41 protein-coding genes are annotated in these 43,851 nt (G+C 72.6%); 28 read left to right on the forward strand and 13 right to left on the reverse strand.

What is annotated here, in order from left to right; translation table 11 throughout:
- Positions 1-1,616: 1,616 nt before the first annotated feature.
- On the forward strand, positions 1,617-2,333 hold the full coding sequence (locus tag ACZ5D2_RS37065; protein ID WP_030242136.1) for a hypothetical protein: 717 nt from the start codon (positions 1,617-1,619) through the stop codon (positions 2,331-2,333).
- On the forward strand, positions 2,330-2,803 hold the full coding sequence (locus tag ACZ5D2_RS37070; protein WP_030242142.1) for a helix-turn-helix domain-containing protein: 474 nt from the start codon (positions 2,330-2,332) through the stop codon (positions 2,801-2,803). The genes ACZ5D2_RS37065 and ACZ5D2_RS37070 overlap by 4 nt, the downstream gene beginning before the upstream one ends.
- 161 nt (positions 2,804-2,964) lie before the next feature.
- Here the strand turns inward: ACZ5D2_RS37070 and tpg are convergent, their stop codons facing one another.
- The 6 genes from tpg to ACZ5D2_RS37100 all read right to left on the reverse strand — a co-directional run bounded on the left by tpg (position 2,965) and on the right by ACZ5D2_RS37100 (position 10,570).
- Positions 2,965-3,519, reverse strand: coding sequence for a telomere-protecting terminal protein Tpg (gene tpg, locus ACZ5D2_RS37075; protein WP_331733671.1), 555 nt, complete (start codon positions 3,517-3,519; stop codon positions 2,965-2,967).
- Positions 3,520-3,522: 3 nt separating this feature from the next.
- Positions 3,523-5,793: a telomere-associated protein Tap gene (gene tap / locus ACZ5D2_RS37080; RefSeq protein ID WP_468935691.1), complete on the reverse strand. Its 2,271-nt coding sequence runs from the start codon at positions 5,791-5,793 to the stop codon at positions 3,523-3,525.
- Positions 5,794-5,977: 184 nt separating this feature from the next.
- Positions 5,978-6,892 carry a ParB/RepB/Spo0J family partition protein gene (locus ACZ5D2_RS37085; RefSeq protein ID WP_331733664.1) on the reverse strand — a complete coding sequence of 305 codons (915 nt, stop codon included), beginning with the start codon at positions 6,890-6,892 and terminating at the stop codon, positions 5,978-5,980.
- On the reverse strand, positions 6,889-8,148 hold the full coding sequence (locus ACZ5D2_RS37090; protein ID WP_468935695.1) for a ParA family protein: 1,260 nt from the start codon (positions 8,146-8,148) through the stop codon (positions 6,889-6,891). The genes ACZ5D2_RS37085 and ACZ5D2_RS37090 overlap by 4 nt, the downstream gene beginning before the upstream one ends.
- A 231-nt stretch (positions 8,149-8,379) precedes the next feature.
- Positions 8,380-9,072: a ScbR family autoregulator-binding transcription factor gene (locus tag ACZ5D2_RS37095; RefSeq protein ID WP_331733660.1), complete on the reverse strand. Its 693-nt coding sequence runs from the start codon at positions 9,070-9,072 to the stop codon at positions 8,380-8,382.
- A 259-nt stretch (positions 9,073-9,331) separates the two neighbouring features.
- Positions 9,332-10,570: an FAD-dependent monooxygenase gene (locus ACZ5D2_RS37100; RefSeq protein WP_468935699.1), complete on the reverse strand. Its 1,239-nt coding sequence runs from the start codon at positions 10,568-10,570 to the stop codon at positions 9,332-9,334.
- A 92-nt stretch (positions 10,571-10,662) separates the two neighbouring features.
- Between ACZ5D2_RS37100 and ACZ5D2_RS37105 the strand changes: the two genes are divergently transcribed.
- From ACZ5D2_RS37105 to ACZ5D2_RS37145, 9 genes are all read left to right on the forward strand, one after another.
- Positions 10,663-11,427 carry a TetR/AcrR family transcriptional regulator gene (locus ACZ5D2_RS37105; protein ID WP_468935703.1) on the forward strand — a complete coding sequence of 255 codons (765 nt, stop codon included), beginning with the start codon at positions 10,663-10,665 and terminating at the stop codon, positions 11,425-11,427.
- 729 nt (positions 11,428-12,156) lie between these two features.
- Positions 12,157-12,339, forward strand: a complete 183-nt coding sequence (locus ACZ5D2_RS37110) for a hypothetical protein (protein WP_371681557.1) — start codon at positions 12,157-12,159, stop codon at positions 12,337-12,339.
- Positions 12,340-12,417: 78 nt separating this feature from the next.
- A complete protein-coding gene (locus ACZ5D2_RS37115; RefSeq protein ID WP_331733653.1) occupies positions 12,418-13,668 on the forward strand; it encodes a cation:proton antiporter domain-containing protein in 1,251 nt (416 codons plus the stop codon).
- A gap of 371 nt (positions 13,669-14,039) precedes the next feature.
- A complete protein-coding gene (locus tag ACZ5D2_RS37120) occupies positions 14,040-14,642 on the forward strand; it encodes a ScbR family autoregulator-binding transcription factor (protein ID WP_468935708.1) in 603 nt (200 codons plus the stop codon).
- Between the two features lie 238 nt (positions 14,643-14,880).
- Complete coding sequence (locus tag ACZ5D2_RS37125) at positions 14,881-15,756, forward strand: AfsR/SARP family transcriptional regulator (protein WP_331733647.1); 876 nt, start codon at positions 14,881-14,883, stop codon at positions 15,754-15,756.
- Between the two features lie 48 nt (positions 15,757-15,804).
- Positions 15,805-16,530 carry a ScbR family autoregulator-binding transcription factor gene (locus ACZ5D2_RS37130; RefSeq protein ID WP_331733644.1) on the forward strand — a complete coding sequence of 242 codons (726 nt, stop codon included), beginning with the start codon at positions 15,805-15,807 and terminating at the stop codon, positions 16,528-16,530.
- A gap of 212 nt (positions 16,531-16,742) precedes the next feature.
- Positions 16,743-17,564, forward strand: coding sequence for an AfsR/SARP family transcriptional regulator (locus ACZ5D2_RS37135; RefSeq protein WP_468935713.1), 822 nt, complete (start codon positions 16,743-16,745; stop codon positions 17,562-17,564).
- Positions 17,565-17,607: 43 nt separating this feature from the next.
- Positions 17,608-18,792 carry an epoxide hydrolase family protein gene (locus tag ACZ5D2_RS37140; protein ID WP_331733637.1) on the forward strand — a complete coding sequence of 395 codons (1,185 nt, stop codon included), beginning with the start codon at positions 17,608-17,610 and terminating at the stop codon, positions 18,790-18,792.
- 42 nt (positions 18,793-18,834) lie between these two features.
- A complete protein-coding gene (locus ACZ5D2_RS37145; protein WP_331733719.1) occupies positions 18,835-19,341 on the forward strand; it encodes a DinB family protein in 507 nt (168 codons plus the stop codon).
- 21 nt (positions 19,342-19,362) lie between these two features.
- Here ACZ5D2_RS37145 and ACZ5D2_RS37150 read toward each other — a convergent pair whose 3' ends face one another.
- The 3 genes from ACZ5D2_RS37150 to ACZ5D2_RS37160 all read right to left on the reverse strand — a co-directional run bounded on the left by ACZ5D2_RS37150 (position 19,363) and on the right by ACZ5D2_RS37160 (position 21,322).
- Positions 19,363-19,908, reverse strand: a complete 546-nt coding sequence (locus ACZ5D2_RS37150) for a flavoprotein (RefSeq protein ID WP_331733634.1) — start codon at positions 19,906-19,908, stop codon at positions 19,363-19,365.
- 31 nt (positions 19,909-19,939) lie between these two features.
- A complete protein-coding gene (locus ACZ5D2_RS37155; protein WP_331733631.1) occupies positions 19,940-20,443 on the reverse strand; it encodes an FBP domain-containing protein in 504 nt (167 codons plus the stop codon).
- An 81-nt stretch (positions 20,444-20,524) separates the two neighbouring features.
- Positions 20,525-21,322: an alpha/beta fold hydrolase gene (locus tag ACZ5D2_RS37160; protein WP_468935718.1), complete on the reverse strand. Its 798-nt coding sequence runs from the start codon at positions 21,320-21,322 to the stop codon at positions 20,525-20,527.
- A 118-nt stretch (positions 21,323-21,440) separates the two neighbouring features.
- Between ACZ5D2_RS37160 and ACZ5D2_RS37165 the strand changes: the two genes are divergently transcribed.
- Together ACZ5D2_RS37165 and ACZ5D2_RS37170 are read left to right on the forward strand one after the other, a co-directional pair.
- Complete coding sequence (locus ACZ5D2_RS37165) at positions 21,441-22,328, forward strand: NmrA family NAD(P)-binding protein (protein ID WP_468935721.1); 888 nt, start codon at positions 21,441-21,443, stop codon at positions 22,326-22,328.
- A gap of 29 nt (positions 22,329-22,357) precedes the next feature.
- Positions 22,358-23,350, forward strand: coding sequence for an AraC family transcriptional regulator (locus ACZ5D2_RS37170; RefSeq protein ID WP_468935724.1), 993 nt, complete (start codon positions 22,358-22,360; stop codon positions 23,348-23,350).
- Positions 23,351-23,364: 14 nt separating this feature from the next.
- Here the strand turns inward: ACZ5D2_RS37170 and ACZ5D2_RS37175 are convergent, their stop codons facing one another.
- Positions 23,365-23,838 carry a GNAT family N-acetyltransferase gene (locus ACZ5D2_RS37175; protein ID WP_331733623.1) on the reverse strand — a complete coding sequence of 158 codons (474 nt, stop codon included), beginning with the start codon at positions 23,836-23,838 and terminating at the stop codon, positions 23,365-23,367.
- Between the two features lie 83 nt (positions 23,839-23,921).
- Between ACZ5D2_RS37175 and ACZ5D2_RS37180 the strand changes: the two genes are divergently transcribed.
- Positions 23,922-25,472, forward strand: coding sequence for an FAD-dependent monooxygenase (locus tag ACZ5D2_RS37180; protein WP_331733621.1), 1,551 nt, complete (start codon positions 23,922-23,924; stop codon positions 25,470-25,472).
- On the opposite strand, the gene ACZ5D2_RS37185 is transcribed toward ACZ5D2_RS37180, so the two are convergent.
- Complete coding sequence (locus ACZ5D2_RS37185; protein ID WP_331733618.1) at positions 25,412-26,086, reverse strand: ScbR family autoregulator-binding transcription factor; 675 nt, start codon at positions 26,084-26,086, stop codon at positions 25,412-25,414. The two genes, ACZ5D2_RS37180 and ACZ5D2_RS37185, sit on opposite strands and share 61 nt — an antisense overlap.
- 142 nt (positions 26,087-26,228) lie before the next feature.
- Here ACZ5D2_RS37185 and ACZ5D2_RS37190 point away from each other — a divergent pair, with 142 nt between their 5' ends.
- Positions 26,229-27,077, forward strand: a complete 849-nt coding sequence (locus ACZ5D2_RS37190; RefSeq protein WP_331733616.1) for an SDR family oxidoreductase — start codon at positions 26,229-26,231, stop codon at positions 27,075-27,077.
- Between the two features lie 10 nt (positions 27,078-27,087).
- Here the strand turns inward: ACZ5D2_RS37190 and ACZ5D2_RS37195 are convergent, their stop codons facing one another.
- Entirely contained in the window at positions 27,088-28,086 is a 999-nt protein-coding gene (locus tag ACZ5D2_RS37195; protein WP_331733613.1) for a ScbA/BarX family gamma-butyrolactone biosynthesis protein, read from the reverse strand.
- Between the two features lie 1,182 nt (positions 28,087-29,268).
- Between ACZ5D2_RS37195 and ACZ5D2_RS37200 the strand changes: the two genes are divergently transcribed.
- The 4 genes from ACZ5D2_RS37200 to ACZ5D2_RS37215 all read left to right on the forward strand — a co-directional run bounded on the left by ACZ5D2_RS37200 (position 29,269) and on the right by ACZ5D2_RS37215 (position 32,729).
- Complete coding sequence (locus ACZ5D2_RS37200; protein WP_468935743.1) at positions 29,269-30,090, forward strand: AfsR/SARP family transcriptional regulator; 822 nt, start codon at positions 29,269-29,271, stop codon at positions 30,088-30,090.
- Positions 30,091-30,392: 302 nt separating this feature from the next.
- The gene (locus ACZ5D2_RS37205; protein WP_266845283.1) at positions 30,393-31,214 is read left to right on the forward strand and encodes an AfsR/SARP family transcriptional regulator; all 822 of its coding nucleotides are present in this window, start codon (positions 30,393-30,395) and stop codon (positions 31,212-31,214) included.
- Between the two features lie 173 nt (positions 31,215-31,387).
- Positions 31,388-31,657: a phosphopantetheine-binding protein gene (locus ACZ5D2_RS37210; RefSeq protein WP_331733609.1), complete on the forward strand. Its 270-nt coding sequence runs from the start codon at positions 31,388-31,390 to the stop codon at positions 31,655-31,657.
- A gap of 106 nt (positions 31,658-31,763) precedes the next feature.
- Positions 31,764-32,729, forward strand: coding sequence for an aromatase/cyclase (locus ACZ5D2_RS37215; RefSeq protein WP_371681555.1), 966 nt, complete (start codon positions 31,764-31,766; stop codon positions 32,727-32,729).
- Positions 32,730-32,913: 184 nt separating this feature from the next.
- On the opposite strand, the gene ACZ5D2_RS37220 is transcribed toward ACZ5D2_RS37215, so the two are convergent.
- The gene (locus ACZ5D2_RS37220; RefSeq protein ID WP_331733604.1) at positions 32,914-33,531 is read right to left on the reverse strand and encodes a ScbR family autoregulator-binding transcription factor; all 618 of its coding nucleotides are present in this window, start codon (positions 33,529-33,531) and stop codon (positions 32,914-32,916) included.
- Between the two features lie 227 nt (positions 33,532-33,758).
- Here ACZ5D2_RS37220 and ACZ5D2_RS37225 point away from each other — a divergent pair, with 227 nt between their 5' ends.
- From ACZ5D2_RS37225 to ACZ5D2_RS37265, 9 genes are all read left to right on the forward strand, one after another.
- A complete protein-coding gene (locus ACZ5D2_RS37225) occupies positions 33,759-34,529 on the forward strand; it encodes a response regulator transcription factor (protein WP_266845275.1) in 771 nt (256 codons plus the stop codon).
- A 67-nt stretch (positions 34,530-34,596) separates the two neighbouring features.
- Positions 34,597-35,442, forward strand: coding sequence for a hypothetical protein (locus ACZ5D2_RS37230; RefSeq protein WP_331733600.1), 846 nt, complete (start codon positions 34,597-34,599; stop codon positions 35,440-35,442).
- Between the two features lie 197 nt (positions 35,443-35,639).
- Entirely contained in the window at positions 35,640-37,106 is a 1,467-nt protein-coding gene (locus ACZ5D2_RS37235) for an FAD-dependent monooxygenase (RefSeq protein WP_331733598.1), read from the forward strand.
- A 229-nt stretch (positions 37,107-37,335) separates the two neighbouring features.
- Positions 37,336-37,983: a TetR/AcrR family transcriptional regulator C-terminal domain-containing protein gene (locus tag ACZ5D2_RS37240; protein ID WP_331733596.1), complete on the forward strand. Its 648-nt coding sequence runs from the start codon at positions 37,336-37,338 to the stop codon at positions 37,981-37,983.
- Between the two features lie 37 nt (positions 37,984-38,020).
- Positions 38,021-38,353: a TcmI family type II polyketide cyclase gene (locus ACZ5D2_RS37245; protein WP_266845268.1), complete on the forward strand. Its 333-nt coding sequence runs from the start codon at positions 38,021-38,023 to the stop codon at positions 38,351-38,353.
- A gap of 37 nt (positions 38,354-38,390) precedes the next feature.
- Positions 38,391-39,659 carry a beta-ketoacyl-[acyl-carrier-protein] synthase family protein gene (locus ACZ5D2_RS37250; protein WP_331733593.1) on the forward strand — a complete coding sequence of 423 codons (1,269 nt, stop codon included), beginning with the start codon at positions 38,391-38,393 and terminating at the stop codon, positions 39,657-39,659.
- Positions 39,656-40,870 carry a ketosynthase chain-length factor gene (locus ACZ5D2_RS37255; RefSeq protein ID WP_468935738.1) on the forward strand — a complete coding sequence of 405 codons (1,215 nt, stop codon included), beginning with the start codon at positions 39,656-39,658 and terminating at the stop codon, positions 40,868-40,870. Before ACZ5D2_RS37250 ends, ACZ5D2_RS37255 begins: the two co-directional genes overlap by 4 nt.
- Before the next feature lie 114 nt (positions 40,871-40,984).
- The gene (locus tag ACZ5D2_RS37260; protein ID WP_266845263.1) at positions 40,985-41,254 is read left to right on the forward strand and encodes an acyl carrier protein; all 270 of its coding nucleotides are present in this window, start codon (positions 40,985-40,987) and stop codon (positions 41,252-41,254) included.
- A gap of 47 nt (positions 41,255-41,301) precedes the next feature.
- On the forward strand, positions 41,302-43,671 hold the full coding sequence (locus tag ACZ5D2_RS37265; protein ID WP_331733587.1) for an SDR family oxidoreductase: 2,370 nt from the start codon (positions 41,302-41,304) through the stop codon (positions 43,669-43,671).
- The last annotated feature ends 180 nt before the right edge of the window (positions 43,672-43,851 follow it).

A 43,851-nucleotide genomic window follows, 5' to 3' on the forward strand; every position in this document is an offset into this window, starting at 1 on the left:
TCCGTCCCCCCCCGCTCTGTGTCTTTGGGAAGAGACCCGCCTCGTTGCGCTCGGCGGGGCCCGCTTCGCGGGCCGTGGCCGGGCCTTCGGCCCGGGTCCCAAGCGCTGCGCGCTTGGGACGAGACCCCGCCTCGCTGCGCTCGGCGGGTGGGCTACGCCCACCACTGCCCTGCCTTCGGCAGGGGTTTCCTCCGCTTCGCTTCGGAAACGCCTCGCTACGTCCAGCAGGGTCCGCTCCGCGGACCCTGCTCTCGCCTTAGGCGAGAGCACAAGCGCTGAGCGCTTGAAAAGTGGGTTAGAGCATGATGGCCTGCCTCCGGCAGGAGTTCCCTCCGCCTCGCTCCGGAAACAGGCCTCGCTGCCCTCGGCGGAGCGGCCTGGGCCCACCATGGCCCTGCCTCAGGACGGAGTCCCCTCCGCTTCGCTCCAGGGACTTACCTCGCTGCGCTCGATGTTGCCTACTACCCGGACGCTGGCCGGCCTTCTGTGGGGGCCCAAACGCTGCATGCCTGGGTAGACCCTTGCCTGGTTGTCTCATGGGCCAAGCCCCACCCAACCAGGGCCTGGGGGTCTCTCCACTTCGTTGCGATGGCGTCAGCTCAGTTGGCCGTCGAGGCGGCCTGCCTTTACCCCTGCCCCTGTGGACTGACTATGTTCGGGGCCGAGGGGGACAGGCCGTTGCCTTCCCCGTTCAGCCCCGGTGGTTCGCCTGCCCAGAGCTCGCCTGAGCAGGAAGCTTCTCTGGCTCCAGGTGCGCCCTGAGGGTTTGGTTCTGAGGTCTTCCGGTCTGTTCTGGAGCGGAGTTGTTCTGAAGGTTGGTCTTGTGGCTTCCGTCGGCCAGCGGGGGCGTGGGTGTGCACCTGGCGTGTGGTGTTCGCGGTGCGGGGTGGGGTGTGGCTAAACCGTCGCTTTAGTTGGTCGGTCGAGTTTTGAGCGGGGGTTTGGCGGTGTGTGGTTGACCTGGGGCAATGCCGTGTTGGGTTGCTCATATCGGGGGTTGTTGGACGTTGAGGTGAGTTGCGGTGGAGAGGAGGTGGAGTGAGAGGCGACAGTGTTAACGGCGTTAAGGGTGGATGGGTGTGTTGCTTCAAAGTGTTCTGGGGATAGAGATAGGAATCAGTCAGATTCTGCGCGGTTATGGACACGGTGTCCGGTACAGGGACTTGGGGTGGTTCAGGTGTCGGGGTGTCAGGAAATGAGGGCTCAGAGCCGGTTGGTCACGGCGTTGGGCGTGTGAAGCGCGGCAGCTGACGGCCTATAGAGAGTACGGATATGCGTCGTCGCAGGTCAGGCGTGGTGCGCGGGGAAAGTTATGTCCCCTCAGAAGGGACATAACTCGGTCGATGTGTCGCTGGTAGGGGGACAGAGCGACCGCAAAACGTCAGCGAGACTGACGCTTTTTGGGCTAAAACGTCGGGGAGGCTGACGTTTTAGCGGAGATACGCCCCCGAACTGCGTGAGAGGGCGGAGTGGTTGGGTCGTGGGCGCGTAGAGGGGGCCTGAAGGGGTCATGGCCGAGATGTGTCCCTCCTGGGGGGACACAAGACACGCCGAACGTCAACGAGCGTGACATTAGTGTCACCCTTGTTGACATACTCTCTCTGCAGATCAACGAAGTGGAGAGCATCCTCGTGTCATCAGAGCCACAGCGCCGTCGGCCGAGTCCGTCGCGCGCGCCGCGTCCTGATCTCCCCGTTGATGACGCGATCTCGGCGTGGAGTCAGCCGCTGGCTCCGGTCAAGGATCTGGACAGCCTCGCGAGGCGGTATCCCAGCCGCAAGCTCACGCTGGACGGTGAGCGCAAGCCGCTGGAGTTCTACGGGACGCAGAGTCAGCCAAATGCGTTCTCCATGGACAGCCTTGAGTTCTTCCTGGTGATTGCCCAGTACTTCAGGGAAGCATTGCCCCTGAGGCTGATCCTGCTGCTGATCGCGTGCCAGCGTGCGGGGGGCCGGATTCCACTTACTCAGGAGGAGATGGCTACGATCCTGGACGTCAGCCGGACAAAGACGTCGGAGGCGCTGCACACTGTCATGTCTCATGGGATCGTCTTCAAGGTGCGGCGGGGCGTGTACCAGTTCAACCCGCCTTACAGTTACCGGGTGGCTGAGTTCATCCCGGGTACCGAGACGGCGGGTGAGTTCGTGAAGGTGGAGCAGCACAGCACCATCTCGCAGATTCGCAGCGATACGAGCCTGCCGGACCTGGTGCGGTTCCCGTCGCTGGACCACATGCGGCAGGCAATCGAGGAACTGCGGGCCGAACGGTCCAAGGAGCGCGCTGCGCGCCGGCTGAGCCGGGCACAGCGCAAGGAAGAAGGGACAGCTCAGTGAGCACCTTGCGATTCGCTGCGGTCAACGCAGACGGGCTTCTCTCCGACCTCGACCTTCCGCCGGCCGCGTACCGCGTGCTGCTGAAGCTGCGTTCGCTGAGTGAGCCCGGGGGGCGGATCCTCATCGATCAGGCCACCATCGGGGGGCTGCTGGAGCTCAGTCGGCCGAGCGTGAACGCGGCGCTGCGGAGCCTGGAGCTCGCGAAGCTGGTGCGGAAGGTCAGGAACGGGGTCTATCAGATCAACCCGATGCTGGCGGGCTACAACTCCTTCGAGGACGCTGTCGCCGCGGTGAACGAGATGGCGCCCGAGGAGCGGCTGGACGCCCGGGGGTACGTGGCCAGTTACCACCAGGCGGTGGCGGAGTACCAGGACCAGCTGGCGGAGCAGCGGAAGAAGCGGGCGGCGCAGGCCGCCGCGAAGAAGGCTGCGGAGTCGAAGCGGCGGAGGACTTTGCACGCCGTGGGGTGATCCCCGAAAGGGAGGCCCGTAGAGGGCTTCTGAGGGGGTTTTGAGAGCGCTGGAGGGTCCCGGGGTATCCCGGGACCCTCTTTGGTTTCTGGGGGCTGGAGGGGCGATTCTGGGGCTTCGGTGATTCCAGCCGTTTTGGGGGGTTTTCGGGGCGGTTGGTTTCAGAAGGCGATGTCGACGTAGTCGATGTCGGTGAACTCGACGAGGAGGCCGCCGGCGCGGGCGCCGTTGTCCTTGAAGTAGATCTCCTGGAGCGCCTCGGCGGTGATGTGCCGGAGCTGGTTCTCGGTGGCACCGGTCTCCTGGGCGGCGAACAGGCGGCCCGCGTACTCCGGGGGGAGGTGCTGGGTGATGCGGCGCATGCGCCCGTCGTCGGTGGTGCCGGGGGCCGCGGTGAAGCCGAAGCGGGCGCGGGTCTCGATGACGAGTCCGGTGGTCCTGGAGGCCTGCTCGCGGGCACGCTTGCGGACCAGGGGCTGCCAGCGGCGGCGTACTTCCGCTTCGAGGCGGGCGGCGAGTTCGGGCTTGGGCTGCTTGATCTGGTTCTTCACGTAGCGCTCGACGGTGCGCTGGGAGATGCCGAGGGTGGTGGCGACCGCCTTGGTGGATTTGAGCTGCTTGACGAGGAAGCGCATCTGGGCGCCCGCGGACTTGGGGACGGGGCGGGTGAAGTGGAGTTCGTCGGCCTTGGACAGGCTGTCGGAGATGTCGGACATGGATTACTCGCCGTCTGCTGCTGCGTCGTGGCCCTTGATGTGGCGGGCGGGGTTGAGGCCTTCGTCAAGCATCTGGACCGCCCAGAGGAGGGGCTGGGTGCCTTCGTGCTTGACCATGCCCGGGCTGACACCGAGGCGGAAGCCGCCGGGGAGGGGCTTGCCGTCCGGGGTGCGGGGGAGGAGGTCCAGGGGGCTGGGGCCGGGGGAGAGGTAGACCGCGCAGTCGGAGAGGACCGCGATGGGGTGGAGGCCGGCCACCGTGGAGAGCTTGAGCATCTTGCGGTGCATGTTGACCCGGGCCGTGGAGATCACGGCGGCGCGGATGTCGGGGCGCCAGGTGGGGCGTTCGAGCGCGGGCCAGGGTTCGCCCGGGCGGTAGCCGGCGCCCTGGGGACGCTCGCGGAGCTTGCCGATGCCGCCCTTCACGGTGGCCTTGATCGCCGAGAGGACGGAGGCGGCGAGGGGGTCGTGCTGCTTGTGGGTCGCCATGGCCCGGAGGAACTCGGACTCGGTGAGGGAGGAGGTGACGCCGAGGTCGGCCATGGTGGCCATGTAGGCGTCGCGGAGGCGGGTGTACCAGGCGTCGAGGTACGGGCCGTGGTCCGGGCGGAGCCAGGCCTCGGTGGGGCGGACCTCGTGGCCGAGCTCCTGGGCGTAGGCGAGGGTCGGGGTCGCGTACCAGGCCGGTCCGGTGGGGGGCTTGCCGTGCGGGGTGAAGGGGCTGGGGAGTCGGGGGTCGTGGGGGAGGGAGGAGAGGTCGGCCAGCCAGCAGCCGGGGGTCTTCGGGTCGAAGCGCGGGTGCGTGGTGTGGGCAGCGGGGCCCAGGCCGACGGTGAGGCGGTTCGCGGCGGCGGCGAAGGCCATGTTCACGTCGAGGCCGACCGCGTGGGTGGCGGCGCATTCGGCGTCGGTGAGGAGCTCCGGGTCGCGGATCCAGTCGTAGGCCTCTTCGTCGAGGACCTGGTCCGGGGTGCGCTGGTGGGAGCGGGGGTACAGGGCGGCGACCACGGGGTGCTCGTCGGGGGCCTCCGGGGGGGCCGGGTCGACGGGGCGGGTGAGGGAGCCGGCGACGGGGGCGGACTCCCAGGTGTTGGTGTCGGGGTTGCGTGCGGCGCGGGTGGGGGGACGCAGCGCCGTCATGAGTTCCAGGCCCGTCACGGCGGTGGAGCCGCGGGGGGTCAGGAGGCGGGTGGCGTAGGCGGTGAGCAGTTCGGCGAGTTCCGGGGCGGGGAGGTCGGCGGTGTCCTCGCCCCAGGCGCGGGTGTCGAGGGCGCCCCAGGGGAGGACGGCGAGCTGGACGCACTGGCGGCCGGAGGTGGGGGAGGCCGGGCGGTAGATGCGGGGCCAGGGGCCGAAGCCGCGGCGGGTGAGCTGCCACTTGGCCTTGGTGAGCTGCTTGATGACGGGGTGGTTGTCCGGGAGGCGGAGGGCGCGGCGGTCTTCGAGGGTGAGGGGGAGACCGAGGCGTTCCGCGGCGGGGGCGGTGAGGACGAGGAGGGGGTCGCCGTCCTTGCCGTTGCGGTGGAGGCGGGGGGCGCGGAGGTCGGCGTCGGGGCCGAGGGCCCAGGTGATGAGGGCGGGGAGGTCGGAGGTGGGGTGGGGGAGGAGGACGCCGCCGGCTGCGTGGGCGTGGCCGGTGCCGTCCAGGACAGCGAGGGGGCCGTTGCCTTCGAGGGCGAGGGGGAGCCGCTTGGACGGCTTGCGGGGGGTGGTGGGCGCCTGTCGTTCTGCGCGGGGGTGGGGGGCTGCCCGTGGGGGTTCGGGTGTGGGGTGGGCAACGGCGTTGACGGCGTTAACGGCGTTAACGGTGGGGGGCTGCTGTGCGGAGCGGGGGAGGGGGGCTCCGGGGGCCGGAGGGGTGTCGGCGTTAACGGCGTTAACGCTGTCAATGGGGTCCGGCGTGGTGGGGGGATGGGGGTTGACGGCGTTAACGGCGTTAATGGTCTGCTGCTCGGAGGTCTGCTCGGTGGGGGACGCCGGGGTGGCGTTAACGGCGTTAACGCCGTTGACCGGGTGGAGGGAGGCCAGGCCCTCCAGGAGGCGGGCGTAGGCGGCTCGCTTGGGAGGGCGGGGGGCGGTCCGGCCCGTTTCCCAGGAGGTGACGGTTTCGCGGCGGACGGAGAGCGCCTTGGCGATCTGGTCCTGGCTGAGACCTGCGGCCTCGCGCAGGCGCTTGCGTTCGTCGGGTTCGGGGAGCCCGTCCTGGGCCGCTGCTTCTTCGAGCAGGGCGTCGACCGCCGCGAAGAGGGTGGCCTGCTCGTTCGTCTCGCTCATTGGTGCCTCCAGCAGCTGCTATACGACTGCAGCCTATGTGAAGCGCACCGCCGAACGCACGCGAACCGCACGTGGGGCGTTAACGGCGTTAACGCCGTTAACGGTCCGGACGCGGGGGTGCTGACGGTTGCGGTGCCGTCAGCGCCCCCGGCGTTCGTCGGTCCGTGGCTTCCTGGGTGCCCGGTCAGATGCGGGTCATCAGGAGTTCGGTGACGGCCTTCAGGTCGTCCGGGGTGAGGTGGGCGGTCAGGGCGTCCGCGATGGTCTCCGGGGAGTGGGTGGAGATCGTGATGCGGGGGGCCGGTGTGGGGGAGGGGGACGGGGAGGGGGGTGGGGTCGGTGTCTGGGGCGGGTTGGCGGCGGGAGCCGGGCGGGTGCGCTGCCGCGGGGGGTTGACCGTGTTGAGGCTCTCGTCGGCGGCGGCGGCCTGTTCTTCCTGGGGGAGGCGGCCGATGCGGCGGGCCGGTTCGACCTTCAGCTCGCCCGTCTCCACCTTCTCCTGGAGGGTGGGCGTCAGGTTGAGCAGGGTCAGCCGCTGGGAGACCCAGGCCGCCGTCTTCCCGATCCGCTTGGCGACCTGTGCCTGGGAGCCGTGGACGTCGACCAGCTCCTGGAGGGCGCGTGCCTGGTCCATGGGGGCCACGTCGACCCGGTGGACGTTGGCGATGAGCGCCGATTCGAGGATGTCCGCGGCCGACGCCGACAGGGAGTCGTTGACGTGGATCTGGATGGTCTTCAGGCCCGCCAGGTGGGCTGCGGCGAGGCGCCGGTTGCCGTCGATGACCACGTACGGGGCGCGGCCCAGGCCGTCGGTGGCCCCGGGGTGTGCCTCCATGAAGGCCATCCGGGTCGCGACTGCCAGGGGCTGGAGCTGCCCGCGTACGGTCAGGGACTCGGCCAGCTCCGCCAGGTCCGTGAGGTCCTCGCGGAGGTTGAAGGGGTTGTGGGCGAGGGCGTCGATGGGCACCTCGGACGGGGGAACGACCCCGGAGGTGGGGGCGCCCGTGGCCTCGGCGATGGCGGCTCGGCGGGAGCTCACGCCGACGGGCTGGGCCCGGGCGAAGGAAGCCGATACCCCGAGCTTGTCTGCCTTGCTCATGAGATCTCCCTCGCGAGGGCGCGCAGGGCCACGGCCTGGTCGCCCTTCGGTGCGTAGACGAAGAGCGGCTGCTTCACCCGTACCGCTTCGCGCTGTTCCTTGAGGTCGGGGACGATCGCCACGACCCGCGGATCCTTTATGTCCATCCACGCTTGGAGGGACGAGGTCGCGATGTAGCCGCGGCGGCCGTCGTAGAGGTTCACGACGAGGCCGAGGTAGTCGATGTCGAGGCTGAGGTCGTCGCGCAGGTCGTTGATCTGGGACGTGAGGAGGTCGTACGCGTCGGCCGAGGAGTCCTCGGCCTGTACGACGATCAGCGCGCCGGAGGCGCCCGGCTGCTCGGTGTCGCGGCGGCGGCCGTAGTAGATGGCCGCGTCCATGCTGAGGCCGAGGCTGGGCGGGCAGTCGATGAGGATGACGTCGTAATCGGACTCGACGGGGGCGAGGGCGCGTTCGAGGGCGGCCTCGCGGGCGCGGACCGTGGAGAGGCGGACGTCGAGGAGGAAGGCGTCGGTGCAGGCGGGGAGGAGGTGGAGGCGGTCGCCGAAGCGGTCGTCCGGGACGGGGACGATCAGGTCGGAGAGCGGTCCCTTGGCCTCGCTCGCCATGTGGCAGGTGAGGCTGTCGCCGCCGATGGGCAGGGGCTGTTGGCCGAGCTGCTTGGTGAGGTGGCCCTGCGGGTCGAAGTCGACCAGCAGGACGCGCATGCCGAGTCCCGGAAGGTCTTCGAGGTCCAGCGGGGTGACCGGCGCGTGGGGGTTTTCGTTCTCCTCGGCCGGGGTGAGGCGGGCCAGTTGGCGCGCGATGCGGACCGGGTGGAGGGAGGAGGGGTCCTCCGCGAGGGCCTCCGCGGTGCCGGCGGTGATGGCGGTCTTGCCGACGCCGCCCTTCTGGTTGCACACGACGATGCGGCGGACGACGGAGGGCCGCTTGACCGTGGGAGCCGGGTTCAACTCCAGCCAGAGGCGCACCGCCTGGGCGAGGCCCTGGATGAGGGAGACACCGCGGTCCTTGGAGTCGGCGCGGAAGGACTCCCACTGGCCGGCGGGCAGCCAGGTGGAGAACGATTCGGCGCCCGCGGTGTCGACGGGGGAGGGGGCGGAGGCGAGGCCGCTCCAGTGGGCGATGCCCTGGTGGACGGCGTCCTGGATGTCGACCCGCAGTTGGGCGGTGCGGATCTTCAACTCCTGGCGGAGCCACGGGGGGAGCTTGGAGACGACCTTCTCTCGGTCGTTCTGGGACGAGGGCGAAGTCATGAGAGGGACTTTACTAACGTTCTGGGGTGCATGTGGGCGCCACGCTTGGGTTTTGCTAACGAAATGGGTGGAGAGAGCGGCGGGGAGGGGCTTGGGAGGGTCCGGACGCGCGAGAGGGCGGCCCCGCACCCGCCGTAGCGAGCACCCCCGTGGATCGCCACGGCGTGTGCGGGGCCGCCCTGGAGGCGGTTGTCGGTCGTCAGCCGGTCGTCGGTCGGCAGTCGGCAGTTGTCAGTCGGTCGCGGCCGGGGTGGCCGGGGCGACAGGAGTTGCCGCAGCGGTGGGCAGGCCGAGTTCGGCGCGGCAGGCGTGGGAGCCCGACGGGTCGAAGAGGTGCATCCGCCGGGCGGGCACGATGCCCGGGAGGAGGTAGTTCCACAGGTCCACGACCCGGGCGTGCAGATCCTCGCGGCCGGTGCGGACGTGCGAGGTGACCTGGATTCCGGTGAACGAACCGATGAGGAAGGTCGACAGGTCCTGTATGTCGTGCGAGGGCATGAGGTCACCGCGGTCCCGGGCCGGCGTCAGGCAGTGGACGCAGGTGTCGATCCAGGCGTTGTACGGGGACGGGTCGGGGTGCGTGAACGAGCCGAACTCGATGACCAGGCGGATCCCGGCGCGGATGCGGACGTTGGAGCGCAGCCCGGCCGCCATCTGGTGGGTCAGGTCGATGACCGTCTGGAGGCCCGGGTCCTCGATGACCGGGACGTCCTGGGACACCTGGAACTGCTCGTCCATCAGGGTGCGGGCGAGGGCTTCCTTGGACGGGAAGTGGAAGTAGAGGGCCCCCTTGGTGACTCCGGCGTGCTTGACCACGTCGCTGAGGCTGGTGCCGCCGAAGCCGGAGCGGTCGAAGGCGATGGCCGCACCGTCGAGGATCGCCTGTCGGGTGATCTCGGCCCGTTCTTGCCTGACCCTTGCCACGTCTGCCTCTGCCTCTCCTCTTCCGACGCCGGATCCGTCCGGCGGTACATGATCAATCTAGTGGGCTTCGGCGGAAGAAAACCAGTCGACCAGTACTTTTAAGGAGGTATGGAGAGGGGTTTTGGCAGGGTGCGGGGCGGTTTGCGTTGTTCCTTTTTGGTGGGGTGAGGTGGTGAGGTGCGTTAACGGCGTTAACGGCGTTAACGCCGCGGAGGGGGGGTGGGTGTTAACGGCGTTAATGGTCAGGGCGTTAACGCCGTTAAGAGGGGAGGGGAAGGGTGGTTGCCCTTCGGCCCTGTCGGAGCATCCACTCCAGGCAGCGGCGCCGGCCGAGCAGGGTGTTGCGCAGCCGTAGGCCGAAGGCGGTGGCGGGTGCCAGGAAGGGGCCCGTACGGTCGCCGCCCTTCTGGCAGCGCTCGGCGTACGGGCGCACGAGGGACTCGTAGCGGGTGAAAGCGGAGCGGGGGTCCTCGGGCGAGCGGGCCAGCTCGGTCGCGAGGACGTAGGCGGCGACGAGGGCGGTACCGGTGCCCATGCCGCCGATCGTCGCGCCGCAGGCGGCGTCGCCCACGAGGGCGATCCGCCCGCCGGTGGTGGACCAGGTGCCGACGTCGGCGCGGCTGATGGAGTCGAAGTAGAGGTCTTCGGCGGCATCGAGGGAGTCGAGGAGGTGGGGCACCCGCCAGGGGAGGCCGTCGAAAGCCTCCCTGACCAAGGCCTTCTGGGGCAGGGGGTCGTTGCGGTCGTACCGCAGTTCCGGTGAGGCGAAGAGGAAGAACGCGTGCGCCCGGGTCGGGTTCGAGGGAGAGGTGCCGATGCCAGCGAGGCGGCCGGGGGTGTTGAGGCCGATGGTGGCGGAGGTGTGGGGGGCCTCCGTGGTGACGGGGGTCGGGGCCGGGTCGAGGGGGAGGCTCATGACGGGGGGCAGGTCCGGTTCGCGGGGGAGGCTCCAGGTGGCGGCGTAGTAGCCGAGGTGGCGGACGTACCGGCGTTCCGGGCCGAAGGCGAGGCGGCGGACGGTGGAGTGCAGGCCGTCGGCGCCGATGACCAGGTCGAAGGTGCGGGGCGGGGCGTGGCGGAAGGTCACGTCCACGCCGGTGGGGGTCTCGCTGAGGCCGGTGACGGAGTCGCCGAAGACGTACTCGGTGGTGGGTAGGGACGAGGCGTACAGGATGCGGGCGAGGTCGCCGCGCAGCACCTCGATGTCGCCGCCCGCGAACGAGGCGGGGAGGTGGAGGAGTTCGCGGCCGCCGGCGTCGACGAAGGTCATCGTGGTGCCGCCGGTCTGCGCCCGGCGCAGCTCGTCGAGGATTCCCATGCGCTCCAGGACGGTGAGGTGGGTCTCGCCGCGGAAGTCGACGGCCCGGCCGCCGGGTCGCAGTGCGGGGGCGAGTTCGACGACGGTGGCGCGGAACCCGTGGCGGCCGAGCCAGTGGGCGAGGGCCGGGCCGGCGATGCTCGCGCCGGAGATCAGGACGGTGCGGGTGGGTGTGGGCACGGGGGCTCCAGGGGCAAATAATTGTGTCCGACGGATACTTTTTTGCTTTGTGTACGGTAGACGCAGTTTTGGTGCGAGTGCAAGGGGATCCGATGGCGGACGAACAGTGGGGCCCGGCGGTGCGGTTGCTGTGGGGGCCGCCGCCGGGGCCGCCGGCCCGGGGGCCCCGGCGCGGGCTCACGTTGGAGGGGATCGCGGGGGCGGGTGTGCGGATCGCCGACGCGGAGGGCCTGGGCGGGGTGTCCATGCAACGGGTGGCCGCGGAGCTGGCGGTCACCAAGATGGCGCTCTACCGGTACGTGCCGGGCAAGGCGGAACTGGTCGCGCTGATGGCGGAGGCGGCGATGCCGGATCCGGCCGCGGGACTCGACGCCGCGCTGGAGCGGGCCGGGAGCGGTTGGCGGGAGCGGCTGGGGGCGTGGGCGCGGGAGTTGCTCGCCGCGTTCCGGGCGCATCCGTGGCTGCTCCGGGCGACGGTGGGGGCGCGGGCCGTGGGGCCGCGGGAGGTGGGGTGGCTGGAGCGTGCGCTCGCGGCGCTGGAGGGGTGCGGGCTGACCGGGTCCGAGTCGATGGACGCGGTGGTGCTGGTGTCCGGGCACGTCCGGGGGATCGCGGAGCAGGAGCGGGCGGTGCCGGGCGGGGGACCGGGGGGCGCTGCCGGGGGTGGGCCGGACGTGGAACTCGGGGCGGTGCTGGGGGAGGTGATGCGGCTGCGGGGGGCCGACTTCCCGGCGCTCGGGGCCGCGCTGGCGTCGGTCGCGCGGGAGGGTGGGCAGGACCAGGCGCTGGACTTCGGGCTGGAGCGGATCCTCGACGGGATCGGGCTGCTGGTCGCCGCGCGGGGGACCGGGGCCTGAGAGTTGTCGGGGCGTCATCCGTCCGAGGGGCCCGACCGGGACATCGGCCGGGGAGCCGGGGGCGTGCGGATGGAGGGCCGGGGCGTGCGGATGGAGGGTGGAGGGCCGGGTGTTTCGGCAGAACCGGGAGCCTGGGGCGCGGGCGCGCCGGGCTGGGCGGCTCTGTACGGGCCACGGTGCGGGTGGACCGGAGCGGCGGTCCCGAGGCGGCGGTATGGGGATGCCCGTCGGGATCGCGGAGGAGCGGGGCTGTCGTACGCGGTGCACCGAGCTGCTGATGCCGCTCGTCGCCGGGGGCCGGGTGGTCCTGGCGCAGGAGCGGGACCTCGCCGACCACGCGGCGCAGCTGCGGCTCATACGTGCGGCGGGGGGACCGGGACCGGCCGATCACCGGTGCCGGTGCCGGTGCCGGTGCCCCGCTCGGCCGCGCCGAGTCGGCGGAGGATCCGTACGGGGCCGAGCGGGAGCGGGAGCGGGAGCAGGGCCCGGGGCGTGGCCGGGGCGGCTGACGGGGGCGGCCGCCGCTGGAAGGGGGCGGGACGCTCCGGTGCGGGGCGGATCCGCGGCAGGTGGTGACGGAGTTGGACGGTGAGGTGCCGTTCGTACGCCGGGGACGGCCTTCCGCGCCTGGAGTACGGCGAGACCGGGCAGCCGTATGTGAGCGAGGAGCGGTACGAGGGCCGGGGTGACCGGCGGTGTGCCTGCCCCGGGGGTCGTGACCCTGTCCGGGTGGAGGGGCGCGCGGTGGCCTTCGTCGGCATCCGGTTCCCCCGGCATGACGCCGACCGCCGTCGCGGCACGGGATGCGTCATCGGCTGCGGCGGAGGCCTCGGGCCGGAGGAGCTCGCTGTGTACGTGTGGGCCGCGCGCGAGGCCCGGTTCTCCGTGGAGACGTGGGACGGCCGCGGCTGACGGCATCCGAACGGTGACGACCTTCCGAAGTCGGGGGCCGGGTTGTTTTCGGCGGGGGGAGCCGGGCAGTGAGGGGCTGTGGCGGGTGATGTGCTGGTCGCCGTGGCGGTGGTGGTGCTCGCGTGCGGGGTGGGTGGTGCCGGGGCGCGCCGGGTCGGGCAGCCGGCGGTGGTCGGGGAGATCGCCGTGGGCATCCTGCTGGGGCCCACGTTGCTGGGGTGGGTGTGGCCGCAGGGGCAACGGTGGCTGCTGCCGGGGGATGTTCTGCCGACTCTGGGGGTGCTGGGGGACCTCGGGCTGGTCGCCTTCATGTTCCTGGTGGGGCTGGAGCTGGACCTCGGGCTGCTGCGGGGGCAGGGGCGCGCGGTGGTCCTGGTGAGTCAGGCGGGCGTGTGGGTGCCCTGGGCGCTCGGGGCTCTGCTGGCCCTCGGGTTGTACGGGTCCTTCGCGCCGGAGGGGGTGGGGCGGGCGGAGTTCGTGCTGTTCGTGGCGGTCGCGCTGAGCGTGACCGCCTTTCCGGTGCTGGCCCGGATCCTCACCGAGCAGGGCCTGTACGGGACGCCGGTGGGGGCGTTGGCGATGGCCTGCGCGGCGGTGGTGGACGTGGTCGCCTGGTGCCTGCTCGCGGTGGTGGTGGCCGTGGCGGGCGGCGGCGGGGCGGGGGCCGGGGCGGGACGGGCCCTGGCGGCCGGGGCGTTCGCGGCGGGGATGTGGTGGGGCGTGCGGCCGTTGCTGGCCCGGGCCCTGGGGCGGCGGTCGAACGGGGCCGGTGGTGGCGGGGTACTGGCCGGGCTGTTCGGCGGGCTCTGCCTCGCGGCGTACACGACCGACGTCCTCGGGGTCCACGCGCTGTTCGGGGCCTTCGTCTTCGGGGCGGTGGTGCCCCGGGGAGTGAAGGAGGTCGAGCGGGCGGCGGAGCGGATACGGGAGTTCGCGGTGCCGGTGCTGTTGCCGTTGTTCTTCGTGGGCAGCGGGCTGCGCACCGATGTGGGGGCCTTGGGGGGCGGCGGGGTCTGGCTGTGGGCGGCGGTCGTGCCGGCGGTGGCCGTCGTGGCGAAGTGGGGCGGGGCGACGGGCGCGGCGCTGCTGGCCGGGCGGAGCCGGGAGGAGGCCGTGTTGCTGGGGGCGCTGATGAACTGTCGCGGGGTGACGGAGCTGGTGGTGCTCGACATCGGGCTCGGTCTGGGGGTGATCGGTGTGGAGCTGTTCACGGTCCTGGTGCTGATGACCCTGGTGACCACGGCGATGACGGGACCGGTGGTGAGGGCACTGCGCGCGCGGAGCACGGAGTCCCGCGTACGGGGGGCCGGCCCCGGGACGCCGGGGTGAACATGGCGTCCGGGGACGTGGCGGCGCGGGAGGGTGCGTGTCGCGGTGTCGGAGACCAGGCGTTCGGTGGTGGGCCGGTTCCGGTCCCCCGGAAGGGCCGGCGGTCCGGGCGGCCGGTGGCGTAGCCGCTGTTCACGGCCGGGGCGGTGGCACGCCGGGCGGGGCGGGGCGGTGGGCCGGCACTGGCGTCGGGTGGTGTCGGTGTCCGGAAAAGGCCGTACCGGGGCGGGGGCCGGCGGCGGGCGCGCGGTGGTCTCCGGTGGGAGTCCGCCCGGCCTCCGGTGGCGGCGCCGACCGTTGCCGCGACGATCTCGTACCCCTGTCTCTCGGGGCGAACCGCGGATGCGGTGAATGCGGCGTGTGGAGCCCCCATGGTCAAGCAGCAGCGTGCGGCACGCACGCGGGAATCTCTGGTGCGCGCGGCCGCGGAGGTGTTCGCCGAGGAGGGCTTCGTCGCCGCCTCGATCGCCGCGATCAGCGAACGGGCCGGAGTGAGCCCCGGCGCGCTGAACTTCCACTTCGACGGCAAGACCGCCCTCGCGCGGGCCGTCGAGGGGCGGGCCGCGGAGGCGGTGCGGGCGATCACCCGCGTGGGGGGCGGGGCGGGGCGGGCCGGTGATCCGCTGGGGGTGCTGGTCGATTCCACTTACGCGCTGCAGCGGCTGCGCGTCGGTGACGTGCTCGTACGGGCCGGCTTCGCGCTCGGGGCGGACGTCGCCCACCGCAGCCGGGTGGACCTGCGCGGGCAGTGGCTGCTCTGGGTCGAGGAGTCGTTCGCGGCGGCGGCGCGGGCCGGGCTGCTGGCGGACGGGGTGTCCGCGCGGGACGCCGCCCGCCTGGTGGTGGCCGTGACGGCCGGGCTGGATGTGCTGGGTGCGGCGGACGCCGGAGGGGCCGGCGTGCCGCACGCCCTGACCCGGATCTGGTCGGTCGTCCTGCCGGGGATCGCGGCAGGACCCCAAGAAACAGACTGAATGGTTTGATTTTTGAGCTCCGATGGGTGTTATATGACCCCTGTTGCGAGGCGGCCGAAGCCTTCCGAGCTGTCACACATGTGTGCACTGCATGCAAAAGTGCAGGTCAGACAAGAATCTTCAAACGGCGCCACGATCTTGCCGGGTCGAAAACAGCATGGCCGGTTTGGTATTGACAAACCGTCCGGCCTGTTTTCTACTGACTCTTGCGACTCATCCAAGGACAGGGGAGTACGACGTGGACATCGATGTACTGGGCGCACTCGCCGTGCGGGAGAACGGAATCTCCATCACGCCGACCGCCCCCAAGCCCCGCCAGGTCCTGGCCCTCCTGGCCCTCCATGCCGACCAGGTCGTGCCGGTGTCGGCGCTGATCGAGGAGCTGTGGGGCGCGGTACCGCCGCGCAGCGCCCGTACGACGCTGCAGACCTACGTCCTCCAGCTGCGCGCGCTGATCGCGACCGCTCTGGAGGAGGGCGAGGGACAGGGCGACGGGTCACGGACGGCGAAGGACGTGCTCGTCACGCTTCCCGGCGGCTACCTGCTGAACAGTGGCGGCGGGACCAGCGACGTTCGGGAGTTCGACCGGCTGGCGGCGCTGGGCTACCGGGCCATGGACGCCGGGGACTTCCCGGTCGCCGCCCAGCGGCTGCGCGAGGCGCTCGCCCTGTGGTCCGGACCCGCCTTCGCCGACGTGCACGGCGGAGTGCAGCTCGACATGGAGACGCGGCGGCTGGACGAGATCCGGCTGTGCGCCCTCGACCAGCGCATCGAGGCCGACCTGAAGCTGGGGCGCCACCGGGAACTGCTGGCCGAGCTGACGGTGCTGGTGAGCCGGTACCGCACGCACGAGAACCTGCACGGACAGTTCATGATCGCCCTGCACCGCTCGGGGCGGCGCGGTGAGGCGCTCGACGTGTACCAGCGGCTGCGGGCCACGCTCGTACGGGACCTGGGTCTGGAGCCGTCCACCGCGCTGCGCCGGTTGCAGCGGTCGATCCTGATGGCGGGCCCGGAGAGCGCGGGTCTGGCCGGCAAGACGACGGGTACGGCCACGGCGGTGGGCGCGGTGGCCGGGACCGGCCTGCGGACGGACCGGCTCGTACGCGCCTGAATCCGGGCAGCGGGGCGGGGCGGGGCGGAGCGGAAGGGAGACGGAGCGGTGCAGGAGAGGTCGGAGCGGACCCGTAGGCGGTTGGTCTTCGCCGGGGCCGAGTTGTTCCACCGCAGCGGATACGCCAACGCGACGCTCGGCGAGATCGCGGGCGCGGCCGGGGTGACGAAGGGAGCGCTGTACTTCCACTTCGCCTCGAAGGACGAGCTCGCGGACGCCGTGCAGCGGCGGGGCTGCCGCCTGCTGCGCGAGGCGGTGCGCGGGCTGAACGAGAGCGGCGCATCACCCCTGCAGGCGCTGATCGACGCGACCCACTGGCTGGCGCGGACGCTGCACGAGGAACCGGCGATCCCGGCGAGTTTCCGGATCACCAAGGAGTGCGGCGGGCACCAGTCGGCGCAGCAGGACTTCCAGGGCGCGTGGCTGGCGACGGTGTCCGACTTGTTGAGGATGGCGCGGGACACCGGGGAACTGCCCCTCGGCGGACCGGCCGACGGCACCGGCGACGGCGGCGCCGGGGGCGACGGGCTCTCGGCCGCCGAGCGGTGGGAGAGCGCCGAGGCACTGGTGGCGGCGGCCGTCTGCGGCATCGAGGTGCTGTCGGGAACCGGGCTGTCCTACGGGGAGCTGCGCCGGAAGGTGGCCGCCCTGTGGGGGCTGCTGCTGCCGAGCCTGGTGGGACGGGCGCGGACGGTCGAGTACCGGACGGACGCCCGCGAGGTGCCCGCGAGCGGCGGAGTGTGCGCCTATGAGTTCCTCGGCAGCGGGGTCTGACAGGTCTGCCAGGTCTGACAGGACTGAAAGGTCTCACGGGTCTGACCGGCTTTTGTGGGTCCGGTGGGTCCGGTGGGTCCGGTGGTTCTTACGGGTCGCCGGGTTCCGGGGGGCCGTGCCGTGCGGGCGGACCCCGCACGGGGTGTGGGAAGCGGGCTCCGGCCGGAGCCCGGCGGTATCGGGCGATGCGAGGAACCACGAAGGGGGAGACCGTGAAGATCCGGATCCTGGGTCCGTTGAGTGCCGAGGTCGACGGGGACTCGATCGTGCCGACGGCGGCCAAGCCGCGGCAGATCCTGGCCCTCCTCGCGCTGCACCCCGGGCGGGTGATGCCCGTGCCGACCCTCATGGAGGAGATCTGGGGCCAGGACCTGCCCGCCAGTGCGCTGACCACCCTCCAGACGTACATCCTGCAGCTGCGCCGCAGGCTGGGCACCGCGATGGGGCCGGGCCGGCCCGGCGGCGCCAAGGAGGTCCTCACGACCCGGCACGGTGGCTACCTGCTCCAGGTGCCGCCGGAGTCCGTCGACGTGAACGCCTACGAGAGCCTCGTGGGCCGGGGGCAGAGCGCCTTCGAAGCCGGAGACGACCGCGTCGCGGCGGAACTGCTGCGCGAGGGACTCGCGCTGTGGCGGGGGCCCGCGCTGGTCGACGTACGGGTGGGACCGGTCCTGGAGATCGAGGTGCTGCGGCTGGAGGCGAGCCGGCTGGTCGCGGTGGAGCGGCGCATCGACGTCGACCTGCGGCTCGGGCGGCACACCGAACTGCTCGCCGAACTCACCGAGCTGACCGCGCGACAGCCCCAGCACGAGGGTCTGCACTCCCAGCTGATGGTGGCGCTGTACCGGTCCGGACGGCAGGCGACGGCGCTGGACGTGTACCGGCGGCTGCGGCAACGGCTGATCGGTGACCTGGGCGTCGAACCGTCGCCGCAGTTGCAGCGGCTGCACCAGGCGATGCTGACGGTCGACCCCGCCCTGGACGTGGCGGCGGGCCCCAAGCGCGGCTCGACCTTCGACCTCTACGCGGCCTGACCCCCGGACGCCCCGCCGGCGGACGGGCTGGCAGGGTGGGGGGATGGACGATCTCGGTGAGGGACTGACACCGTTCCGGCTGGACGTGGCGCAGGAGGAGCTCGACGACCTCGACGGGCGGCTGCGCCGCGTGCGCTGGCCCGACGAAGTGGACGGGGCCGGGTGGGCCTACGGGATACCGCTGGGCGAGATGCGCGAGCTCGTGCGCTACTGGCGCGAGGAGTACGACTGGCGGGCCGCCGAGGCGCGCCTGAACGAGTGGCCGCAGTTCACCACCGTCATCGACGGGGCGCGCGTGCACTTCGCGCACGTGCGCTCGCCCGAACCGGACGCCACGCCCCTGCTGATGACGCACGGCTGGCCCGGCTCGTTCGTGGAGTTCCAGCGGGTCGCGGGCCCGCTGACGGATCCGCGGGCGCACGGCGGGGACCCGGCCGACGCCTTCCACCTCGTGCTGCCGAGCATCCCCGGCTTCGGCCCGTCCGGGCCGACGGACTCGCCCGGCTGGGAGTTCAAGCGGGTCGCGCGGGCCTTCGGGGTGCTGATGGAGCGGCTCGGGTACGGGACGTACGGGGTCCAGGGAGGGGACTGGGGCGCGGCCGTCTCGCGGGAGCTGGGCCGGCTGCTGCCCGGGCGGGTGTGCGGCGTCCACCTGAACCTGCTGCCCGGGGCGGGGGCCACCGCCGAGCCCACGGAGGCCGAACTGGCGGCGCTGAGCCCCGCCGAGCGCGAGCGGACGTGGGCCTCCTGGGAGCGGTACCGGGTCTGGGCGCGGGAACGGCAGGGCTACGCCGACATCCAGGCGACCCGGCCGCAGACCCTCGCGTACGCGCTGAACGACTCCCCCACCGGACTGCTCGCCTGGATCGGGGAGAAGTTCGCGGAGTGGGCGGACCCGAGCTGCCCGGTGGACCGGGACCAGATGCTGACCAACGTGATGCTGTACTGGCTGACCGGCACCGCCGGTTCCGCCGCGCGGATCTACTGGGAGCGGGCGCACGCCGACTACTACGGGCAGCCGCCCGAGGTGTCGGCCACTCCCACCGCCCTCGCCGACTTCCCCCGGGACAACTTCATCCCGCTGCGGCACGTCGCCGCGCGCACCGACGCCGTCGTGCGCTGGACCTCGTACGACCGGGGCGGCCACTTCCCCGCGATGGAGGTGCCGGAGCTGCTGGTGGGGGACATCAGGAGCTTCTTCCGGGACCTGGCCGCGTCCGGCATGTGAAAACGTCCGGGCGGGGAGCGGCGCGGGTGTGATCATCCGATGATGAACGACGAACAGCGGACCCCGGCCGTCCTGGACGGCGACGAGCGCGCCACCCTCACCAGCCTCCTGCAGCGCCAGCGCGACACCCTGATGATGAAGTGCGCGGGCCTCACCGACGAGCAGCTGCGGCGCAGGGCCGTCGCGCCGTCCGGGCTGAGCCTGCTCGGGCTGGTGCGGCACCTGGCCGAGGTCGAACGCGGCTGGTTCCGCAACGTGGTGGGCGGCGAGGACGTGCGCGGATACTTCCCGCGGAACGAGGCCGGCGAGTGGACCGAGTTCCACGTGGAGGACGCGGATCCGGCGCGGTCCTTCGCGATCTGGGAGGAGACCTGCGCGCGGTCGCGGGCCGTGGTGGAGGCCGCGGCCTCCCTGGACGTGCCGGGGTACCACGGGGACCAGACGTACTCCCTGCGTTACGTCCTGGCCCACATGATCGAGGAGTACGCCCGGCACAACGGGCACGCCGACCTGCTGCGCGAGGCGATCGACGGGGTCACCGGGGAGTAGCGGCCGGCCCGCGGCGGCGGATCAGACCTGGGCGGTGCCGGTCCGGTCCACGGCGTCCAGGGCGGTCTGCCACGGGAAGTGCGGCGGGGCGTCGGGACCGGCCGGGCCGGGGACGAACCCGCCCTCGCCGTAGAGCAGTTCGGCTCCCGCACCGCGCAGGACCGTCAGGGACTGCTCGAACTGCGGGTGCGCGGCGAGGGCGGCGTTCAGGCACGGTACGGCGACGACCGGGGTGCCCTTGCCGAGGGCCTCGGCGGCGATGCCGACGACGACGCGGTCGGTGAGGCCGAGGGCCCACGCGTTGACCGAGTTGAAGGTGGCGGGGGCGAACAGCAGGGCGTCCGCGGGCGGCCACACGTCGGGATCCCCGGGCATCTTGTACTGCCAGCGCACGGGGTTGCCGGTCAGCGCGGCGAGACCGTCGAGGCTCCCGGACACCCATTGCGCCGCCGCCGGGGTCAGGCCCAGGCACACGTTCCAGCCGCGTGACTGGGCGTCCTCGATCACGTGGGCCACGTCGAACACGGGCGGGGCGGCGGAGCAGAGCAGGTAGAGAGTCCTCGTCATACGGTCATGTGATCACATTCCGCGCGCGGGTTCAGCCCGCGGTGATCTTGGAAGTGAAGGCGTCGAGGTTCCCCCGCATCCGCGCGAGGCGCTCGTCCAGGGTGAGCGACTCCTCGTACCGCGTGGTGCGCAGCTTCGGCACGCGCTTTCCGCGTACGTACAGGGAGCAGGCGAGGTCGGCGCAGATGTAGGTGCCGACGGTGTTGCCCTCGCGGCCGCGGGCACCCGCGAGGGGCGCGGCGAGCAGGGTGACCCCGGAGGAGGCGTGGCCCGTCAGACAGATCTGGCAGAGGCTGGATTTGACGGCGCTGGTGCGGCCCACGGAGGGCACGCGCAGGGAGATCCCGACCGGACCCCCCTCCCGGGGCAGCACGAGGTGGGCGCGCAGCGGTGCGCCGGGGTCGACCCAGCCGAGGAAGTCGAGGTCCTGCCAGGGCAGTTCGGCGAAGTCCAGCGGCAGGCGCAGGCGTGCGGCCTCGCCCTTGGTGCAGTTCACGAAGGATGAGCGGATCTGTATCTCACTGAGCGGTTCCACGGGAGTCGACCCTAATACCCGGTGCGGGGGCCGCGCACCCGGGTTTGCGCGGGCGGGCCCGCCCCCTCCGGCGGGGCCGGGTCAGCCCCGGGGGAGGGCGTCCAGGAAGCCGGAGAGCAGGGAGTGCAGGACCTCGGGGCGGTCGAGGTGGACGTCGTGGCCGGAGCCGGGGACCGAGACCAGGGTGGTGTCCGGGCCGGCGAGGCGCAGCATCTCCGCGGATTCGGCGGGCGGGATGATGCCCCGCTCGCCCAGGACGACGAGGGCGGGGCAGGCGACGCGCTGCCATTCGGGCCACCAGGGGCGGGTGGTGAGGGGGGTGATCGTGGCGACCATGACGTCGCGGTCGAAGCGCGGGTACCAGCCGTCGTGGCGGCGCTCCAGGCCCGCTGCCCAGGCCTCGCTGCCGAGGAACTCCCGTGCCGCGTCCGGGGAGGGGAAGGGCAGGGGCCAGGAGCCGAGGCCCTCGTCGATCGTGGCGGGGGTGTCCGGGGCGGCGGCGGCCGGACCGGCGTCGACCAGGACGAGGGCGCGGACCGGGCGGGGGTGGGCGGCGGCGGTCAGCATCGCGGTGTGGCCGCCCAGGGACTGGCCGACCAGTACGGGGCGGTCGAGGCCGAGTTGCGCGGAGACGGCGAGCACGTCCGCGACGTGTGCCTCGCGGGAGACGTCGGCCGGTCGGCGTTCGGAGGCGCCGTGGCCGCGCTGGTCGAGGGCGATGACGCGGTGGCGGGCGGACAGGTGGGCCGCGGCGGCGTCCCATTCCCCGGCGTGGCCGGCGAGGCCGTGCAGGAGGAGGACGGGGGTGCCGCTGCCGCCCCAGTCGCGGCAGGACAGGCGTACGCCGTCCCGGATGACGATGCGTTCGGTCCAGGTCATCACAGGATGATCAGGGTTTTCGCGCGCGGTGTCGAAGTGATTGCGGCGAGACGCTCGCACATGGAGGTGAGCTTCTGGGCCATGTTCCGTCTCGGTGGGCGGCGGTTGACTGGGGTGCATGACGAAGAACGAGAACGAGAACGAGAACGTGAACGCGGACGTGGACGTGGACGTGGACGTGGACGAGAACGCGGGACGGCCGGCGCTGACCCTGGTGATCGGGGGCCGCGGCAAGACCGGACGGCGGGTCGTGGAGCGGCTGCGGGACCGGGGGGACGCGGTACGGGTCGGGTCGCGCGTGGGGGAGCCGGCCTTCGACTGGGACGACCCCGCCGGGTGGGGGGCCGCGCTGGAGGGGGTGGACCGGGTGTACGTGACCTTCCAGCCGGACCTCTCCGTGCCCGGTGCCCCCGACCTGATCGGCGCCCTGGCCTCGGCGGCGGTGGCCGCGGGGGCCCGCAGGCTGGTGCTGCTGTCCGGCCGCGGTGAGGAGTCCGCGGAGCTCTGCGAGAGCCGGCTGAAGGTGCCGGGCGCCGAGTGGACCGTCGTCCGCGCCAGCTGGTTCGACCAGAACTTCGACGAGAGCTTCTTCCTGGACTCCGTACGGGCGGGGGAGATCGCCCTGCCGGTCGCCGACGCCGTCGAACCCTTCGTCGACGCCGGGGACATCGCCGACGTGGTGGTGGCCGCGCTCACCGACGACCGGCACGTCGGCCGGACCTACGAGCTGTCCGGACCGCGCCTGCTCTCCCTCGCCGACGTGGCGGACGAGCTGTCGAAGGCGACCGGGCGCGAGATCGCGTACGTGCCCGTCTCGGCGGAGGAGTACCGGGCGGTGCTGCGCGAGAACGGTCTGCCCGAGGAGTTCGTGGAGCTGTTCACCGTGATCCTGGACGGACGCAACGCGCATCTGGTCGACGGGGTGCGCGAGGTGCTGGGCAGGGCGCCGAAGGACTTCGCCGACTACGCCCGCGAGGTGGCGGCGACCGGCGTCTGGGACGTCTGAGCGGCGCGGCGGGGAGGGAGGATGGAGGCATGGACACGCTGACCGGCCTGCTGGACGGGCCCCAGGCCCGCGGGGCCTTCATCCTCAAGTCCGTCCTCAACCCGCCCTGGTCCCTGAGGGTCGAGGACAGGGCCCCGCTGTCGGTGATCGCCCTGGTGAGCGGGTCCGCGTGGCTGCTGCCCGGGGACCGCGAGCCGGTCCTGATCGGCCCCGGCGACGTGGCGGTGGTACGGGGACCCGCGCCGTACGGGCTCGCCGACAGCCCCGGCACCCCCGGCACCGACGTCCCGCAGATCGTGGTGGGACCGGACCAGCGGTGCAGCACGGAGGAGGGCGAGGACCTGACGGACACCCTGGCGCGGGGTGTGCGGACCTGGGGCGACGCCCGGGAGGAGCCGGGGGCGGCGGTGCTGCTGAGCGGCACCTACCAGGCCCCGAGCGAGGTCGGGCGGCGGCTGCTGGGCACGCTCCCGACGGTGCTGGTCCGGCCGGCCGGGGCGGCCGACGCCACCCTGATCGGGCTGCTGGCCTCCGAGACGGCCCGTGACGAGCCCGGCCAGGAGCTGGTGCTGGACCGGCTGTTGGACCTGTTGCTGATCGGCGTGCTGCGGGCGTGGCTCGCCGCTCCCGGCTCGGGGGCACCGGCCTGGCACCGGGCGCAGGGCGATCCGGTCGTCGGGGTCGCCCTGCGGCTGCTGCACGAGGACCCCGCGCACGGCTGGACCGTGGCGGAACTCGCACGGCGGGCGGGGGTGTCGCGGGCCGTGCTGGCCCGCCGGTTCACCGCGCTCGTCGGGGAGCCGCCGGTCGCGTACCTGACGGGCTGGCGGCTGGCCCTGGCCGCCGACCTGCTGCGCGAGCCGGAGGCCACGGTGGCGACGGTGGCCCGCCGGGTCGGCTACGGGAGCGCGTTCGCGCTGTCGACGGCCTTCAAGCGGGTGCGCGGGATCAGCCCGCAGGAGTTCCGCGCGGGCACCTCGCCGGTGCCCGCGGGGACTTCGGCCACGGTGGTGCTGACCTGACGGATCCGGGGCGGCTACACCAGGTCCAGCACGCCGACGGTCTGGCCGCCGCTGAATTCGCCGGTGTGGCGGAAGCCGAGGCCCGCGTAGAAGGGCTCGGGGGTGCCCTCGCCGGTGTCCCAGCAGACGTACGCCCGCCCGGTGCCGCGACGGCGGAGTTCCTCCAGGACCGCCCCCACCGCGAAGCTGCCGTACCCCTTGCCCTGGTGGCCGGCCGCGATGTTCAGGCGCCACAGGCCGGAACGGCGGTGCTCCGGGTCCTTCGCCGGGTCCCAGACGATGTCGAGGAAGGCCATGACGAAGCCGACGACCTCGTCACCGTCGACCAGGGCCCGCGGCCAGGCGGTGTCCCCGTGGACGTAGGCCTCGGCCAGCGACTTCTGGACGGGGGAGACGAGGTGTTCCTGGTGCGGGTGCACCCGCACGGCGCACACGGCCTCGAAGTCGGCCGGGGTGACCGGTACCAGACGGAGCGAAGAGCTGATCATGTGGTGATCCTACGGTCCGGTCATTGAAAAGAACGGGGCAGCCGGTATATTTTCTCCTCGCCGGGTGAGGGAGAGGGGACGGCGTGCGCGCTGAAGTGGTGGTCGTCGGCGGAGGGCCGGTCGGTCTGCTGGTCGCGGCCGAGCTGGCCGGGTACGGGGTCGACACGCTGGTACTGGAGGCGCGGGCGGAGATCAGCGAGCGGCCCAGGGCCACCACCCTCCACGCCCGCGCGGTACAGAGTCTGGCCCGGCGCGGGCACCTCCCGCCGGACGTGGGACCGGCGTCCGCCGGTACGGCCGCGGGCCGGTTCCACTTCGCCGGCATCCACGAACTGCTCATCACCGTGCCCGAGACGGAGCCGGAGCCGATCCTCAAGCGCCCCCAGGCCGAGCTTGAGCGCCGGTTCGAGGCACGGGCGCTGGCGGCGGGCGCGCGGGTACTGCGGGAGCACCGGGTCACGGGGGTCACGCAGCGGGACGGCGCCGTGCGGCTCACCGTCGAGGGGCCGGAGGGGACGGCTGCCTGTTCCGCCGCCTACGTCGTCGGGGCGGACGGGGCCCGCAGTACGGTCCGCGACCTGGCGGGCATCGACTCCGACGCCACTCCCGCCACGGTGTCGGCCCTGGTGGGCCTGGCACGGCTGCGGGACCCCGGCGACCTGGAGCAGGGCTGGCTGCGGACTCCGCGCGGCTGGATCGTCTCCAAGCGGACGCCCGCGGGCGAAACGCACATCCGTACCGTCGACTGCTCCGGCGCCCACGCGGGCCGGGAGGCGCAGCCGTCGCCGCAGGAGCTCCAGCGCGAGGTGTCCCGGATCGCCGGGCGCGACGTCGCGATGGAAGGGGCCCGGTGGATCAGCCGGTTCAGCGACTTCACGCGCCTGGCCCGCACCTTCCGCGCGGAACGCGTCTTCCTGGTGGGCGACGCGGCGCACCTGCACTTCCCCATCGGCGGCCAGGGGCTGAGCACGGGGGTGCTGGACGCCCTCAACCTCGGCTGGAAACTGGCCCTCGCCGTGCGCGGCACGGCGGGTGCGGGCCTGCTGGACACCTACGACCTCGAACGCAGGCCGGCGGCACAGGGGGTCGTCGACAACACGCGGGCACAGCTCGCGCTGATGCGGCAGGGGGCCGAAGTCGACGCGCTGCGCGAGGTGTTCACCGGGCTCCTGGCCGCGGACCGGGACGGCGGGCGGATCGGCGACATGATCAGTGGCCAGGGGACGGTGCTGCCCGCCCACACGGGCCGGCCCTGCGGGTCCGAAGGACGGTTCCCGCCGAACGCGCGGATCCTCACGCGGGCGGGCGAGACCGACCTGATCGGGCTCCTGCGGGAGGGAGGCCCGCTCCTCCTCCTCTTCGGCGAGCCGGCCGGCCGCCACGGGGAAGAGGCGCGCCCGTGGTCGGACACCGTGCGCGTGGTGCACGCACAGCCGACCCCGGCGATGCCGTACGAGGCGCTGCTGGTGCGTCCCGACGGCCACATCGCCTGGTCACAGGACGGCGGCCGGCTGGCCGACGCCCTGTCCTGGTACTTCGGGCCGCGGGTGCGCGCGGCCGTGGGCGGCGCGGATCAGCTGGCGAGGTCTTCGCGGGCCTGCGAGATCTCCATCGCCCGGACGGCCTCGGCGTAGACCTCGGCCCCGCGGTTCTCTCCGAGGTGCAGGGAGGTGAGGACGGAGGACTGCACGATGCTCGGCAGCAGGTGGCGCATGAGCGCGGTGACCCTGACCACCAGGTCCTCGTACTCGGTGAGGGCCTGCGACATGGACTGGATGCCGGCGTAGGTGCCGACGATGACGTCGGCGGTCTCGGCCGGATCGATCTGGGGGAGCAGTTCGCCCTGGCTCTGGGCCCTTTCCAGGCCCTCGCGCATCGGCACGGCCCAGGCGAGGAAGGGGCCGCTGCGGTCGAGGCCCTGTGCCAGCTGGTCCATCGTCAGCCGCACGCCCGCGCGGACCATCGGGTCCGTCTGCAGGCGGTGGGTGTGCAGCATGACGATGTCCACGATCCCCTGCATCTTGATCGCGCGGTCGGGGACGACGAGGCTCTGGTTCTGCGCGTTGAGCACGCCGAAGGCCAGGTCCTCCTTCGACTGGAAGTGGAAGTACAGGGCTCCCTTGGTCACTCCCGCCTCCGCAAGGATCTCGGAGATGGTGGCCGCCTGGTAGCCGCGTTCCTCGAAGATCTTGGCCGCCGCGCCGAGGATCGCCTGGCGTGTGCGGATGGCTCGAATTTGCTCAGCCACTGTGGCTCCTTCCCTCACAGGATTCTCGGAGCGTCGGAAGCCCTGATGCAAACCGTCCGTCCCGTACGTATCTTACAGCGGGTAACTCTCACGCCAACCCCGTACGCGCCGGAGGGCGCGTACATGACCGGAAGGAAGCACCATGATTCTCGTGACGGGGGCCACCGGGACGGTGGGACGGGAGGTACTGCGCCGCATCGGTTCAGGGCCGGCGGTCAGGGCCATGGCGAGGCAACCGGAACGTGTCGTGGCCGGACCGGCGACGGTCGAGGCCGTCCACGGGGACTACGACGACCCCGCTTCGCTCGCCCGGGCCGTGCGGGGGGTGGACACCGCCTTCCTGGTGACCAGCCGCGTCGGCCGCGACGACGACGCGCGGTTCCTGGCGGCCGCGCGGTCGGCCGGGGTGCGGCACGTGGTGAAGCTCTCCGCCGCCGCCGTCGGGGACGGCCGGGCGGATGACCTCATCACCCGCTGGCAGCGGGAGAACGAGGAGGTCCTGCGGGGATCGGGGATGGAGTGGACGCTGCTGCGCCCGCGTTCCTTCATGTCCAACGCCCTCTCCTGGGCGGGTCCGGTACGTGCGGAGGGTGTCGTGCGGGGCCTGTACGGGACGTCGCCGAACGCCTGCGTCGATCCGGGAGACATCGCGGAGGTGGCCGTGCGCGCGTTCGGCGAGCCGGGACACACCGGGCGCGTACACACGCTGACCGGACCCCGGGCGCTCTCGGCGGTGGAGCAGACGGCCCAGCTGTCCGACCTGTTGGGCCGGCCGCTGCGGTTCGAGGAGTGGGACCCGGAGCAGGCCCGCGCGGTGTGGGGGGCGCGGTATCCGGCGGCCGTGGCGGAGGCACTGCTGCAGAGCGCCGAGCGGCAGCGTGCCGGGGCCAAGGCCGGGGTGGGGAGTACGGTTCAGGACGTCCTGGGCAGGCCGGCCCGTTCGTTCCGGCAGTGGGCCGGGGAGCACCTGGCGGCCTTCGGGCCGCGCTGAGGGGCACCCGTCAGCCGATGTACGGGGCCGCCGTCACGGTGGAACCGAAGACGAGGTGGCCGTCCTGGTGGCCCGTCACGACCACCGTCTCCTCCCCTCCGGGCGCGCCGTCGTGCAGGCGTTCGGCCTCGATGAAGCACGGCACGTCGAGTTCGGCGTAGCGCTTGAAATCGCCGGAGATGTTGAGCGGCAGGAGGGAGGAGCGGCCCAGGGCGGCCGACGCGGCCTGCCGGGCGGCCTCCAGCAGCACCATGCCCGGAACGTGGTCGACCGGGTGGTCGAAGAGGATGGGGTGGAGGGAGTCCACCCGGAGCTGCCAGCGGTCCGGTGTACCGGTGGGTGACAGGACCACGTCGGTGGGCGAGATCCGTCCCACGCTCTGCGGTGCGACGGGAGCGGTCAGGGGCAGCGGCTTGTGGCCGGGCAGCAGGGTGTGCGGCGGGCGTATGCGCCGGTACACGGCGGGAGTGGTGCAGGTGTAGGAGACGCGTCCCGTCGCGACGACGTGGCCCGCGCGGTGGACCACGGCCTCGTAGTTCAGGCCGCCCAGGTCACCGTTGCGCCGTCTCACCTCGGTGCAGCTGACGTCGATGTCGAGGGAGGCGGGGGTCCTGCTGACCTGGAGGTGTTCGGGGACGACGGTGACGCTGAGGTCCCACAGCAGGAAGTGCTGGCCGAAAGGGACTCCGTATTCGGCGTGGCCCAGCAGGCTGCCGATCTGCCGAATCGTTTCGACGCACATGAGGGGGTCGTGGTAGGCGCCCGCGATGGGCGTGAAGAAGCTGTGGGAGCGGGGCCACTGCGCGCTGACGGCGAATCGGCTGTGGTCGACCCGTTCCCAGTCGGTGAGAAGGACTTCGGCGACCGAGGCACGGTGCACTAATTCCTTCGGGACGGTGGAGGTGAGCGAGGTGAAGCGGTTACCCCGTTGTCCGAGCGGAGGGGTGGTCGTCCGCCAGGCCGGTTCGTAGCCCGCTGTGCGCTCGACTTGAAACGTGCTCGCGCTCATTGTTCCCCCTAGGCAGCGCTGGCCGGTTACAGGTGTGACTGCGAGAAAAATATATACCAACCGGTTTTTTATCCAGAGGGATCGCGACCCTTGGCCATGAAAAATACGGAAGGTGAGATTCCGGCAACTCGTACCTCCCCCTACCGTCCGTGCCGCCACCCCTCATCCGGCGTCGGGTCTCCGCCACTCGCACTGAAGCATCTCAAGGGGGCCCCTCGGGGCGCGTGGACCGGTTGTCGGACGTCCGGTGAACCCCCGGGGACGAAGAATGGCCGATTCGCATGGGGAGCCCCGGTTTGCGCGCGGGTCGCGGGCCGGCTCCCCGCCCCCCGCGGGCCCGTCGGTCCCCGTGGCACCGGTAGGGGTTCGGGGCGGGTGACGCGCGGGCCCCTCCGTGCACAGACCCCCGCAGTACACGGGTGGTGCGCGGGTTCCGGGGCCGGTGTGCCGCCGATGCGGGCGGCGGGGCGTGGCCGCCGGGTGGGTCGCGGGCGGGGTGTGTCGCCCCACGGGTTTCGTTCACCGTTTGCCCACGTGAAGATTCCTGCATATGCCGTCGGCCCGCGGGGGCGTGCGGCGGAGCCCGCCCGCCGCCGATCCGGCCACCGGTCGCGAGGGGGGAGGCGGACCGGCGCGGGCCGGCGCCGCCGCCGGACCGGCCTGGCGGCGGCCGGTCCGCGGGCCGGAGTGCGCCGGGTACCGGCCCGTCGGCGGAGCGGGCGGCCCTGAGGTTCGAGCGGTGTTCCGGCGGGGCTCCGGTGTCGTTCCAGTGACTGCTGAGCGCGAATGCCGGTGAGCAAACCGCTAAAGCGGTTTGTATTGATCGCGCCAGTGGCGCGGTGATGCCCTTCTGCGGTCTGAACCTGGCGGCGGGGCGGTCGGTGCGGAGGGGCCGCAGGGGCGTGCGAGCCAACCACATGGTCGGTTCTCGGCCGTTTCGTGGCTGGCCGGGTACCCCTCTCGGGGCGACTCTTCTTGCCTTCCGGGCCCCTGGGGAGGCCTGGCGTCGGCCTTCTGGCCAGGTAAGTCCCAGTTCAGGGGGTGCGCTTCAGGGGTTGATGCGGTCGGTAGGGGGCGAAAAACGGTACAGCCGGTTTGGTATTGACAAACCGGCCCGGCTGTTTTTTGCTCATTCCAGCGAAAGTCGAGGGCTCATCCATGGACGAAGCAGGGGAGTACGGCGTGGACATCGATGTACTGGGCGCACTGACCGTGCGGGAGAACGGGGTCTCCATCACGCCGACCGCCGCCAAGCCCCGTCAGGTGCTGGCCCTGCTCGCGCTCCACGCGGACCAGGTGGTCCCGGTGTCCGCGCTGATCGAGGAACTGTGGGGCGAGCAGCCGCCGCGCAGTGCTCGTACGACGCTCCAGACCTACGTGCTCCAGCTGCGCGGCCTGATCGCCACCGCGCTGGAGGGCGCCGACGGGACGCGGACCCCCAAGGACGTGCTCGTCACGCTGCCCGGCGGCTACATGCTCAGCAGCGCCGGCGGGACCAGCGACGTCCGCGAATTCGACCGGCTGGCCGGAATGGGCTACCGGGCGATGGACGCGGGCGACTTCCCCGGTGCCGCACGGCTGCTGCGCGAGGCGCTGGCGCTCTGGTCCGGGCCGGCCTTCGCCGACGTGGAGGGCGGTGTCCAGCTGGACATGGAGACGCGGCGCCTGGAGGAGACCCGGCTGTGCGCGCTCGACCAGCGCATCGAGGCCGACCTGCGCCTGGGCCGGCACCGCGAACTGCTCGCGGAACTGACCGTCCTGGCCAGCCGCTACCGCATCCACGAGAACCTGCACGGGCAGTTCATGCTCGCCCTCCACCGCTCCGGCCGCCGCGGCGAGGCGCTCAGCGTCTACCAGCGGCTGCGCGCCACCCTCGTCCGCGAGCTCGGCATCGAGCCGTCCTCCGCCCTGCGCAGTCTCCAGCGGTCGATCCTGATGAGCGGCCCCGAGAGCCCGGCGGAATCCCCGGAGACGGCCCGCAAGCGGCTCGCCCGAGTGGGCTGACGGATCATTTGAAGATCATTTGCCCACTCCTTTCCGGAACCTTCCGGAAATCCGCGGAACGAATTTGCGCATCAGGCAAGCGGAACAGAAGCGACCGAACTGATCTGCGGGCTGAACAGGGGTTCTGGCAGCCAATCGGAAGACGGCGTTTCGAATCCCGCGGCTGTTCGCCCCCTTCGGAGGTCTGCTCGACGTCGGCTTGAGAACGCGGTGATGCCGCCCTGGGCTGCCTTACCGTCATCGGGTCGAATACTGAAAACCGTGAGTATCTCGACAAAATAACGGAGGGGAGACGGGAGACCGTGGAGATTCAGGTTCTGGGTCCGTTGAGTGCCGAGGTCAACGGGGCATCGATCGTTCCTACGGCGGGCAAGCCGCGTCAGATCCTGGCGCTTCTCGCGCTCTACCCGGGCCGGGTGATGCCCGTACCGACCCTGATGGAGGAGATCTGGGGGACCAAGCTCCCGGAGAGCGCCCTCACCACCCTGCAGACGTACATCCTGCAGCTGCGCCGCAGACTGGGCACCGCGATGGGACCGGGCGCCCCCGGCACGGCCAAGGACGTGCTCGCGACCCGGCACGGAGGCTACCTGCTCCAGATCCCGCAGGAGTCGGTGGACGTCCACGCGTACGAGGCCCTCGTGGCCGGTGGCCAGAGCGCCTTCGACGAGGGCGACGACGAACGCGCGGCGCAGATGCTGCGCAAGGCCCTCGACCTGTGGCAGGGACCCGCCCTCGTCGACGTCAAGGTCGGGCCGATCCTGGAGATCGAGGTGCTGCGGCTGGCGGAGAGCCGGCTGGTCACCACCGAGCGGCGCATCGACGTGGACCTGCGCCTGGGACGGCACAGCGAACTCCTCGCCGAGCTCACCGAGCTGATGGCCAGGAACCCGCAGCACGAGGGGCTGCACTCGCAGGCGATGGTCGCGCTGTACCGGTCCGGACGGCAGGCCACCGCGCTGGACGTGTACCGAAGGCTCCGGGCCCGGCTGATCGGTGAACTCGGCGTGGAACCCTCGCAGCAGCTCCAGCGCCTGCACCAGGCGATGCTCCGGGTGGACCCGGCGCTCGACGTGGCCGCGGGCCCGCGCCGCAGCTCGACCTTCGACCTCTACGCGGCCTGACGCAGCGGGTCGCCCGGGGCGGCGGTCCGGGTACGGCGGGGCCGTGGCAGGGCGCGCGTCGACGGCTCCAGCGCGGCTGGGCGACGGCGTGAGCGGCTCTCCATCCGGTGGGACCAGGCTCGTCGCGACCCGGTGTGCGCCGACGCCCCGGTGGACGAGGGGAGAGGCAAGCCATGGACCGGCTGGAGCTCACGGAGCTGGCCCGCATCCTGCGGATCTGGGGAGGCGAGGAGGAGTGCGCGGAGCTGAGCGAGGACGTGCAGGACCTGTACTGGGACGAGCTCGGCTACGACTCGCTCTCCGTCCTGCAGGCCATCGGCTCCATCGAGCGGAGGTACGACGTACTCCTCGACGGTGAGCTGCTCGAACTGGCGGACACGCCGAGGAGCTTCCTGCGGTGCGTCAACCAGGTCCTGCGCAGCCGGGCCGCCGCCGCGGTGTGATCGCGGGTACCGGCGGGGCGGGCCGCGGGCGGAAATCGAGCGGCATTCCAAGGGGACTCCGGCGGATACAGACAGACTCTGCGTCAAGCGTTGAGAGAGGTGTCTGATGTCTGTCGAGCGAGTACACCGGATGTCACACGCGGTCGACGCGGCCGCACCGGCCGGGGTCCTGTACAACGTGGTGGCCGACACGGCGCCGTGGCCGCTGTTCCTGCCGGACACCGTGCACGTGGAGAGGCTTGAGTTCGACGGCACCACGGACCGGTACGCCCAGTGGGCGATCGCGGACGGGACCGCGCGGCCGTCGCTGTGGCGGCGGACCCTGGACGCGCACCACCGGCGCGTCGGCTTCCGCCAGGAGCGTCCGGCCGACCCCGTGACCACCTCCGGCGGCTCGTGGAGCGTGGAGGAGCTTGCTCCGGGCTGGTCGCGGCTGTCGCTGGAGCAGGACATCACCGTCGCCGGGAACCGGACGGCGGATGTCGCGCGCGTGCTCGCGTCCGCACAGGCCGAAGCCCGCGGTGTGCTCGGCCGACTGGCCGCCCTCGCGGAGCGCTGGCAGAGGATCGACGGGCTGCTGCTGTCCTTCGAGGACTCGGTGCGGATCCCGGGACCGGCCGAACCCGTCCACGAGTTCCTCTACCGGGTGGGCTCCTGGCCCGGCCGGGTCGCGCACGTCGTGGGCGCCGACGTCACGGAGGACCGCCCGGGGGTGCAGCGCACCCGCCTGGTCAACCTGGCCGACGACGGCTCCGCGTACACCACCGAGGAGGTGCGGGTGTGCTTCCCGGCGGCCGGCCGCATCGTCTTCAAGCGCACCCGGCCGCACCCCCTGCTGGCCGCGCACGCCGGGGAGTGGTCCGTCGAGCCGGACGCCACGGGGGTCACCGTGGTGTGCCGGCACGACGTCCTGCTGGACGCGGGCGCGGTCGAGCGGATGCTGGGACCCGGCGCGGACCCCGCGCGGGCGGGCCGGTACGTGCGGGAGGTGCTGGGCCGCGAGAGCCTGGCCACCCTGGAGCCCGCGCAGCAGTACGCCAGGGAGTCGGTCAGGAGCCTGCGGCCGGTGTGAGCGGGCCGGGCGGCCGACCCTGGCCTCCCGGCAGGGCGGGCGCGGGCGGACAGGACCCGGCCCCTGGCCCGTACCCCCGATCGCGGGGGTACGGGCCAGGGGCCGTTCCGGTGTCGGTCGCGGCGGTCGGCGGCCGCCGTGGCGGGGCGGGGGCCGCCGTTGGGGCGGGGGCCGCCCCGGCGCGTCAGGAGCCGCGGCCGGCGGCACCCAGGGCGCGCAGGGTGGCCGGGGTCGCCAGACAGGGCATGACCACCCGCCAGAACCCGGCCAGCGTGCGCGGGGCGAGCCACTGGGCGTCGTCCCGGCCGAGCACCTCGAAGCCGAGCGTGGCGGCCACCACCGTCGTGGTGACGCTCTGGCGGTTGAGGCCGGGCAGCAGGGAGTCCTCGTGCGCCGCCTCCGTCAGCAGCCGGTGGACGTACTCGTGCCACTCCCCGGGCAGGGCGAACGACGACGGGTAGGTGGGCTCCCGGCTGAGCTGGAAGCCGGCCCGTGCCACCACGTCGGACAGGAGCAGCCCGGCGAGGGCGTGGGAGCTGTCCGCCAGGGCCTGGAGGGCCGAAGTGCGCCGCGCGTACACCTCCCGGGCCGCAGCGCGCAGTGCCCGCGCGGCAGCCGCCTCGACGGCCGCCGCGATCGCGGCCTTGTTCTCGAAGTGGAAGTGCAGCGCGCCCGGGCTGACTCCGGCTCCGACGCTGATCATGCTCAGCGTCGCCTCTGCGTACCCGCGCCGTCCGAACACCCTGGCCGCCGATTCGATCAGTGCGCGGCGGGTGCGGACAGCGCGTTCTTGTTTGATCACGCATAGCTCCTGTATCAGTTTCCTTCTATTATTAAACCGTCCCGTTGGTATTGGAAGCGGGTGTGGGTCCCTCCGGATGGCCTGATCAACGTGGTTTTTCGCCTACTGATGGCCCGATTTAACCCTTTTATCGAGAGCCTGGCCATGTTTTGTGGGCTTTGACAAACCGACGCAGCGGTTTGTATCTTCTTGACGTTGACCCAACCGAGCTTGAGGGAGGGGGGCAGATGAACCAGCGGACCATGGCTGTGCTGGAACCTCACACAGTCGCCGCGGGAGCGAACGGCGGTTTCTCACCGGCCGAAGGCCCGAGAACACCGCAGCACACGCCGACGCAGTCGGCGCTGTGGCGGATCCTCATCGTGGAGAGCAACTCGGCCGAGGCCGAGACGCTGGCGCGCGGTCTGCGCCGGCACGGGCACGAGGTCGACATCGTGGGTACCGGTGGCGAGGCGCTGCGCAGCTACGTTGACGCCGACCTGGTGCTCCTCGACCTGGAACTGCCCGACCTGGACGGCTTGGAGGTCTGCCGGGGCATCCGCGCCGCCCACGAGATCCCCCTGATAGCGGTCACCGCCCGGGGCAGCGAACTCGACCGGGTCCTCGGCCTCCAGGCGGGCGCGGACGACTACCTGGCCAAGCCCTACGGATTCCGCGAACTGATGGCCCGCATGGAGGCCGTCATGCGCCGGGCGCGCCCCACCCGGCCCGTCGCCGCCACCATCACCCGTGGTCCGCTGCGGATCGACTCGGGGACGCGCGAGGTGACGCTGGACGGGGTGCCCGTCGAGACCACCCGCAAGGAGTTCGACATGCTCTACCTCCTCGCGTCCCATCCCGACACCGTCATCCCCCGCAAGATGCTGATGCAGCAGGTGTGGGGCGACTCCTGGTCCCGCCGGACCGTGGACACGCACGTGAGCACCCTGCGCAACAAGATAGGCGCCGGATGGATCATCACCATCCGCGGCGTCGGCTTCCGGTTCGGCCAGGGCTGAAGCCGCCCGCCCCGCGCACCCGCGCGGGAGCACGCAGACCACCGCAACGAGCCGAGGGGGGAACGACATGACGGTCACGGCACTGTGTCACGGGGAGGGCTGCCGCGGCGCCGGAGCCGACGGACGCCCCCGCCGGCGTACGGTCCGGGGCAGCCGGCTGTGCCGGACCTGCCGGGACCACCTCTCGGCGGGCCTCGGCGAACTGGCGCACCTGTACGAGGAGTGCGGGCGCGTCCTCGGCGGGATGACCCCCGGCAGCCTGCGCGAGCGGACGACCGGCGGCGAGCTGCCCGGACTCCCCTTCAACGGGGCCGCGGCCGACGTACGGGCCCGGATGGTCTCCGTGCTCGGCTCCTGGGGCGGACTCGTCGCACAGGAGCGCGGGTTCCCCGCACCGCCGCGCACCGTCGCCGCCCTGACCGCCTTCCTGCAGCGCAACGCCGACTGGATCGCCGCCCACCCGGCGGCCGCGGAGGCCTCCGAGGAGATCGCCCGCCTGGTCCGGTCCGGACGCCGCGCCGCCTTCCCCGACCCGGCCCGCACCTTCCGCCTCGGCGACTGCCCCGAGGCCGGCTGCCCCGGAGCCCTGGCCCTGTCCGTCCGCGACGCGGACCGGACCGCCGGCCGGGCGGTCGTGTGCGACACCGACCCGGCCCACCGCTGGACCAGCGACCGGTGGAGCGAGCTGAGCGACTCCATGGAGGCCGGGCGGGCGCCCGGCGCCGCCGCGCCGGCCACCGAACGCTGGCTCACCGCCGGCGACATCGCGCAGCTGTGGCACACCCCGACGGGCACCGTGTACCGGCTGGCGAGCGAGGAGCGGTGGCGCCGGCGCAACCGCGCGGGCCGTACGTACTACAGCGAGAGCGACGTCCGCGCCTGCTTCGACCGCCGCGCCGCGGCCCGCACCTGAGTCACGTCCCACCGGCCGGACGGAGCGGTCTGACCTGGTCTTGACATTCCCTTGGCCGTTCTCCGACCCACCGGACCGGCCCTTGTGGAACCTGACCGAGTCCTGAATCCAGCACCATTGAACGGCCGCTCGCGTCCGAAGAACCTTGTAGTCAAGATCCGGTGCACTGTCTCCGGAGGCGAATTCAAGGAGTCGTGATGGACGCACCGGTCATCGTCGTCGGCGCGGGCCCCGCGGGCATGATGCTCGCGGGCGAACTGCGGCTGGCGGGAGTCGCCGTCGTGGTCCTGGAGCGCCTGGAGCGCCGCACGGGCGAATCGCGCGGCCTCGGCTTCACCGCGCGCACGCTGGAGACCTTCGACCAGCGCGGCATCCTCGCGCGCTTCGGCGACATCGAACGCAGCACCCTCGGCCACTTCGGTGGCCTGCCCCTCGACTTCGGCGTCCTCGACGGAGCCTGCCAGGCGGCCAAGACCGTTCCGCAGTCCGTCACCGAAACGCACCTGGAGGAATGGGCCACGGGCCTGGGCGCCGACATCCGGCGCGGCCACGAGGTGCTCGCGCTGCGCGAGGACGAGGACGGCGTCGAGGTCGAGGTGCGCGGGCCGGACGGGGTCCACACCCTGCGCGCGGCCTGGCTGGTGGGCTGCGACGGCGGGCGCAGCACCGTGCGCAAGGCGGCCGGCTTCGACTTCCCCGGCACGGCCGCCACCATGGAGATGTACCTCGCCGACATCAAGGGCATCGAGCTCAAGCCCCGCATGATCGGCGAGACCCTGCCCGGCGGCATGGTGATGGTCGGCCCGCTGCCCGGCGGCACCACCCGCATCGTCGTCTGCGAACGCGGCACCCCGCCGCGGCGGCGCGAGGCCCCGCCGTCCTTCGAGGAGGTCGCCGCCGCCTGGCAGCGGCTGACCGGCGAGGACATCTCGGCCGCCGAGCCGGTGTGGGTGAGTGCCTTCGGAGACGCGGCCCGGCAGGTCACCGAGTACCGGCGCGGCCGCGTACTGCTGGCGGGCGACGCCGCGCACATCCACCTGCCCGCGGGCGGGCAGGGCATGAACACCGGCATCCAGGACGCGGTCAACCTCGGCTGGAAGCTGGCCTCCGTGGTCCGGGGCCGGGCGCCGCTCGCCCTGCTCGACACCTACCACGGGGAACGGCACCCGGTCGGCAGGCGGCTGCTCATGAACACCCGGGCCCAGGGGCTGCTGTTCCTGAGCGGCGCCGAGGTGCAGCCGCTGCGCGACTCCCTGCGCGAGCTCATGGCGTACGAGGACGTGGCCCGCCACCTCGCGGCCATGGTGACCGGACTGGAGATCACCTACGACGTCGGCAGGGGCGGCCACCCGCTGCTCGGCCGCCGGATGCCCGGACTGGAACTGGACGGGCCCGGCGGGCGGACCTCCGCCACCGCGCTGCTGCGTCCCGCCCGGGGCGTTCTGCTCGACCTGGCCGACAACCCGCGGCTGCGCCAGCGCGCCGCCGCCTGGGGCGACCGGGTGGACACCGTCACCGCCCGCCCCGTCGGCCCGCCCGGGGGCGAGCTGCCGGACGACACCACCGCACTGCTGGTCCGGCCCGACGGGTACGTGGCCTGGGCCGCGCCCGGCAGCCACCACGACCTGCCGATGGCCCTGGAGCGCTGGTTCGGCCCCGCATGAGGCCCGCCGGCCGACCCTGAGCGCCGCGCGCCCGACGGCCCGAGCCCGACGGCCGTAGCCCGACCGCCGTAGCCCGACCGCCCGAGCCCGACGGCCGTAGCCCGACCGCCCGCGTCCCGACGGCCATCGCGCCGGTCCGGGGGAGCGGCGCGTCCGGCTGCCCGCGGACGAGCACACCAAGAGCACCGCACGCGCATCCCCGAGCACCTCACGAGGAGAGACCACCACCATGGCAACGCCCCTGGCAACCATCGAGCGCGCCCCGTCCGGACCGGCCGGGGAACGCCGTGAGATCGTCCGGGCCGCCCGTACGGTCCTGGCCCGCGAGGGCTGGACGCGCTGCACCGCCGGGGCCACCGCGGCCGAGGCGGGCGTGCTGACGGACACCGTCGCGCAGCACTTCCCCGACCACGAGCAGCTGCTGCTGGGCGTGCTGCTGGACAGCTCCGCCTCCGTGGCGGCGGCCCTCGCGGCCGTCGCCGACAGCTACCTCGAAGAGATCACCGACCTCGAAGCGGACCTCATCGCCCTCGGCCGGGCCTGGCTCGCGCCGCTGGAGGCCTTCCGCGAGCACTTCGCCATCGTCCGGCACATCAGCGCCGAGGTCACCCGGCTGCCGACCGAGGCCGTCGAGAAGTGGCAGGCGGCGGGTCCCCGGCAGGCCCGTCGCGAACTGGCCCAGCGGCTGCGGCGCCTGGCGGTCCGCGGCCTGCTCGACATCCCCGACGCGGACCAGGCGGCGGAACGGTTCATCCTGCTGGTCCCCTCCACCGTCGTCCAGCGCTCCTTCCTGGGCGCGCTGCCGGTGCCCCAGGAGGAAGCCGACGCGCTGATCGCGGACGGCGTCGCCGACTTCATCCGCCTGTACCACGCCTGACCCCCCGCCCTCCCCTCACGGAAGAGAGAGACAACGCATGCAGCACAGCAACCTGATCGTGGCGCGGATGGACAGCATGTCGAAGGACCAAGTGACCCGTCTCTTCTCCGAGTTCGACAAGACGGACATGCCGGAACGGATGGGCACCCTGCGCCGTCGCCTGTTCATGTACAAGGGCCTCTACTTCCACCTCCAGGACTTCGCCGACGACGACGGCGGCCGACGCATCCAGGAATCCCGTACGGACCCGCGCTTCATGAGGATCAGCCACGACCTGCTGCCCTTCATCCAGCCCTACGACCCGGCCACCTGGCGGACCCCCGCCGACGCCATGGCCACCCGCTTCTACGACTGGTCGGCGTCCGAGTGAGCACCGGCCGGGCCGACACGAGGGGAGGGCCGCACCGGTGGCTCGCCGGGTAGTGATCACGGGGCTCGGGGTGCTGGCGCCGGGAGGAATCGGCACCCGCGATTTCTGGAGCCTGCTCAGTTCGGGGCGCACGGCGACGCGCGGGATCACCCGCTTCGACCCCTCCGGCTTCCGGACCAAGGTGGCTGCCGAGGCCGACTTCGACCCGCTCCTGCACGGGCTGACCCCGCAGGAGGTCCACCGCATGGACCGGGCCGCCCAGTTCGGCGTGGTCGCGGCGCGCGAGGCGCTCGCCGACAGCGGCCTCGACCTCGCCGCGCTCGACCCCCACCGCACCGGGGTCAGCGTCGGCACCGCCGTCGGCGCGATCGGCGGACTCGACCGCGCCTACCGGGTGGCCGGCGACGACGGCCGCCTCGCCCAGGTCGACCACACCCGGGCGCCGGAGCACCTGTACGAACAGTTCGTGCCCAGTTCCTTCGCGGCCGAACTGGCCTGGGCCGCCGCGGCCGAGGGACCGGCCACGGTGGTCTCCACCGGCTGCACCTCCGGGATCGACGCCGTCGCCCACGCGGCCGACCTGATCCGCGAGGGCGTCGCCGACATCATGGTCACCGGAGCCACCGACGCCCCGATCACCCCGCTCATCCTGGCGGCCTTCGACGCGGTCAAGGCCACGACCTCCTACGACGACCGGCCCGAAGCCGCCTCCCGGCCCTTCGACGCCACCCGCAAGGGGTTCGTCCTCGGCGAGGGCGCGGCCGTCTTCGTCCTGGAGGAGCTGGAGAGCGCCCGTCGGCGCGGCGCGCACCTCTACGCCGAGATCGCCGGCCACGCCTCCCGGTCCAGTGCCCACCACATGACCGGGCTGCGCCCCGACGGCCGCGAACTGGCGGAGGCCGTCACGGTGGCGCTCGACGAGGCCCGGCTCTGCCCCTCCGACCTCGACTACGTCAACGCGCACGGCTCCGGCACCCGGCAGAACGACCGCCACGAGACCGCCGCGTACAAGCTGGCCCTCGGCCGGCACGCCTACCGGACCCCGATCAGCTCGGTGAAGTCGATGATCGGGCACTCGCTCGGCTCCATCGGCTCCATGGAGATCGCCGCGTCCGTCCTCGCGATGGAGCACCACGTGGTGCCGCCCACCGCCAACCTGCGCACCCGGGACCCCGAGTGCGACCTCGACTACGTTCCGCTCGTCGCCCGGGATCACCGTACCGATGCCGTCCTGACCGTCGGCAGCGGGTTCGGCGGGTTCCAGAGCGCGATGGTGCTGGCCCGCCCCGACAGGAGGACCGCATGAGCAGGACCCTGGTCACCGGTATCGGAGTGGCCGCCCCCAGCGGGCTCGGGGTGGAGGACTTCTGGGCGGCGACCCGGGTCGGCAAGAACGCCATCGCGCCCGTGACCCGCTTCGACGCCTCCTCCTACCCCGCCCGGCTGGCCGGGGAGATCCACGGCTTCGACCCCGCCGAGCACCTGCCGGGACGCCTCGTCCCGCAGACCGACCGGGTCACCCAGCTCGCCCTCGTCGCCGCAGACTGCGCCTTCGCCGACGCGGGCCTGGCACCGGGGGACATCCACCCCTGCGACATGGGCGTGGTCACCGCGGCCGGTTCCGGGGGCATGGAGTTCGGCGAGCGGGAGCTGCACAACCTCTGGAGCCGCGGCGCCAAACACGTCAGCGCCTACCAGTCCTTCGCCTGGTTCTACGCCGTCAACAGCGGGCAGATCTCCGTCCGCCACGACCTGCGCGGCCCCGCCGGCGTCGTCGTCGGCGAACAGTCGGGCGGGCTCGACGCCCTCGCCCACGCCCGGCGCCAGCTCCGCAAGGGCACCCGGCTGATCGCCGCCGGCGGGTTCGACTCCTCCCTCTGCTCCCTGGGCTGGGCCGCGCACCTGGCCGGCGGACTCGTCTCCACCGTCGCCGAACCCGAGCGCGCCTACCTGCCCTTCGACGAGGCGGCCGCCGGCTACGTACCGGGCGAGGGCGGGGCCCTGCTGATCCTGGAGGACGAGGACGGCGCCCGCGCCCGCGGGGCCCGCACCATCCACGGAGAACTCGCCGGGCACGCCTCCACCCTCGACCCCCGCCTGGGCAGCGGACGCGAGCCCGGTCTGCGCCGGGCCATCGACGCGGCCCTCGCCGACGCGGGTGTCCACCCCGTCGAGGTCGACGTGGTCTTCGCCGACGCCGCCGGCACCCCCCGCCTCGACAGGGAGGAGGCCGAGGCCATCACGGCCGTCTTCGGGCCCCGGGGGGTGCCGGTCACCGCGCCCAAGACGATGACCGGCCGGCTGAACTCCGGTGCGGGGATGGTCGACGTGGCCGCGGCGCTCCTGGCCATGCGCGAGGGGCTCATCCCTCCGACCACCAACGTCACCCTGTCCGCCGCCTACGACATCGACCTGGTCACGGCGTCGCCCCGCACCGCCTCCGTGGAGACCGCGCTGGTCCTCGCCCGCGGCCGCGGCGGCTTCAACTCCGCGGTCGTGCTGCGTTCCGTCGACTGACGGACGCCGCCCACCGGCGTCCGCCCACCCCGCCCCCGTCCGGCCCGGACGGGAGCTCCCCGTACCCCGCGGCCGCGACTGGCCGGCCGCGGAAGACCGATGAAGGGACCCTCCGTGTCCAAGCAGCAGTTCACCTTCGACGACCTCAAGCGCATCCTCCTGGAGGGCGCGGGCGCCGACGAGGGCGTCGACCTCGGCGGCCCCATCCTCGACACCGACTTCGAGTCGCTGGGCTACGAGTCGCTGGCCCTCCTGGAGACGGGCGGGCGGATCGAGCGCGAGTTCGGCATCACCCTCGACGACGACGTCTTCTCCGACCACAGCACCCCCCGTTCGCTCGTCGAGGCCGTCAACGAGAGCCTCCGGGCCCTCGTCAGCGCCTGACGCGGACCGTCCCCAGTACAGCCTGGCCCAAGAGAGGGAGTACGCCCATGGCCATCGAGCAGGACTGCACCGAATCCCAGGTGATCGTGGTCGGCGCGGGCCCTGTCGGTCTGCTGCTCGCCGGGGAACTCCGGCTCGCGGGCGCGGACGTGGTGGTCCTCGACCGGCTCGCCGCGCCGACCACCGAATCCAGGGCCTCCACCCTGCACGCCCGCACCATGGAGATCCTCGACAGCCGGGGTCTCCTGGACGCCCTGGGTGACGTACCGGGCGAGGAGGCCGGCCACTTCGGGGGGATCCCCTTCGGCCTCGGCCTGCCGGGCCCCCACCCCGGGCAGTGGAAGGTCCCGCAGGCCCGGCTGGAGGAACTGCTCGGGCAGTGGGCCGCCGACCTGGGCGCGGACGTGCGGCGCGGCCACGAGCTGACCGGGCTGTCCGACACCGGCGACGGGGTCCTCGCCGAGGTGCGCGGCCCCGACGGCACGGCCCTGGCCTTCCGGGCCGCGTACGCGGTCGGCTGCGACGGCGAGAACAGCGCCGTGCGCCGGCTGGGCGGCTTCGAGTTCCCGGGCACCGACGCCGGGCGCGAGCTGCTGCGGGCCGACGTGACGGGCATCGACGTCCCCGCCCGCCGCTTCGAACGGCTGGAGGGCGGACTCGTCGTCGCGGCCCGCCGCCCCGACGGGGTGACCCGGGTGATGGTGCACGAGTTCGGGGCGCGGCCCCGGGGCTCGGCCCCCTCCTTCGAGGAGGTCGCCGACACCTGGAAGCGCATCACCGGCGAGGACATCGGCGCGGGCACCCCGCTGTGGGTGAACTCCTTCGACGACGCCTCCCGCCAGGCCGCCCGGTACCGCCGGGGCCGGCTCTTCCTCGCGGGGGACGCGGCGCACCAGCAGATGCCCGTCGGCGGCCAGGCCCTCAACCTCGGGCTCCAGGACGCCTTCAACCTGGGCTGGAAGCTGGCCGCCGCGGTCACGGGCCATGGCGGCGAGGCACTCCTCGACAGCTACCACGAGGAACGGCACGCTGTCGGGCGGGCCGTGCAGGGCAACATCAGGACACAGGCGCTGCTGCTGCTGGGCGGACCCGAGGTCGACGCGGTCCGCGAGGTGTTCGCGGAACTGACCGGTCACGAGGACGTCCGCACCCACCTGGCCGGGATGATCTCGGGCCTCGACGTCCGCTACGAGGTTGGCCCGGGCGACGGCCCGCTGCTCGGGCTGCGGCTGCCCCCCGTCGACCTCGTCGGGGAAGAGGGGGCCACCACCACCGCGGAGCTGCTGCGCCAGGGCCAGGGGCTGCTGCTGCTGGCGCCGGGCGAGGAGGCCCTCGGGGCGCGGCTGCGCGCGGCCGCGGGGCCCTGGGCGGGCCGGGTGCGCGTCGCGACGGCCGCGTCCGCCCCGGCGGCGGACGGGCGGGACCTGCCCGGCGGTGTCGCCCTGCTGGTCCGGCCCGACGGGCACGTGGTCTGGTCGGACACCGGGCCGGGCGCCGACGGGACGGACGCGGCCGGGACGGGTGACACCGCCCTGACGGCCGCCCTGGAACGGTGGTTCGGGGCGGAACCGGCGCGGACCCCGCACCGCCCCGCCCGCCGGGACCCGGTCAAGGTCGCGCCGACGGCGGCGCCGGTACGGGAACGGAGCAACGGCATGGAGCGCCTCGCGGGCAGGACGGCCCTGGTCACGGGATCGAGCCGGGGCATGGGCCGGGCGGCCGCGATCCGGCTGGCCGAGGAGGGCGCGCTCGTGGCCGTCCACTACACCAGCGACGGGGAGGCCGCCCGGGAGGTCGTCGCCTCGGTCGAACGCGACGGCGGCCGCGCCTTCGCGGTACGGGCCGAACTCGGGGTCCCCGGGGACGTGGACGGGCTGTTCGCCCTCCTGGAACAGGACCTGCTGGACCGCACCGGCAGCACCGACCTGCACATCCTGGTCAACAACGCCGGGGTGATGGGCGGGGTCGGACCGGACGCGATCACCCCCGACCAGTTCGACCGGATCTTCGCGGTCAACGCGAAGGCCCCGTTCTTCCTGATCCAGCGGGCGCTGCGGAACATGCCCGACGGCGGCCGGATCATCAACATCTCCTCCGGCCTGACCCGGTTCGCCAACCCGGACGAGATCGCCTACGCGATGAGCAAGGGAGCCCTCGAACAGCTCGCCCTGCACTTCGCGAAGGCCCTCGGCCCGCGCGGCATCACCATCAACTCGGTGGCGCCGGGCATCACGCGCAACGGCAACCCGGTCTTCGACGTCCCCGAAGCCGTCGAACAGATGGCGGCGCTGTCCACCTTCAACCGTGTCGGCGAGCCCGATGACGTCGCCGACGTGGTGGCCTTCCTCGCCACCGACGAGGCCCGCTGGATCACCGGCTCCTTCGTCGACGCCACCGGCGGCACCCTGCTCGGCTGAGCCGGCCGCCGTCGGCCCGAAGACCGCCGGCGCAACCCCGCGCCGCGCCGGCGACGGGGCGGGGGGGGGGGGGGGGGGGGGGGGGGGGGGGTGGGGGGGGGTGGGGGGGGGGGGGGGGGGGGGGGGGGGGGGGGGGGGGTTGGGGGCTACCCGTATCCGACAGAGGGGAGGAGAGACAGA

This window comes from Streptomyces sp. NPDC031479 (assembly GCF_055581065.1).

What these genes read in the sequence shown, in the direction of transcription:
- ACZ5D2_RS37145 (WP_331733719.1), top strand. Translation starts at nt 18,835, where the DNA reads ATGAACGACGAACAGCGGACCCCGGCCGTCCTGGACGGCGACGAGCGC.
- tpg (WP_331733671.1), bottom strand. Translation starts at nt 3,519, where the DNA reads ATGTCCGACATCTCCGACAGCCTGTCCAAGGCCGACGAACTCCACTTC.
- ACZ5D2_RS37090 (WP_468935695.1), bottom strand. Translation starts at nt 8,148, where the DNA reads ATGACTTCGCCCTCGTCCCAGAACGACCGAGAGAAGGTCGTCTCCAAG.
- ACZ5D2_RS37190 (WP_331733616.1), top strand. Translation starts at nt 26,229, where the DNA reads ATGATTCTCGTGACGGGGGCCACCGGGACGGTGGGACGGGAGGTACTG.
- ACZ5D2_RS37210 (WP_331733609.1), top strand. Translation starts at nt 31,388, where the DNA reads ATGGACCGGCTGGAGCTCACGGAGCTGGCCCGCATCCTGCGGATCTGG.
- ACZ5D2_RS37235 (WP_331733598.1), top strand. Translation starts at nt 35,640, where the DNA reads ATGGACGCACCGGTCATCGTCGTCGGCGCGGGCCCCGCGGGCATGATG.
- ACZ5D2_RS37165 (WP_468935721.1), top strand. Translation starts at nt 21,441, where the DNA reads ATGACGAAGAACGAGAACGAGAACGAGAACGTGAACGCGGACGTGGAC.
- ACZ5D2_RS37195 (WP_331733613.1), bottom strand. Translation starts at nt 28,086, where the DNA reads ATGAGCGCGAGCACGTTTCAAGTCGAGCGCACAGCGGGCTACGAACCG.
- ACZ5D2_RS37265 (WP_331733587.1), top strand. Translation starts at nt 41,302, where the DNA reads ATGGCCATCGAGCAGGACTGCACCGAATCCCAGGTGATCGTGGTCGGC.
- ACZ5D2_RS37105 (WP_468935703.1), top strand. Translation starts at nt 10,663, where the DNA reads ATGGCGGACGAACAGTGGGGCCCGGCGGTGCGGTTGCTGTGGGGGCCG.
- ACZ5D2_RS37245 (WP_266845268.1), top strand. Translation starts at nt 38,021, where the DNA reads ATGCAGCACAGCAACCTGATCGTGGCGCGGATGGACAGCATGTCGAAG.
- ACZ5D2_RS37225 (WP_266845275.1), top strand. Translation starts at nt 33,759, where the DNA reads ATGAACCAGCGGACCATGGCTGTGCTGGAACCTCACACAGTCGCCGCG.
- ACZ5D2_RS37170 (WP_468935724.1), top strand. Translation starts at nt 22,358, where the DNA reads ATGGACACGCTGACCGGCCTGCTGGACGGGCCCCAGGCCCGCGGGGCC.
- ACZ5D2_RS37230 (WP_331733600.1), top strand. Translation starts at nt 34,597, where the DNA reads ATGACGGTCACGGCACTGTGTCACGGGGAGGGCTGCCGCGGCGCCGGA.
- ACZ5D2_RS37120 (WP_468935708.1), top strand. Translation starts at nt 14,040, where the DNA reads ATGGTCAAGCAGCAGCGTGCGGCACGCACGCGGGAATCTCTGGTGCGC.
- ACZ5D2_RS37150 (WP_331733634.1), bottom strand. Translation starts at nt 19,908, where the DNA reads ATGACGAGGACTCTCTACCTGCTCTGCTCCGCCGCCCCGCCCGTGTTC.
- ACZ5D2_RS37175 (WP_331733623.1), bottom strand. Translation starts at nt 23,838, where the DNA reads ATGATCAGCTCTTCGCTCCGTCTGGTACCGGTCACCCCGGCCGACTTC.
- ACZ5D2_RS37240 (WP_331733596.1), top strand. Translation starts at nt 37,336, where the DNA reads ATGGCAACGCCCCTGGCAACCATCGAGCGCGCCCCGTCCGGACCGGCC.
- ACZ5D2_RS37215 (WP_371681555.1), top strand. Translation starts at nt 31,764, where the DNA reads ATGTCTGTCGAGCGAGTACACCGGATGTCACACGCGGTCGACGCGGCC.
- ACZ5D2_RS37160 (WP_468935718.1), bottom strand. Translation starts at nt 21,322, where the DNA reads ATGACCTGGACCGAACGCATCGTCATCCGGGACGGCGTACGCCTGTCC.
- ACZ5D2_RS37140 (WP_331733637.1), top strand. Translation starts at nt 17,608, where the DNA reads ATGGACGATCTCGGTGAGGGACTGACACCGTTCCGGCTGGACGTGGCG.
- ACZ5D2_RS37255 (WP_468935738.1), top strand. Translation starts at nt 39,656, where the DNA reads ATGAGCAGGACCCTGGTCACCGGTATCGGAGTGGCCGCCCCCAGCGGG.
- tap (WP_468935691.1), bottom strand. Translation starts at nt 5,793, where the DNA reads ATGAGCGAGACGAACGAGCAGGCCACCCTCTTCGCGGCGGTCGACGCC.
- ACZ5D2_RS37085 (WP_331733664.1), bottom strand. Translation starts at nt 6,892, where the DNA reads ATGAGCAAGGCAGACAAGCTCGGGGTATCGGCTTCCTTCGCCCGGGCC.